This is a genomic window from Amycolatopsis decaplanina DSM 44594 (assembly GCF_000342005.1).
In the GTDB taxonomy this organism is placed as follows: Bacteria; Actinomycetota; Actinomycetes; order Mycobacteriales; family Pseudonocardiaceae; genus Amycolatopsis; species Amycolatopsis decaplanina.
In genome coordinates this window covers 1-56,785 of record NZ_AOHO01000061.1, presented here as the reverse complement: position 1 = coordinate 56,785, position 56,785 = coordinate 1, and the positions used below count along the sequence as shown (strand labels likewise).

At 68.5% G+C, this 56,785-nt stretch carries 53 protein-coding genes and 1 tRNA gene (1 of these 54 cut by a window edge); 24 read left to right on the top strand and 30 right to left on the bottom strand.

Annotated elements, in window-relative coordinates; genetic code table 11:
• The 3 genes from H074_RS21435 to H074_RS21425 all read right to left on the bottom strand — a co-directional run.
• On the bottom strand, positions 1-1,139 hold the 5' portion of the coding sequence (locus H074_RS21435) for a neutral zinc metallopeptidase (RefSeq protein ID WP_007032155.1). It extends 268 nt beyond the left edge of the window; the window shows 1,139 of its 1,407 coding nt (coding positions 1-1,139); it begins with the start codon at positions 1,137-1,139; its stop codon lies beyond the left edge, outside the window.
• An 85-nt stretch (positions 1,140-1,224) separates the two neighbouring features.
• Positions 1,225-2,424, bottom strand: a complete 1,200-nt coding sequence (locus H074_RS21430) for an LCP family protein (protein WP_007032154.1) — start codon at positions 2,422-2,424, stop codon at positions 1,225-1,227.
• Between the two features lie 174 nt (positions 2,425-2,598).
• Positions 2,599-3,342, bottom strand: coding sequence for a decaprenylphospho-beta-D-erythro-pentofuranosid-2-ulose 2-reductase (locus H074_RS21425; RefSeq protein ID WP_007032153.1), 744 nt, complete (start codon positions 3,340-3,342; stop codon positions 2,599-2,601).
• A gap of 100 nt (positions 3,343-3,442) precedes the next feature.
• Between H074_RS21425 and H074_RS21420 the strand changes: the two genes are divergently transcribed.
• Together H074_RS21420 and H074_RS21415 are read left to right on the top strand one after the other, a co-directional pair.
• Complete coding sequence (locus H074_RS21420; RefSeq protein WP_039923090.1) at positions 3,443-4,069, top strand: TetR/AcrR family transcriptional regulator; 627 nt, start codon at positions 3,443-3,445, stop codon at positions 4,067-4,069.
• 88 nt (positions 4,070-4,157) lie between these two features.
• Positions 4,158-5,672 (top strand): MDR family MFS transporter, encoded by a 1,515-nt coding sequence (locus H074_RS21415; protein ID WP_085940989.1) that lies wholly within the window; start codon positions 4,158-4,160, stop codon positions 5,670-5,672.
• 95 nt (positions 5,673-5,767) lie between these two features.
• Here H074_RS21415 and H074_RS21410 read toward each other — a convergent pair whose 3' ends face one another.
• The gene (locus tag H074_RS21410) at positions 5,768-6,019 is read right to left on the bottom strand and encodes a WhiB family transcriptional regulator (RefSeq protein WP_039923072.1); all 252 of its coding nucleotides are present in this window, start codon (positions 6,017-6,019) and stop codon (positions 5,768-5,770) included.
• Between the two features lie 187 nt (positions 6,020-6,206).
• Between H074_RS21410 and shbA the strand changes: the two genes are divergently transcribed.
• Entirely contained in the window at positions 6,207-7,373 is a 1,167-nt protein-coding gene (shbA, locus tag H074_RS42180) for an RNA polymerase sigma factor ShbA (RefSeq protein WP_007032149.1), read from the top strand.
• A gap of 60 nt (positions 7,374-7,433) precedes the next feature.
• On the opposite strand, the gene H074_RS21400 is transcribed toward shbA, so the two are convergent.
• Together H074_RS21400 and H074_RS21395 are read right to left on the bottom strand one after the other, a co-directional pair.
• Positions 7,434-7,901 (bottom strand): hypothetical protein, encoded by a 468-nt coding sequence (locus H074_RS21400; RefSeq protein ID WP_235096837.1) that lies wholly within the window; start codon positions 7,899-7,901, stop codon positions 7,434-7,436.
• 311 nt (positions 7,902-8,212) lie between these two features.
• Positions 8,213-8,286, bottom strand: a tRNA-Ile gene (locus H074_RS21395).
• A 258-nt stretch (positions 8,287-8,544) separates the two neighbouring features.
• Here H074_RS21395 and H074_RS41065 point away from each other — a divergent pair.
• Complete coding sequence (locus tag H074_RS41065; RefSeq protein WP_167333176.1) at positions 8,545-8,700, top strand: hypothetical protein; 156 nt, start codon at positions 8,545-8,547, stop codon at positions 8,698-8,700.
• A 25-nt stretch (positions 8,701-8,725) separates the two neighbouring features.
• Here H074_RS41065 and H074_RS21390 read toward each other — a convergent pair whose 3' ends face one another.
• From H074_RS21390 to H074_RS21360, 7 genes are all read right to left on the bottom strand, one after another.
• Positions 8,726-9,256, bottom strand: a complete 531-nt coding sequence (locus tag H074_RS21390) for a hypothetical protein (RefSeq protein ID WP_007032147.1) — start codon at positions 9,254-9,256, stop codon at positions 8,726-8,728.
• Positions 9,257-9,321: 65 nt separating this feature from the next.
• Complete coding sequence (locus H074_RS21385; protein ID WP_007032146.1) at positions 9,322-10,086, bottom strand: polyphosphate polymerase domain-containing protein; 765 nt, start codon at positions 10,084-10,086, stop codon at positions 9,322-9,324.
• On the bottom strand, positions 10,083-10,667 hold the full coding sequence (locus tag H074_RS21380) for a DUF4956 domain-containing protein (protein WP_007032145.1): 585 nt from the start codon (positions 10,665-10,667) through the stop codon (positions 10,083-10,085). The genes H074_RS21385 and H074_RS21380 overlap by 4 nt, the downstream gene beginning before the upstream one ends.
• Positions 10,668-10,727: 60 nt before the next feature.
• Positions 10,728-11,390: a response regulator transcription factor gene (locus tag H074_RS21375; RefSeq protein WP_007032144.1), complete on the bottom strand. Its 663-nt coding sequence runs from the start codon at positions 11,388-11,390 to the stop codon at positions 10,728-10,730.
• Positions 11,387-12,778, bottom strand: coding sequence for a sensor histidine kinase (locus H074_RS21370; RefSeq protein WP_007032143.1), 1,392 nt, complete (start codon positions 12,776-12,778; stop codon positions 11,387-11,389). Before H074_RS21370 ends, H074_RS21375 begins: the two co-directional genes overlap by 4 nt.
• Before the next feature lie 9 nt (positions 12,779-12,787).
• Complete coding sequence (locus tag H074_RS21365) at positions 12,788-13,063, bottom strand: hypothetical protein (protein WP_007032142.1); 276 nt, start codon at positions 13,061-13,063, stop codon at positions 12,788-12,790.
• Between the two features lie 121 nt (positions 13,064-13,184).
• On the bottom strand, positions 13,185-14,012 hold the full coding sequence (locus tag H074_RS21360; protein WP_007032141.1) for an NAD(P)H-binding protein: 828 nt from the start codon (positions 14,010-14,012) through the stop codon (positions 13,185-13,187).
• 148 nt (positions 14,013-14,160) lie between these two features.
• On the opposite strand from H074_RS21360, the gene H074_RS21355 reads away from it, so the two are divergent.
• The 6 genes from H074_RS21355 (at position 14,161) to H074_RS21330 (ending at position 18,515) form a co-directional block, all read left to right on the top strand.
• Positions 14,161-15,306, top strand: a complete 1,146-nt coding sequence (locus tag H074_RS21355) for a CaiB/BaiF CoA transferase family protein (protein ID WP_007032140.1) — start codon at positions 14,161-14,163, stop codon at positions 15,304-15,306.
• 58 nt (positions 15,307-15,364) lie between these two features.
• The gene (locus tag H074_RS21350; protein ID WP_007032139.1) at positions 15,365-16,528 is read left to right on the top strand and encodes an FAD-dependent monooxygenase; all 1,164 of its coding nucleotides are present in this window, start codon (positions 15,365-15,367) and stop codon (positions 16,526-16,528) included.
• 155 nt (positions 16,529-16,683) lie between these two features.
• A complete protein-coding gene (locus tag H074_RS21345) occupies positions 16,684-17,265 on the top strand; it encodes an RNA polymerase sigma factor (RefSeq protein WP_007032138.1) in 582 nt (193 codons plus the stop codon).
• A complete protein-coding gene (locus H074_RS21340; protein WP_007032137.1) occupies positions 17,256-17,822 on the top strand; it encodes a hypothetical protein in 567 nt (188 codons plus the stop codon). The genes H074_RS21345 and H074_RS21340 overlap by 10 nt, the downstream gene beginning before the upstream one ends.
• The gene (locus tag H074_RS21335) at positions 17,812-18,213 is read left to right on the top strand and encodes an Asp23/Gls24 family envelope stress response protein (protein ID WP_007032136.1); all 402 of its coding nucleotides are present in this window, start codon (positions 17,812-17,814) and stop codon (positions 18,211-18,213) included. The genes H074_RS21340 and H074_RS21335 overlap by 11 nt, the downstream gene beginning before the upstream one ends.
• Positions 18,210-18,515: a hypothetical protein gene (locus H074_RS21330; protein ID WP_007032135.1), complete on the top strand. Its 306-nt coding sequence runs from the start codon at positions 18,210-18,212 to the stop codon at positions 18,513-18,515. The genes H074_RS21335 and H074_RS21330 overlap by 4 nt, the downstream gene beginning before the upstream one ends.
• A 60-nt stretch (positions 18,516-18,575) precedes the next feature.
• On the opposite strand, the gene H074_RS21325 is transcribed toward H074_RS21330, so the two are convergent.
• The gene (locus H074_RS21325; protein ID WP_007032134.1) at positions 18,576-19,253 is read right to left on the bottom strand and encodes a fasciclin domain-containing protein; all 678 of its coding nucleotides are present in this window, start codon (positions 19,251-19,253) and stop codon (positions 18,576-18,578) included.
• Positions 19,254-19,341: 88 nt separating this feature from the next.
• Positions 19,342-20,904 carry a molybdopterin-dependent oxidoreductase gene (locus H074_RS21320; RefSeq protein ID WP_007032133.1) on the bottom strand — a complete coding sequence of 521 codons (1,563 nt, stop codon included), beginning with the start codon at positions 20,902-20,904 and terminating at the stop codon, positions 19,342-19,344.
• A gap of 242 nt (positions 20,905-21,146) precedes the next feature.
• On the opposite strand from H074_RS21320, the gene argG reads away from it, so the two are divergent.
• Positions 21,147-22,595: an argininosuccinate synthase gene (gene argG, locus H074_RS21315; RefSeq protein ID WP_007032132.1), complete on the top strand. Its 1,449-nt coding sequence runs from the start codon at positions 21,147-21,149 to the stop codon at positions 22,593-22,595.
• 229 nt (positions 22,596-22,824) lie between these two features.
• Here argG and H074_RS21310 read toward each other — a convergent pair whose 3' ends face one another.
• From H074_RS21310 to H074_RS21300, 3 genes are all read right to left on the bottom strand, one after another.
• Positions 22,825-24,114: an SON protein gene (locus H074_RS21310; RefSeq protein ID WP_235096836.1), complete on the bottom strand. Its 1,290-nt coding sequence runs from the start codon at positions 24,112-24,114 to the stop codon at positions 22,825-22,827.
• 73 nt (positions 24,115-24,187) lie between these two features.
• Positions 24,188-24,868 carry a response regulator gene (locus H074_RS21305; protein ID WP_007032130.1) on the bottom strand — a complete coding sequence of 227 codons (681 nt, stop codon included), beginning with the start codon at positions 24,866-24,868 and terminating at the stop codon, positions 24,188-24,190.
• Entirely contained in the window at positions 24,865-25,404 is a 540-nt protein-coding gene (locus H074_RS21300) for a hypothetical protein (RefSeq protein WP_007032129.1), read from the bottom strand. Before H074_RS21300 ends, H074_RS21305 begins: the two co-directional genes overlap by 4 nt.
• Positions 25,405-25,523: 119 nt before the next feature.
• Between H074_RS21300 and H074_RS21295 the strand changes: the two genes are divergently transcribed.
• Positions 25,524-26,675, top strand: a complete 1,152-nt coding sequence (locus H074_RS21295) for a sensor histidine kinase (protein WP_007032128.1) — start codon at positions 25,524-25,526, stop codon at positions 26,673-26,675.
• A 40-nt stretch (positions 26,676-26,715) separates the two neighbouring features.
• Here H074_RS21295 and H074_RS21290 read toward each other — a convergent pair whose 3' ends face one another.
• Positions 26,716-27,900, bottom strand: coding sequence for a PQQ-dependent sugar dehydrogenase (locus H074_RS21290; RefSeq protein ID WP_007032127.1), 1,185 nt, complete (start codon positions 27,898-27,900; stop codon positions 26,716-26,718).
• Between the two features lie 327 nt (positions 27,901-28,227).
• On the opposite strand from H074_RS21290, the gene H074_RS21285 reads away from it, so the two are divergent.
• Positions 28,228-29,382: a thioester domain-containing protein gene (locus tag H074_RS21285; protein ID WP_007032126.1), complete on the top strand. Its 1,155-nt coding sequence runs from the start codon at positions 28,228-28,230 to the stop codon at positions 29,380-29,382.
• A 54-nt stretch (positions 29,383-29,436) separates the two neighbouring features.
• Here H074_RS21285 and H074_RS21280 read toward each other — a convergent pair whose 3' ends face one another.
• On the bottom strand, positions 29,437-30,180 hold the full coding sequence (locus tag H074_RS21280; protein ID WP_007032125.1) for an AraC family transcriptional regulator: 744 nt from the start codon (positions 30,178-30,180) through the stop codon (positions 29,437-29,439).
• 53 nt (positions 30,181-30,233) lie between these two features.
• Here H074_RS21280 and H074_RS21275 point away from each other — a divergent pair, with 53 nt between their 5' ends.
• Entirely contained in the window at positions 30,234-31,433 is a 1,200-nt protein-coding gene (locus tag H074_RS21275) for an MFS transporter (RefSeq protein ID WP_007032124.1), read from the top strand.
• A gap of 252 nt (positions 31,434-31,685) precedes the next feature.
• On the top strand, positions 31,686-33,689 hold the full coding sequence (locus H074_RS21270; protein WP_007032123.1) for a tetratricopeptide repeat protein: 2,004 nt from the start codon (positions 31,686-31,688) through the stop codon (positions 33,687-33,689).
• 322 nt (positions 33,690-34,011) lie between these two features.
• On the opposite strand, the gene H074_RS21265 is transcribed toward H074_RS21270, so the two are convergent.
• A complete protein-coding gene (locus H074_RS21265) occupies positions 34,012-35,229 on the bottom strand; it encodes a hypothetical protein (RefSeq protein WP_007032122.1) in 1,218 nt (405 codons plus the stop codon).
• 399 nt (positions 35,230-35,628) lie between these two features.
• On the opposite strand from H074_RS21265, the gene H074_RS21260 reads away from it, so the two are divergent.
• The gene (locus H074_RS21260; RefSeq protein WP_007032121.1) at positions 35,629-38,469 is read left to right on the top strand and encodes an ATP-binding protein; all 2,841 of its coding nucleotides are present in this window, start codon (positions 35,629-35,631) and stop codon (positions 38,467-38,469) included.
• Between the two features lie 351 nt (positions 38,470-38,820).
• Here H074_RS21260 and H074_RS41625 read toward each other — a convergent pair whose 3' ends face one another.
• A complete protein-coding gene (locus H074_RS41625) occupies positions 38,821-39,180 on the bottom strand; it encodes a helix-turn-helix domain-containing protein (RefSeq protein WP_007032120.1) in 360 nt (119 codons plus the stop codon).
• Between the two features lie 210 nt (positions 39,181-39,390).
• Here H074_RS41625 and H074_RS21250 point away from each other — a divergent pair, with 210 nt between their 5' ends.
• Together H074_RS21250 and H074_RS21245 are read left to right on the top strand one after the other, a co-directional pair.
• Positions 39,391-40,701 carry a lipase family protein gene (locus H074_RS21250; protein WP_007032119.1) on the top strand — a complete coding sequence of 437 codons (1,311 nt, stop codon included), beginning with the start codon at positions 39,391-39,393 and terminating at the stop codon, positions 40,699-40,701.
• A gap of 86 nt (positions 40,702-40,787) precedes the next feature.
• Entirely contained in the window at positions 40,788-41,432 is a 645-nt protein-coding gene (locus H074_RS21245; protein WP_235096835.1) for a TetR/AcrR family transcriptional regulator, read from the top strand.
• On the opposite strand, the gene H074_RS21240 is transcribed toward H074_RS21245, so the two are convergent.
• Genes H074_RS21240 through H074_RS21230 form a run of 3 tightly spaced genes read right to left on the bottom strand, consistent with a single transcriptional unit; the run spans position 41,429 to position 44,663 of the window.
• Positions 41,429-42,277, bottom strand: a complete 849-nt coding sequence (locus H074_RS21240) for an SDR family NAD(P)-dependent oxidoreductase (RefSeq protein WP_007032117.1) — start codon at positions 42,275-42,277, stop codon at positions 41,429-41,431. The two genes, H074_RS21245 and H074_RS21240, sit on opposite strands and share 4 nt — an antisense overlap.
• Complete coding sequence (locus tag H074_RS21235; protein WP_007032116.1) at positions 42,274-43,173, bottom strand: alpha/beta fold hydrolase; 900 nt, start codon at positions 43,171-43,173, stop codon at positions 42,274-42,276. The genes H074_RS21240 and H074_RS21235 overlap by 4 nt, the downstream gene beginning before the upstream one ends.
• Positions 43,170-44,663 carry a flavin-containing monooxygenase gene (locus H074_RS21230; RefSeq protein WP_007032115.1) on the bottom strand — a complete coding sequence of 498 codons (1,494 nt, stop codon included), beginning with the start codon at positions 44,661-44,663 and terminating at the stop codon, positions 43,170-43,172. Before H074_RS21230 ends, H074_RS21235 begins: the two co-directional genes overlap by 4 nt.
• 89 nt (positions 44,664-44,752) lie before the next feature.
• Here H074_RS21230 and H074_RS21225 point away from each other — a divergent pair, with 89 nt between their 5' ends.
• Positions 44,753-45,997 (top strand): PucR family transcriptional regulator, encoded by a 1,245-nt coding sequence (locus tag H074_RS21225; protein WP_007032114.1) that lies wholly within the window; start codon positions 44,753-44,755, stop codon positions 45,995-45,997.
• 44 nt (positions 45,998-46,041) lie between these two features.
• Here the strand turns inward: H074_RS21225 and H074_RS38955 are convergent, their stop codons facing one another.
• Positions 46,042-46,356 carry an effector-associated constant component EACC1 gene (locus H074_RS38955; protein ID WP_007032113.1) on the bottom strand — a complete coding sequence of 105 codons (315 nt, stop codon included), beginning with the start codon at positions 46,354-46,356 and terminating at the stop codon, positions 46,042-46,044.
• A gap of 115 nt (positions 46,357-46,471) precedes the next feature.
• On the opposite strand from H074_RS38955, the gene H074_RS21215 reads away from it, so the two are divergent.
• On the top strand, positions 46,472-47,251 hold the full coding sequence (locus H074_RS21215; protein ID WP_007032112.1) for an isocitrate lyase/PEP mutase family protein: 780 nt from the start codon (positions 46,472-46,474) through the stop codon (positions 47,249-47,251).
• Positions 47,252-47,253: 2 nt separating this feature from the next.
• Here H074_RS21215 and H074_RS21210 read toward each other — a convergent pair whose 3' ends face one another.
• The 3 genes from H074_RS21210 to H074_RS21200 all read right to left on the bottom strand — a co-directional run bounded on the left by H074_RS21210 (position 47,254) and on the right by H074_RS21200 (position 50,447).
• On the bottom strand, positions 47,254-48,438 hold the full coding sequence (locus tag H074_RS21210) for an FAD-dependent monooxygenase (protein ID WP_007032111.1): 1,185 nt from the start codon (positions 48,436-48,438) through the stop codon (positions 47,254-47,256).
• Positions 48,435-49,883, bottom strand: coding sequence for an MFS transporter (locus H074_RS21205; RefSeq protein ID WP_007032110.1), 1,449 nt, complete (start codon positions 49,881-49,883; stop codon positions 48,435-48,437). The genes H074_RS21210 and H074_RS21205 overlap by 4 nt, the downstream gene beginning before the upstream one ends.
• An 84-nt stretch (positions 49,884-49,967) precedes the next feature.
• A complete protein-coding gene (locus H074_RS21200; protein WP_039923069.1) occupies positions 49,968-50,447 on the bottom strand; it encodes a MarR family winged helix-turn-helix transcriptional regulator in 480 nt (159 codons plus the stop codon).
• A 211-nt stretch (positions 50,448-50,658) separates the two neighbouring features.
• On the opposite strand from H074_RS21200, the gene H074_RS21195 reads away from it, so the two are divergent.
• Positions 50,659-52,101, top strand: a complete 1,443-nt coding sequence (locus tag H074_RS21195; protein WP_007032108.1) for an amino acid permease — start codon at positions 50,659-50,661, stop codon at positions 52,099-52,101.
• Positions 52,102-52,401: 300 nt separating this feature from the next.
• Positions 52,402-53,136: a hypothetical protein gene (locus H074_RS21190; protein ID WP_039923080.1), complete on the top strand. Its 735-nt coding sequence runs from the start codon at positions 52,402-52,404 to the stop codon at positions 53,134-53,136.
• A gap of 57 nt (positions 53,137-53,193) precedes the next feature.
• Here H074_RS21190 and H074_RS21185 read toward each other — a convergent pair whose 3' ends face one another.
• Positions 53,194-53,532: a YybH family protein gene (locus H074_RS21185; RefSeq protein ID WP_007032106.1), complete on the bottom strand. Its 339-nt coding sequence runs from the start codon at positions 53,530-53,532 to the stop codon at positions 53,194-53,196.
• A gap of 76 nt (positions 53,533-53,608) precedes the next feature.
• Here H074_RS21185 and H074_RS21180 point away from each other — a divergent pair, with 76 nt between their 5' ends.
• Together H074_RS21180 and H074_RS21170 are read left to right on the top strand one after the other, a co-directional pair.
• A complete protein-coding gene (locus tag H074_RS21180) occupies positions 53,609-54,580 on the top strand; it encodes a helix-turn-helix transcriptional regulator (RefSeq protein WP_007032105.1) in 972 nt (323 codons plus the stop codon).
• Positions 54,581-55,433: 853 nt separating this feature from the next.
• Positions 55,434-56,687 (top strand): HNH endonuclease signature motif containing protein, encoded by a 1,254-nt coding sequence (locus H074_RS21170; RefSeq protein ID WP_007032103.1) that lies wholly within the window; start codon positions 55,434-55,436, stop codon positions 56,685-56,687.
• Positions 56,688-56,785 lie beyond the last annotated feature (98 nt).

Here is a 56,785-nt window from a genome sequence, read left to right as displayed (position 1 = left end):
TCCTGCTGCAAAGCGAGCGTGTAGCGCGACGCGACCTCGGCGAACGCCGCGAAGTCACCGATGCCGCCCTGCCGTCCTCGGCGCGGCGGGGTACCGATGCGGACGAGGCCGTCGAGGTCGAGGTTGATCTGGTTGGCCTCCGAGCAGTACGACGCGAGGGCGTCCTCCGTCGTCACACCGCAGGCCGCTCCGGTGGTGAGCGTCGGCGGGGTGGCCGCGAGCCGGAAAGCCTGCCGCAGGCTGGTGGTGAGGTCGGCCAGGGCCTGGCGATCGTCGAGCCGGACGTTCTCCGCCGCCGCCCGCTCGTTCGTCCTGGCCGAGCCGAAACCGCCTTGTGTGCTCCGGCCCTCGACTTCCCGCTCGTCGATCTTCGCGCACCGAGCGGGCCCGTCGGTGAAGCCGAACTGGAACGCGGAAACCCGGTCGAACGCGTTGCCGTGCGCACCGTCGTCGGAATAGGCGACCCCGGCGGAGTCGCGGATCTGGAACAGCGCCGTGAGTACCTCGTTGAGCCCGCGGCCGGTGGAGACCTGGAACATGGGCGACTTGCCTTCGGCGACCCAGCGGAGGTACGCCCCGGTGTAGCAGTCGGCTTGCTGCTCCTTGACGATCGACGGTGCCGCGGCCGGGAGCCCCAGCCGGGACTGGACGGCGTGGCCGATCTCGTGGGCGAGCACGGCCATGACCGCCGCCGGGCCGATGGAGTCGTTGAGCGTCGGCAGCAACCCCCCGCGATCCCACGCGACGACGTCTTCCCCCGAACAGTAGAAGGCGTTCACCAACCCTGCGGTCGAAGCTCCGCAGATCTCGCGGCCGCGCCCGCCCGAGTCGTAGGAGACGAGAGTGGTCAGCGGCCGGAACTCGCGGTCGAAGATCGCGGGCAGGTGCTCGCGCCAGTACCGCTGGACGTCGGCGACGGCGTTGGCCGCCAGCTTGTCGATCTCACCGCCGTCGCCACCGTCGACCGGCAGGCCGGCGTCGAGCACGCCGGGTTTGAGGCCGCTGGCGCCGTCGGTGATCTCGAGCCCGGCGACCCGGGTGGGATCCACCGGTTGTGCCACTCCCCCGACGGTCGCGGCACAACCGGTGAGGCAGAGGCAGAGGCTCAGCAGAATCGTCCAGCCCTGCCGACGCTTCATCACACCATCCCCGTCTCCACGACTTCCCGACTCCACGGACACGGACGGCGGCTCGACGCGGTTCAAAAGAATCTTGGGATGAGCCTCAGTTCACGCAACCGGCCATCGCAGGCGGTGCGGAGGAAGTGGAAGACGAAGGCGGCGCGGCGACCGAAGAAGTGGCCGCCACCGGCTTGACCCCGATGCCCCCGGTCGGTTCCCCCACCGCGGCGACGGTCGTCGAATTCAGCGCGGACTTCACGAACGCCTTCACCTCGGCCGGATCCACCTTCACCGCGTCGCCGTCGGACGGCGTCGGCAGGGAAAGGCTCTGGACCGGGATCGTCTGGAACTTCAGTGCCCCCGAGCTCATCCCCCGCAGCTGCTGCGCGAAGCTGAGCACATCCCAGCCGCGGTCGAGCACGACCGAACCCTGGATCGCGCCGATCAGGGCGCTCAGCCTGACGGGATCGGTGAACGTCCCGGCGTCAAGGACGGTCTTGGCCATACTCGAAAGGAACGCCTGCTGCCGCGCGATGCGGTCCAGGTCGCTGGGCAGGCCGTGCCGCTGCCGTACGAAAGCGAGCGCCTGCGCCCCGGAAAGCAGCTGCTTCCCCGCCGGGAACGAAGCACCGGAGTACTTGTCCTGCACCGGTTCCTTGAGACAGACCTCGACACCGCCGACGGCTTCGCTCAGCGCGGAGAACCCGGCCAGGTTGACGGCGGCGTAGTGGTTGATGGACAGGCCCGTGAACTGCTCGATCGTCTGGATCGTGAGTTTGGCGCCCGCCTCGTTGGCCTTGACCTCGAGCTGCGGACCGGTCAGGCCCTGCGCGCGCAGCGCGTTCATCGCGGCGTTCTTGCCGCGGCTGTACGCCGAGTTGATCTTGTGCTTGCCGAATCCGCCCGCGATGTCCACATAGGAATCACGAGGGATGGAGATGGCCGTCGCCCCGGCCCCGCCCGCCGGGATGTGGACGACGATCATGGTGTCGGTGGTGTCACCGCCGTCTTCGCCGCTTCCGGCGTGCAACGCGTCGAGGACGTTCTGCGGCAACGGGTTCCCGTTGGCTTCCGTCCGGGAATCGATGCCGACGAGCAGGATGTTCTGTGCCATCTTCAGCGGTTCACCCGCCGGGCCGTCGGGCACCTGCGCGGAGGGGGCGATGACGTCGGCCGTGACGATCGCTTCGTCCAAACGGCTCAACTGGGTCCACGCGAAACCCGTGACCCCCAGTACGGCCGTCGACACCAGGCCCAGTGCGACGCGGCCGCCGATCCGCCGTCCTCGCGACGTGAGCAGCACGACCTTCTCCCCGCTTCCGTGAATGATCCCCCGCGTTCGAGGATCACCGCGTTAGCTGGGAATTACCTGAGAAACTTGTCATAACCGGGTCTTAAAGCCCGTTCGGATCAGCGGAAGTGATCAAACAGACAACCCGTCGCGACGCGGAGTGCCGGACCGACCGCACAGCGCTCCCTAGCGGGGCATGCGGCGCCAGATCGCCCGTGGCACGACACGCATCACCGCGAACACCAGCCTCAGAAGTCCCGGCACCCACACCGTGTCCCGGCGCTTCCGGAGCGCGGCGACCGTCGCGTCGGCGACCTGATCGGGAGTACTGGAGAACGGCGCGGGTGACATGCCCTCGGTCATCCGGCCGATCACGAACCCGGGCCGGACGAGCAGGAGACGCACGCCGGTGCCGTGCAGGGCGTCGGCCAGCCCGCTCGCGAAACCGTCGAGGCCCGCTTTCGCCGATCCGTAGACGTAGTTCGCCCGCCGGACCCGCACCCCGGCGACCGACGAGAAGACCACGAGGCTTCCGTTTCCTTGCTCACGAAGCACATTGGCCACATGCGTCAGCACACTCACATGAGCCACATAGTCGGTGTGGACGATCGCGACGGCGTGTCCGGCGTCCGCTTCGGCGCGCGCCTGGTCGCCGAGGATCCCGAAAGCGGTGACGACGACGTCGAGCGGCCCGTGTTCCGCGACGACCTTCTCCAGGAACGGACCGTGTCCGGCGAGGTCGTCGGCGTCGAACTCGGCGACATCGACCGTCTCCGCGCCCGCGGCCAGCAGCCGCTCGGACTCCGCGCCGAGGTCCGCACTCCGTCGCGCGGCAAGCACGATCCGGCGCGCCCCGCCCTTGGCGAGCCGCTCCGCGACCGCGAGGCCGATCTCGCTGCGCCCACCCAGTACCAGCACCGTTCCGCTCACCCGCCGCAGTCTGCCAGGCGGCCCGCCGCCGCCTGGCAGTGGCACGGTTCACAAACTGCAATTTTGCAGTTTCTGCATCTTTGAGCGTATCGTGGTGCTCATGCCCGAACCCGTCCTAGGTCTCCGCGAGCGCAAGCGGCTGGAAACCCACCGCGCGCTGGCGACCACCGCCGTCCGGCTCGTCGCCGAACGCGGCCTGGACCAGGTGACGGTCGAGGACATCAGCGCGGCGGCGGGGGTTTCACCGCGCACGTTCTTCAACTACTTCGCGTCCAAAGAGGACGCCGTCGTCATCGCGCACGCCGACAGCGCCGAGCGGACGCAGCGCACCATCGCGAAGTTCCTTGCCGCACCGAAGGAAGTCAGCACTCCACGCGCTTTCGTCGACGCGATCGAAGAGGACTTCGCCCACGTCGACGAAAACCGCGAAGAGTGGCTCGGCCGGATGAAGGCCATTCAGGAGAACGCCACCCTGCATTCGCGCGCGGTGGCCATGAACCACGACACCATCGCGCCGATGATCGAGGCGATCGCACGGCGCACCGGCGTGGACCCCAAGGCCGATCTGTACCCGGCGTTGCTGCTGTCCGCGCTCGGCGGCGCGGTGAACGCCACGCTCATGCTCTGGTATCAGCACGATGGCCGGATTTCCGCCACCGAACTGCTGGACGAAGCCGTCGAAATGCTTCTCGCCGGGCTCCCGGAGCCCGGCGGCCGCGCGCGCTGACGCACCCGGCACCACAGGAACACGAAGGGGGACATCCATGTCCGTATCCATGACCGAACCGGGGGAACCGGACGCGCCGCCGGGCTCGATGGGCCGCAAACAGGTCCTCGAAGCGATGTCCGGGCTGATGATGGGCATGTTCGTCGCCATCCTCGCCTCGACGGTGGTGGCGAACGCGTTGCCGCGCATCGTTTCCGAACTCGGCGGCTCGCAGGCCTCCTACACCTGGGTGGTCACCACCGAACTGCTCGCGATGACCGCGACGGTTCCGCTCTGGGGCAAGCTTTCCGATCTGTACAACAAGAAGCTGCTGATCCAGCTCTCGCTCGGGCTGTTCGTGGTCGGTTCGCTGGTCGCCGGGTTCGCGGGCAACATCGAGCTCCTGATCGCCAGCCGGGTCGCGCAGGGCATCGGCGCGGGCGGCCTCACCGCGCTCGCGCAGGTGATCATGGCCGCCATCGTCTCGCCGCGTGAACTCGGGAAGTACTCGGGGATCTTCGGCGCCGTGTTCGCCGTCGGGACCATCGCGGGCCCGCTGATCGGCGGTGTCATGGTGGACACGTCGTGGCTCGGCTGGCGCTGGTGCTTCTTCCTGGGGGTCCCGTTCGCGATCGCGGCGATCCTTCTGCTGCAGCGCACGCTGAACCTGCCGACGATCCGGCGTGACGTGAAGGTCGACTACCTCGGCGCGTTCCTGATCATGGCCGGTGTCTCGACGCTGCTGGTCTGGTCGTCGCTGGCCGGGCACCAGTTCGCGTGGGGTTCGTGGTGGACGGCCGGCCTGGTGACCGCCGGCGTGGTCATCCTCGCCCTCGCCGTCTACGTCGAATCGAAGGTGGCCGAGCCGATCCTGCCGCTGGGCTTGTTCCGCAACCACACGGTCACCCTGACCACCCTCGCGAGTTTCCTCGTCGGTGTCGCGATGTTCGGCGGCACGGTGTTCCTGTCGCAGTACTTCCAGCTGTCGCTCGGCAAGTCGCCGACGGTGGCCGGGCTGCTGAGCCTGCCGATGATCTTCGGCATCCTCGTGTCGTCCACGGTCTCGGGCCAGCTGATCAGCCGGACCGGGAAGTGGAAGAGCCACCTGCTGCTCGGCGCGGCCCTGATGACCGCGGGACTGGCCCTGCTGGGCACACTCGACGCGAAGACGAACCTCGTCGTCCTCGGCGCGTACATGGTGCTGCTGGGCGTGGGCGTCGGCATGCTGATGCAGAACCTGGTCCTGGTGGCGCAGAACGACGTGGACGCGCACGACCTCGGCACGGCGACCTCGACGCTGTCGTTCTTCCGCAGCCTCGGCGGCTCCATCGGGGTGAGCGCGCTGGGCGCGGTGCTCGCGAACCGGGTCACCTCGCTGATCAGCGAGGAGCTAGGGCCACTGCCCGGTGGCGGCGAAGGGGGCGCGGTGCCGAACATCGCCACCCTGCCCGAACCGGTCGCGAACGTCGTCCGCGACGCATACGGGGAGGCGACCAGCGAGTTGTTCCTGATCAGCGCGCCGATCGCGCTGCTGGTGATCGTCGCCGTCGCCTTCCTCAAGCACAAGCCGCTCAAGACCCAGTCGGGCAACGAGCGGCTGGCCGAGGAGACCGTCGTCGCCTGACCGCCACGAGAGAGGGGCCCGGTTCACGGAACCAGGCCCCTCTTTTCGCGCGCACGAAGAACACCGTGGAAATCCGGTAACGCGATCAAGTGGTTTCAGGCGGCATTACCGACGCGAATCAAGTGGCGTCGTTCGCTGCCGGTCATCCCGCCGAAAACGCCATGAGCCAACCCGTTGTCCACGGCGTAGGCCAGGCAGGCCGAAACGACCGGGCACCGCGCGCAGACGGCCTTCGCCCTGGCCGCCTGCCGTGCGCCGGGGCCGGTTTCGGTGACCGGGAAGAACAGTTCGGGATCCTCACCGCGGCAAGCGGCCTCGCTCAGGTCACCCGCCATCCTCATTTCCATTTTCCTATCACCTCCTTTTTCCGATTTTCCCTTCCTCGTCAAACGACTTCCGCTCGATGCCGGGTATCCGGAGAGGCACTCCGCGCAAACATCACCGTGACCGAATCGTTACACTCAGCGGTCCGCTCACCGCACCTGTCCTGTGAGGGCATTCGCGTCAGGCGGCAGAGAGCGGTGAGTGCGGGTGATGGGCCACGACGGGTTCGACGAGTTCTTCCACGTCGAATTTCCGCTGCTCACCGGCTTTCTCTGCAAGGCGGGCTTCGCACTGGACCCGGCGCGGGACGCGGCCGCGGAGGCGATGCTCAACGCCTATGAGGACTGGCAAGGCATCACCCATCCGAAAGCCTGGGTCCGCCGCGTCGGGCACCGGCGGGCGAAGGAACAGACCGCGGTCCGGGCCGATTGGGCCTTCGCCGACGCGGGCCGGGAGGACAAACTCACCGTTCTCGCCGACGAGGCGTCGGCCGTCCTGACGATGCTGGGCAGGCTGCCGAAACGCCAGCAACTCGGCATGGCCTGGGCACTGGACGGCTACTCGTCGCGGGAGATCGCCGGGGTGCTCGGTATCGCGGACGAGGCGGTCAGCGCGACCCTGCGCCACGCGCGTGGCCGTCTGGCGGAGCACGACCCCGATTTCATCGGCCGCCTGGACAGCGCGAACAGCGCCTTCCTCGACGCGTTGCGAGTGGGGCTCGACGCCGATGACACGCTGTCCCGGATCAAGAACCGCGCGATGATCAGAGAACTGGCGCTGGTCGAGCCGGAGGACGCGGAACCCGAACAGGTGACGCCGTCGCACTGGTACACCCTCGACGAGCCCGTCGCGGCCGCCGGACGCGGTGACCGGCGGGCGCTGGACCATCTGCTGACCACCATCCGCCCGCTCGTGATCCGGTATTGCCGGGCGCGCATAGGCAGGCAGGAACGGACGTACGCCTCGGCGGATGACGTCGCGCAGGAGGTCTGCGTGGCGATCCTCCGGGCACTGCCCACCTATCGCGAACGAGGGCGGCCGTTCCTCGCCTTCGTCTACGGCATCGCCCAGCACAAGGTCGCCGACGCCCGCCGCGCCGCCGCCCGCAACCGCACCGAACCCGTCTCCGAAGTCCCCGACGGGATCTCGGATTCCGCGGGCCCGGAACAACACGCGCTGCACAACGAATTGAGCGACCGGATGGGTGAACTGCTGCGGATCCTGCCGGACAAGCAGCGGGAGATCGTCGTGTTGCGGATCGTCGTCGGCCTGTCCGCGGAGGAGACCGCCGGCGTGGTCGGCTCGACGGCGGGTGCCGTGCGGGTGGCGCAGCACCGGGCTTTGACGCGACTGCGGAAAATTCTCACGGATGCGTGAAGGCGGCAGTGGGTGCCCGGGCTCGTGAGTGGTAAGGACGGTTAGAACCGTCCTTACCACTCACGAGTCAAGGGACGGCAGCCCCTCGACCGCACGACCTTGCGCGGCGGTGTCGTTCTTCCCCGACGCGTCCAGACCCGCCTTCGCTTTCACTGTCTTGTCGCGTGCCGAGGTGCACTTCCCGAGGAAGTCCTGCTTCGCCGCGTCTCCGGCCGGAACCGGCGCGGCGGGCAGAGCGCTGAGGCCGTCGACCGTCTTGGTCAAGATCGCCGCATAATGCCCAAGCTGATCGCTCGTGCTCTTCTTGACGGCCTCGATGGTTTCGCCGCTCGCCGACGGCATCTTGCTGTTGCCTTCGACGAAATCCTTGACCGCGCCGCAGAATCCGTTCATCCAGGCCACCGCCGCGGCCAGGATTCCGGCCGATGTCTTGTGGGCAGCGCACATGTCCGTTTCCCCTCTCCGCCGGCTGGTGTTCCCGCCGGCGCGAGGACTTTGACACGGCGAAACGCGCGCGGTCTGCGTCATCTGACTCAGAACGGACGCCCGCACTCGAACTCGTAACGTCCGAGGCACGGCGTAACGAGGTGCGGACGCATCACGAAACTGAGCTGGATCGACCCCGGCAGCGGCGAAAACCGGCGAGAGTTTCGCTTCCGCGATCGTGGCGTGGATCGAAGACGACGACGGGAAAGCCTATGTGGACGAAGGAAGCCACCGGGTGGCCGTGGAGATCAATTCCTCCGTACGAGGACGGACGGGATCAGGAGGAACAACCTGCTGAAACTTCCCCGATTCCGAGGCGGCTCGTCCACAATGGACAGCGGTGACTCCGGGAGTGGGCCGGGTCGGGCTCGAACCGACGGCCAAGGGATTATGAGTCCCCTGCTCTAACCAACTGAGCTACCGGCCCCAAGGGTGCCCTGAGACCTCCGCGGGAGCCGCCCCAGCCCGAACAGCAGGTTTGCGAACGCACAGAAGTCCCAGTTCGTTCCAAGTTATCACAGTGCTCGCCTGCCACGATCGCCTAGGCCAAACAGCTGGTTTCCGGCGCCGGGCAAAGCCGGCTCGTCTAGGTTGCAGAGACCAACGCCGAGCGGCGAGCCGTTCGGGACACGCTGACCATCGGGATGGGCCTGGGGTATCGCGCCCATCGGGCAGGGAGGCGCTCGTGGCGAATCCGGTCGCCATCGGGCTCGGTGTCGCGGCCGTCATCGGCGTCGTGTTGTCACTGAGGGCGAGCATCCGGGTACTGCGGCGAGCCGGTCTCCGTATCGACGCGATCCTCTCCGACGAGCTGGACGACCGGCCACCGCGACCCCGGTAGTCGATTACCGGTCCTCTTTGGACGGTCAGCCCCCCAGACCGGAGCCGCCACCCGGCGGGCTACTCGCCTCAGCAGGCGTCGTGGACGTAGGCATCGTGGTCGGCACTGCTGTCGTGGTGGGTGTGGGCGCTGTCGGCGTCGGAGTAGTCGGCGGCAAGGTCGTCGATGGCAGCTTCGGCGTGGTGCTGACCGCTGCACCGCCATAGGCCGCGAAACTGAACCAGATCGCCCCGCCCACCTTCGGCGTGGTCTGGTCGAACATCGCCCGCACCTGGAACGTGGTCGCCGTGTACGAACCCTGCACCGTGTTCAGCATGTACGCGTTGAATTGCCCCGGCGTGTTCGCCGAGACGACAACCACCGCCGGGACCGTACCCAGCGCGTGCCGCACGGTGCACATCCCGGCGCCGTCGGTCACGCACGACGTCTCCGCGGCCTGCACGCTCGGTGCCGGCGAAGGTCCGACGGCGCCGGACGTCCCGGCGAACACCGTGGCCCCGGCCGCGGCGACGGCCAGCCCCGCCACGGCGAGCGCGGCCTTCTCCCTGGTCCTCATGTTCGTCCTCCCTCGGTTCGGGCCGGCCGGCCCGACAGCAAGGGTCGGCGGCCGTGCCGCGATCGTTACGCCACCCCGAGCCGCCGCAGCGCCGGTCGCCACCGGTTCCCGCCGGTCGCCAGCCCCAGCGCCACCAGGCCCGCGCAGTACTTGCTCACCGACTGTTCCCGGATCCGCAGTTTCGCCAGCGCCTCGGTGACGCTGTTGCGTCCGGAGGCCGACTTCACCTCCAACAGCACCAGGTCGCCTCCGGCGGCCAGGCTCCGCGGACCGGACCGCCAGACCAGCGACGTGTCACAAGTGATCCGCGTGTCGGCGGTGACGAGGGTCGTCCGCCGGTAGCCGGTGACCAGCGCGGGGGTCAGCGGCCGCGGCACGGGGTGGCCGTAGGCGGCGGTGAGGGCGTCGTCGAGGAACGCCAGCGCGGGCGCGGCCAGGCCGTGCGCCGCCTCGGCCGGATGCGGGCGGCGGACCTTGACCGTTTCGTCGCGCCGTCCGCTGACCTTGAGCTCGCAGTAGGTGTCGGCCGAGTCGGTGTAGGTGCGTGTGCGGATCTTGAACCGGCGCCGCCGGTCCTGCCGGTGCGCCCGGAAGATCGCGAGATCCGGGGTGTCGAAATACGTCGACGAGTAGCCGAACACCCGCTGCCCGTCGATCTCCAGGCAGCGCGGCGACAACGCGTCGGTGACGGCCAGGAAGTCATTGAGCGACAGGACGTACTTGCGGTCCGTCCGGCTCATCAACCCGCTCGTGGCGACGACTTCGGCCAGCGACAGCGAAGGAAGCCCTTTCGCCACCGCCGCGACGGTGGCCGTTCCGCGCCCGCTCACCGGTGCCCCGCCGGAGCGCCGTGGACGACCGCGGCGGCGTCCGGGCGGAACCGGACGTCGACGACGGTGACCTCCCGGACATAGTCCACTTCGGACACGCTGTGCCGCACGACCGTTCCGCCGAGCCGCGCCCGCAGTTCCATCAGCATCGTCTGCTCGTCGGGGTACACGGTGTCGAGCACGACCGTCCGCCGCCGCGGGCCGCGGGTACGCGACGGGTGGTCGGCGACGTACATGACGGCGAGCAGCAGGACGTTGAAGACGGCGACGATCCGCCAGTCCGCGGACGGCAGCCCGTTCACCAGACCGAGAACCAGCGCGACGAAGTAGTACGCGACCTCCTGCTGGCTGATCGAATCGGACCGCAGCCGGATGATCGACAGCACGCCGAACAGGCCGAGGCCGAGGGCGCTCGCGGTCGACACGGAAAGCAGCACGGCGACCGAAACGCAGACGCCGACGTTCAGCGCGAGATAGGCACAGGCGAGGTCACCGCGGTGATGGCGACGGGCGTAGATACCGTAGGCGAGGATGACGGCGGCGACGAGGTCGACGGCGAGATGAAGCAGTGTCGTGGTCATGGAAACCACTGTGCCGCCGGAAAAAGAGACCGCCGTGAGAAGCCGATGAGAACCGTCTCATCAGGACTCACCGAGCCGGTAGCCCATACCCCGCACGGTTTCGATCCGGTCGGCGCCGATCTTCCCGCGCAGGTACCGGATGTAGACGTCCACCACGTTCGATCCGGGGTCGAAGTCGAAACCCCAGACCCCGCCGAGCAACTGCTCACGGGACAGCACCTGGCCACGGTGGCGCAGCAACGTCTCCAGCAACGCGAACTCGCGGGCGGTGAGGTCCTTCTCTTCCCCCGCCACCGAGACCTTCCGCGTGCGCAGGTCGAGCGAGAGGTCCCCGGCGCGCAGCACCGCCGGTTCGGCTTCGGGATTTCCGCGCAGCCGCAACCGGATCCGCGCCAGTAGTTCCTCGAACGCGAAGGGTTTGGCCAGATAGTCGTCGGCGCCGCCGGACAGCCCGGCGACCCGGTCGACGACACTGTCCCGCGCGGTCAGGATGATCACCGGCACCGTCCGGCCCGCCGCGCGCAGGGCCCGTAGCAGATCCGAGCCGTCGAGGTCCGGGAGCCCGAGGTCGAGGACGACCAGGTCGTGCGCGCCGGTCAGCGCCTCGGTCAGCCCTTCGGAGCCGGTCTTGACCCAGCGGGTCGCGAAACCCTGCGCCCGCAGGCCCTTCTCGACGAACGCACCGATCCGGGCGGAGTCCTCCACCACCAGCACACTGGTCACCGGTCCGCACCTTCCGCGACAGGGATCTCCATGGTGAACCGCGCGCCTTCACCGGGCACGGTGTCGAGCAGGACGCGGCCGCCGTGCGCCTCGGCGATCGCGGCGACGATCGCCAGGCCGAGCCCGGCGCCGTCGTCGCCGCTCGAGTTGCTGCCGCGTTTGAACCGTTCGAAGATCCGGCTTCTCGAATCGGGTGGGACACCCTCGCCGGTGTCGCGGACCCAGAGCCGCGCCGTCGTCGCGGTCACCTCCGAGCCGAGGGCGATCTCCTGGCCCGGCGAAGTGTGCCGGACGGCGTTGGAGACCAGCTGCAGCAGGGCCTGCGCGAGCCGCTGACCGTCGGCGCGAACGCTCGCCTCGGCGACCGCGTCGAGCCGCCAGACGCGATCGGCCAGCGGACGGGATTTGGCCAGCGTCTCGACGGTGAGATCGGCGAGGTCGGTGTCGCCGGGCGCCAGGAAATCGGGGTTGCCGGATTTCGCGAGTACCAGCAGGTCGTCCACGATCCGCTGCATCCGCCCGAGTTCGTCGAGGACCAGATGCCGTGTGGCCGCGTTCTCCCCTGGGTCGTCACCCATCAGCTCGATATGGCCGCGGACGATCGTGATCGGCGTGCGCAGTTCGTGCCCGGCGTCGTCGATGAAGTCGCGCTGCCCGGCGAAGGCGCTTTCGAGCCGGCCCAGCATCGTGTTGAAGGTGCGGCCGAGCGCGGCGACGTCATCCGAGCCCCGGACCTCGATGCGGCGGGAAAGATCGGTTTCGCCGATCTGCTCGGCGGCCAGGCGGACCTCCCGCACGGGCGCGAGGATGCGGCCCGCGACCAGCCAGCCGATCAGCCCGGCCAGCACCAGCGCGGCCCCCGACATCGCGGCCATCACGCCGACGACGTCGTTGATCTCGCCGGCGGCGTGGTCGACGAACTCGACGATCACCAGCGCGCCGCGGCCTGGCGAGCCTTCGATGGTCACCGGGACGACGCCGTAGCGCGCGGACCCGACGGCGGTGGTGACCGTGCCGTAAGCCGGGCTTGTGGCCCGGGACAGTTCGCCGACGAACTTCGGGTCGGTGTCGAGCCGGACCGGCGGCTCGATGGCGCTCCGTCTCGACGCGGCGCCGTCGCTGATCGAGAAGAACGTCTCGTACTTCTCGGGCAGATTCCGTTCCAGGTGACGGCCGAGGACAGCCTCGACGGTGGCGGGCTGCCCGGCCGGGCGGGCGTCCGGCGACGCCAGGAAGGCCCTGAGCTTGCCGGTCTCGTGCGCGATCTCGTTGTCGAGCCGCTGGTCCAGCTGGTTGTGCAGGACGGTGCGGGTGGCCAGCAGCGATCCGGCGAGCGCGAGCAGCACGACCAGCAGCACCCACGCGAGGATCCGGGCGCGGGCGCTCATCGGCCCCGCTCAGTCGTCGAGGTCGAAGTCGAAATGGTCGTCACCGTCGTCGTCATGGTCATCGCCATCATCGAGGTCGTCGTCGTGCCCGGCCAGCCGGGGCGGGACGACGGCGGGCGGGGCGCCCGCGTCCCCCGGCCCGGAGACGGCCTGCCCGGCCGGGGCGACGACCGCCGGGCCCAGGTCGGGCGGGGAGGCGGCCGTGGCCGCGATGACGGCGAACGTGCCGGTGGCCGCCACCACGACGGCGGCGATCCCGGCCAGGACGATGATTCGGACTCGCATACCACTCAGGCTGCCCGGTGCCGGTGAGCCGCCGATGAGGGCTCGATGAGAACTTCCTCATCCGGACTCTTCGTGAGTGGTGAGGACGGTTAGAACCGTCCTCACCACTCACGAGGCCTGGTCACTTGAACGCCGCCGCGTTCCGCGCCGCCCAGTCTGCGAAGGTGCGCCCCGGCCGTCCGAGCACCTTCTCGACGTCGGGGCTGACACGCAGTTCGTCCTCCGTCGGCCTGCCGAGGATCGAGAGCGTGGCCTCCACGACCACCGGCGGCATGAACTCCGACATCGCGGCGCGTGCCTCGTCTTCGCTCAGTTCGGCGAACCGCAGCGGCTCGCCCAGCGCGTCGGCGAGGTCCGCCACCTGCCGCCGGGGCGAGATCGGCTCGGGCCCGGTGAGCACGTAGGTCCGGCCGTGGTGGCCGGATTCCCGCAGCACCGCCGCCGCGACGCCGGCGATGTCCGCCGGGTCGATGACCGGCAGGGCGACGTCGCCGAACGGCGCGGCGACGACACGATCGGCACGGATCGCCGGTGCCCACTGGAAGGCGTTCGACGCGAAACCGCCCGGCCTCAGCACCGTCCACTCCAGACCGGACGCCTTGACCGCCTCTTCGAACGCGGGCGCGTGCCGCCCGGTCCCGACGCCTTGGGAGGACAGCAGCACGATCCGTCCGACGCCTGCTTCCCCGGCCGCCGCGACGACTTCCGCGACATCGCCGCCCGCCGCCATGAATTCTCCCGACGTCAAAAGGAAAACCCGGTCCGCGCCGTCGAAGACCCGCTTCAGTCCGCCGGTCTCGGCGAGGTCGGCCCGCACGGTCCGCACGCCATCCGGCACGTCCGCCGCCGAGATCCGGCGCGACACCGCCGTCACCTCTTCTCCCGCGGCGGCAAGGGATTCCACCAGCAGCCGTCCCACGTTCCCGGTCGCTCCGGTCACCACGATCATGATCTCTCCTCGGTTCGCGTTTCGTCGACGCGACCGAAGCTACCTTCCGAGAGATAGTAGGTACCTAGAGGAAAGTATTGGGAAAACCGGCCTTTCGTGAGCGTGATCACAACTTCGAAGACGCGAACGGCCGCTTAGGGTCGGGCCCATGCCCGAAACCGCACTCGGCCCCCTGCGGGTCCTCGACTTCTCGCGGGTGCTCGCCGGCCCGTTCGCCACCATGCTGCTGGCCGACCTCGGCGCGACGGTGATCAAGGTCGAGCGGCCGGGCACCGGCGACGACACCCGCAGCTGGGGCCCGCCCTACGACGCGGCCGGTCAGGCGACGTACTTCCAGTCGGTCAACCGGAACAAGACGAGCGTGGCGCTGGACCTCGGTGTTCCGGACGACCTCGCCCAGGCCCGCGCGCTCGCGCTGGAGGCCGACGTCGTGGTCGAGAACTTCCGGCCCGGCGTGATGGACCGCCTCGGCCTCGGCCCGGAGGTCCTGCTGGCGGCGAATCCCGGCCTAGTCCATTGCTCCGTGACGGGTTTCGGTTCCGGTGGCGGCGCCGCGCTGCCCGGCTACGACCTGCTCATCCAGGCCGTCGGCGGGCTGATGAGCATCACCGGCGACCCCGCGGGCGAGCCGCAGAAGGTCGGCGTCGCGCTCGTCGACGTCCTGGCCGGGCTGTTCGCGAGCGTCGGCATCCTCGCCGCCCTGCGCCACCGCGACCGGACCGGGCAGGGGCAGCGTGTCGAGATCGATCTGCTGTCCAGCCTGCTCGCCGCGCTGGTCAACCAGGGCAGCGCGTACACCTCCGGCGGCACGGTCCCGGCGCGGATGGGCAACCGGCACCCCAGCATCGCCCCCTACGAACTCGTCCCCTGCGCCGATCACGAACTCGCGCTCGCCGTCGGCAACGACCGGCAGTTCGCGGCGTTGTGCGAGGTCATCGGACTGCCGGAGGTCGCGGGCGACACCCGGTTCGCGACCAATCCGGCGCGGGTCGAGCACCGGGCCGAACTCCGCGCGCTGCTCGAAGACCACCTGGGCAGGCGTCCCGCCGCCGAGTGGGCGGCGGACTTGAGCGCGGCCGGGGTGCCCGCCGGGGAGGTCAACGACGTCGCGGGCGCGTTCGCACTGGCCGAACGGCTCGGCCTGAACCCGACGGTCGATCTCCCGCGGCCCGACGGCACCTCCGTGCGGCTGACCCGCAACCCGATCGGGCTGTCGGCGACACCGCCGCGGTACGAGACCGCGCCGCCGGACGACCCCGGCCAACTCACCCTTCCCTTGCCCGGTTGGAGCTGACGGAGAGCCGTCAGCGGACTGTCAGCGCTTCGTCAACGCGGGCGGCGAAGCTCCTGCCATGACGAACAGGACAGTCCTCATCTCCGGCGCCGGCATCGCCGGTCCCGCCCTCGCCTTCTGGCTCTCCCGCCAGGGCTACGCGGTCACCGTCGTCGAACGGTCGCCTGGACTCCGCACCGGCGGTCAGGCGGTCGACTTCAAGGGCGCGACCCATCGCACCGTGCTGGAACGGATGGGCATCCTCGACGAGATCCGCCGGCACCAGACCGGGGGGCTGGACCAGACCATCATCGACGCCGAGGGACGGCCGCTCGCGGTCATGCCCGGCGAGTTCACCGGTGGCGACGTCGAGATCCGGCGCGGTGACCTGGCCCGGATCCTCTACGAACGGACCGAGCGGGACTGCGAGTACGTCTTCGGCGATTCCATCGCTTCACTGACCGAAACGGCAGACGGCGTCGACGTCACCTTCGAGCGGGGTGCCCCGAGGCGGTTCGATCTCGTCTTCGGCGCGGACGGTATCCACTCCACCGTGCGGCGGCTGGCGTTCGGCCCGGAAGCCGATTACGTGGAGCACCTCGGCCACTACTACGCCCTGGTCGAGACCCGCGCGACCGACGGCGGCCCGGCGGTGATGTACAACGAGCCCGGCCGCCTGGCCGCCACCGGCGGCCCCAAGGCGCCCGCGTTCTTCGTGTTCGCCTCCCCTGAGATCGGCTATGACCGGTACGACACCGGGAAGCAGAAGGAGATCCTGGCCGCCGCGTTCGCCGGCGGCGGCTGGCGGCTGCCCGAACTGATGGAGGCGGTGAAGCGCTCGGACAACGTCTACCTGGACTCGATCGGCCGGGTCGCGATGGACGGCTACTCCTCCGGACGCGTCGCACTCCTCGGCGACGCGGCGTACGGCAACACGCTGGGCGGCTTCGGCACCGGGCTCGCCGTCGTGGCCGCTTATGTCATCGCGGGTGAACTCGCCGCGGCGAACGGCGACCACGAACTCGCCTTCCGCCGGTACGACGAGAAGTTCCGCGGCTACGCCAAGGTGGCCGGCAACGCCAACGCCGGGCCGTTCCTCGCGCCGCCGACGAAGCTGCGGATCAAGCTGCGCAACCAGATGTTCCGGCGGCGGTTCCTGCTGCGGTGGATGCTGTGGGTGACCGACAAGTTCGCGACCGACATCACCCTCGACGAGTACCCCGCGCTCGCCCGGCAGGGCTGACCACCCGGTCTCGGCGTGCGCGATCCGCGGTGCCGTGGTCGGCTGGACGAAGTTTCCCGCGTGACGTTTCCGGGGAAACGGTGTCTTACGTGTGTCACCGGACGTAGGTGGCGTGAAGGGAGCTTCGGCATGGCGGCACTGCACAGGTGCGCTCGATGACGACTTCAGCGAGAACCGAACCGCTCGCGGCCGGCGAAACGGTGCTGGACGACGCGACACTGGTGGCGCGCGCCCGCGACGGTGAGATCCGTGCGTACGAGCAGCTCGTCCTGCGTTTCCAGGGGCCGATGTACCGGCTGGCGCTGCGGATGCTGGGGAACAAAGGGGACGCCGAGGACGTCGTCCAGGAGGTGTTCCTCGTCGCCTGGCGGCGGCTCGACCAGCTGCAGGAGGACGCGGCGTTCGTCGGCTGGCTCTACCGGATGACGACCAACCGGTGCCTGAACGTGATCCGCGCCAGGAAGCCGGTGGCCGACGTCGAGCTGGACCAGCAGGAATCCACCGGTTCGGTGGGGCGGCCGGATCGCGCTGCCGAGACCAGCGCGCAGATGACGGCGCTGACCGGAGCACTGGATCAGCTGACCGCCGAGCAACGGGCCTGCTGGCTGTTGCGCGAGGTCCACGGGCGCTCCTACGACGAGATCGCGAAGGCGATCGGGGCGACCACCACAGCGGTGCGCGGACGCATCGCGAGAGCACGAGCACAGTTGGCGGAGGTGATGGCGCCATGGCGATGAACCACGCGACCCAGGACTACCTACTGCCGTGCGGCCGCGATGTGGAACAGGTCTGGGAACGGCTCGACGAGGTCGACGCCGGCCGGGCGGACGCGCACGAACTCGACTGCCCGCACTGCCGGGCGACCCGCGAAAGCCTTCTGGTGCTGCGCGGGCTGACCAGGGAGCTGGCCGAGGACGACGCCGAGCCGTCGCCGGATCTCACCGGGCGCATCATGTCCGCGATCCGCGCCGAGGTACGGCGCCGGGACCTGGTGCCGCTGGCCAGCCCGGAACCGGGCGAGGTGCGGGTGAGCGATCAGGCGGTCGCGGCGGTGCTGCGGTTCGCCGCGGACTCCGTGAACGGCGTCCGCGCCCGGCGCTGCCGGGTCGTGCCCGCGCCGGATACCACTGACGCGCTGGCCGTGAACGTGGAACTGAACCTGGCGATCGCGCATGATTTCGACGGTGACTCGCTGGACGTCGTCCGCGAGCGGGTCACGGCGGCGGCGGGCGCCAGGGTCGGTCTCCGCCTGGCCCGGCTCGATCTGGTGGTGGAGGACATCTATGACGCGTGAGCAGGCCCCGGCCGGGCAACTGGTCGAGACGGTGATCGCCCCGCCGGTGATCGCGGCGGTCGCCGCGCACGCCGCGGCCCGGGTCCCCGGCGTGGTGCGCCTGGAACCCGGGTTGCGCGGGCTGGCAGGCTCGCTGACCCGGATCGCCCGGCAGCGGATCAAGGGCCTGGAACCGGCGCCGACGGAAGGGGTCCGCGCGTTCGTCGAGCACGATCCGCCGGACGTCCGGGTGGAGATCGACCTTTCGCTCTCCGGCCTCGACCAGGCAGCGGCGACCGCGCAGGTGGTGCAGCGTGCCGTCGGCAAGGCGGTCACCGAGGCGACCGGGCTCACCCCGTCGGCCGTCTCGGTGTCCATTTTGGACATCGAAATCCGTGGAGGACTGTTGTGACCGCACGTTCCGAACTGACCGCGTCGCTGCTGAGCACGCTCCGGGAGATACCCGGACTGCGCGCGGCGACGCCGTCCACCACGGCCGCCGCCTCGGCGGTGCCATGGGATCTCGACGTGATGGCCGTCGACATCTCCGAGAACGTCGTCGAGATCCGCGTGGTCGCGCTGGAAGTGCCGATCCCGCCGCTCACGGAGGTCGCCGGGGCCGCTTTGCGCGCCGTACTGACCGGAACCCCGTGGGAGAACGCGAGCCTGCGGCTCGTGGTGACCGATGTGGACGCCGCCGCGCTCGTTCCCTGACACACGACGAACGCGGTGGCCTCGCCCGAAGGCGCGGCCACCGCGATCGTGGTGTGGGACCTAGTTCTTGTTGGTGCCCGGGGTCAGCACCTTGTCGATGACGAAGACGGTGGCGTTCTTGGTGGGGATGTTGCCGCACAGGATCTTCGCGCCGTTGACGGTCATGTTCTCGCCGGAGCCCTCGATCTTGATCGGGCCGCCCGCGGTGTTCAGGCTCTCCACGGACTTGGCGGCCTCCAGGCCCTTGGCGTCGTAGCGCTTGCCGACGACGTGGTACTGCAGGATCGGGGCCAGCTCGTCGGGCTTGCCTGCCAGCTCGTTGAACTTGGCGTCACCCAGCGCCTGGAAGGCCGGGTCCGCCGGAGCGAACACGGTGATGGCCTGCTGGCTGTTGAGCGTGTCCACCAGGTTGGTGGCCTTCACCGCGGCGACCAGCTTGGTCAGCAGCGGGTTGGTCGACGCGGCGCTGGCGACCGGCTGCGGGCCCATCGAGTCCAGCGAACCGGGCGCACTGCCCTGCGGCAGCTGCGAACAGGCCGGGCCGAACACGTCGGCGTTGGTGGTCACACCGTCACCGGAAGCGGCGCTGGACATCGGGGCCGACATCGACGAGGACGGGGCGGGAGCGGAGGCGCTGTTGGAGCTGCCGGACGAAGCGCTGTCGTTGCTGCTGCAGGCGGCCAGGGCCAGCGCGGCGACCGCGGTGAAACCGATTCCTGCGACGCGAAGCTTGCTCACGGAAAATCACTCCATTTGTTTTTCGGACTCTTGCCGGGTATTCGGAACTACTGTGAAATCGGATTGCCACTCGTCCGAGTGACGCCGATCACCGTGTGGTGAAACTGATGACGTGCCAGCCGGTCGCCCCGTCCGGGACGGTTCCGGCGCGGGCGTCGGTCTGGGTGTAACCGGATTTGTCGACCGCCCGGACGGTGACCTGGTGGCTGCCCGCCGGGACGTCGAATTCGGTCCACCACATCCGCCAGGTGTTGAGACCCACCTCGCGGGAAAGCGTTGCGGGCTGCCAGCTTCCGTTCGCGCCCAGCCGGACTTCGACCCGCTCGACACCGGTGTGCTGTGCCCACGCGACACCCGAGATCCGGACCTTGCCGGCGGGTACCGTTTCGAATCCTTTCGGACTGTCGATCCTGGACTGCGTTTTGATCGGGGCCTGTTCGCCCCAGCCTCGGTCGAGCCAGTACGCGCGACGCGCTTTCCACGTGGTGATCTCCAGGTCTTCGACCCATTTCGTCGCCGAAACATAGCCGTAGAGACCGGGGATGACCATTCGAGCGGGGAAACCGTGTTCGACCGGCAGTGGTTCCCCGTTCATCCCGATCGCCAGCATCGCGCCCCGCTCCGGGTCGAGCGCGGCCACGACCGGGCTGCCGGCCGTCCAGCCGTCGACGCTGGTGGAGAAGATCTGCTCGGCACCGGGCAGAACTTCGGCCTCCCGCAGCAGCTCCCCGAGGTCCACGCCGATGAAGTTCGCCGTGGACACATAGGTCCCGCCGACCTCGTTGGACACGCACGTCATGGTGATCGTGCGCTCGATCAGCGGCCGGTTGCGGATGTCGTCGTAGCTGAACCGTTTCTCGTTGCGCACCATGCCGTGCAGCCGGAGGCTCCAATCCTCGGCCCGGACCTGCGGCACCGACAGCGCGGTGTCGACACGGTAGAAGTCGCGGTTCGAGGTGAGGAACGTCGGCGTGCCCAGTTTGGCGAAATCCGCGTCGGCCGGGATCGGCGGCGCCGGCTGGGCGGGGACGAGCCGCCCGATCGCCGTCCGGGAAGACTCCGCGTCCCGGGTGCCGGCGAGCAGCTGTCCTCCGGCCCCCGCCGCGCCCGCGGCCACGACGGCACCCGCCCCCGCCAGCAAGACCGACCGGCGCGACGGTGCGGTGTCGGAAGTCTCCTCGTCGGCCTGGGACCTGGCCGAGGCCAGGCTATGCAACCAGAAGAAGACGCCGACCCCGGCGATCAGGCTGGCCAGCGGCGCGAGCAGCGCGACCGGCGAGAGGTCAGGACGCTGCGACACGGCGAGTCCGCCCAGCAAACCGAAGGCGGCGATCAGCACGATCCCTGGAACGGGTGACCGGCGCGAGACGATCCCCGCCACGGCGGCGGCGAGCACCATCACCACGGCCATCCCGCCGAGCAGCACGAGCTTGTCGTAGACACCGAACGTGCGGACCGCGAAATCCTTCAGCTCCACCGGCGTCAGATCGATCGCCCCGTTGCCGACCGCGAGGTACGGCGAGGCGTTGGCGCTGATGAACCCGGCCACCAGATGCCCGGCCGCCAGTGCCGCGGCGAGGGCCACGACACCGATCAGCGCCGCCCCGAAGAAGGGGAGACGTGGTTCCCGATCGGCTCGCGAAGTCTTCATACCGGGTATTCGAGGCGACCGGCTCGACGGACGGGTCAAAAAAGGACACGGCCCCCTTTACGTGACTCGCGTACTCAAGGACGGAACTCGCGTGCTTGGAGACCGCACACTCGAGTTCCGCCTTCAAGCACGCGAGTTCCGCCTCTGAGCACGCGAGTCACACCTAGGTCGCGCCACCCACCCAAGTTGTCCTGCACACCCCTGCTTGCATGGTCATACACTCCTATGCATATACTTCCATCATGTCCAAGGTACTCACCTCTCTGCCTGTCGGCGAACGCGTCGGGATCGCCTTCTCCGGCGGCCTCGACACCTCGGTAGCGGTCGCGTGGATGCGCGAGAAGGGTGCAGTGCCGTGCACCTACACCGCTGACATCGGCCAGTACGACGAACCCGACATCGCGTCGGTCCCGGGCCGGGCGAAGGCCTACGGCGCCGAGATCGCGCGGGCCGTCGACTGCAAGGCCGCGCTGGTCGAGGAAGGGCTCGCGGCGCTGGCCTGCGGCGCCTTCCACATCCGCAACGGCGGCCGCACCTACTTCAACACCACGCCGCTCGGCCGCGCGGTCACCGGCACGCTGCTGGTGCGCGCGATGCTCGAGGACGACGTCCAGATCTGGGGCGACGGATCCACCTTCAAGGGCAACGACATCGAGCGGTTCTACCGTTACGGCCTGCTCGCGAACCCGTCCCTGCGGATCTACAAGCCGTGGCTGGACGCCGCGTTCGTCAGCGAGCTCGGCGGCCGCAAGGAGATGTCCGAGTGGCTGCAGGCCCACGGCCTGCCGTACCGCGACAGCACCGAGAAGGCCTACTCCACGGACGCGAACATCTGGGGCGCGACGCACGAGGCCAAGTCGCTGGAGCACCTCGACACCGGCATCGAGATCGTGAACCCGATCATGGGCGTCCGGTTCTGGGATCCCGAGGTCGAGATCGCGCCGGAGGACGTCACGATCGGCTTCGAACAGGGCCGCCCGGTGACGATCAACGGCAAGGATTTCGCCACCGCGGTCGACCTGGTCCTGGAGGCCAACGCCATCGGCGGGCGGCACGGGCTCGGCATGTCCGACCAGATCGAGAACCGGATCATCGAGGCCAAGAGCCGCGGTATCTACGAGGCGCCGGGCATGGCGTTGCTGCACGCGGCGTACGAGCGGCTCGTCAACGCGATCCACAACGAGGACACCCTCGCCAGCTACCACAACGAAGGCCGCCGTCTCGGCAGGCTCATGTACGAGGGCCGCTGGCTGGACCCGCAGGCGATGATGCTGCGCGAGTCGCTGCAGCGGTGGGTCGGCGCGGCCGTCACCGGCGAGGTCACCCTGCGGCTGCGGCGCGGCGAGGACTACTCGATCCTCGACACCACCGGCCCGTTCTTCAGCTACCACCCGGACAAGCTGTCCATGGAGCGCACCGAGGACTCGGCGTTCGGCCCGGTGGACCGGATCGGCCAGCTCACCATGCGGAACCTCGACATCGCCGACTCGCGCGCCAAGCTCGAGCAATACGCCGGGCTCGGCATGGTCGGCGGCGGGCACCCGACGCTGATCGGCGCCGCGCAGGCCGCGTCGACCGGGCTGATCGGGGCGATGGACGCGGGCGGCGCGCAGGCGATCGCCTCCCGCGGCAAGGCCTCCGGCGAGGACGAACTGCTCGACCACGCCGCGATCGAATCCGGTACCGACTGACCCGAAAGAACGGGACGCGAAAGCGCCGGGCGCGCGGCATCGAAGCCGTTCGCCCGGCGCTGTTCTCCATGAGCTCCGGGGCCGGCAAGGGCCTCGGCCGGGAAACCGCCGGCCGCCTCATCGCCGACGGCCACACCGTCCACCTCGGCAGCCGGGACGCCGCTGGTTACACAGCGATCGGACGGCGGCTATTTCGACGTCTCGGGGCCGCTCCCCCGGTGAACCGGCGTCACTTGCCGCCGACCTTCGACCGCCGCTCCGCCAGTTCGTCGACCAGACGCGTGATTTCGACCTGCCCGATCGCTTCGGCCAGCACGGAAACCGACGCGATGCTCTCGATCCGGTACTGGACCGGCACTCCGCCCGAGGCTCGCGACTGTGCTTCGGCGTCCGCCTTCTTCTCCGCTTCGACGGACGAGAAGACACTCCCGGCCCCGCTGTTGACGCAGCTGATCGAGGCCGAGCCGTTCAACGGCAGGGTCGCCGTGTTCCGGCAACTGCCCGCCGGTCGGCCGCCGATGGTCACGTTCGCGGTCATCGTGGCGTTGACCTGGCCGCTGACCTTCCCGCCGCTGTTCGCCGAGGCGGAGTTGGAGACGTTCGCGGTCACCGTGCACCCTGAGGCGCTGCACGCGACCGTGGCCGCGCCGTCCAGGTCGAACCGCACACCGGTGTCCACCGCACCGGTCAGCTTTCGGGCGTTCGACATCAGGTCTTCGTAGACGGCGTCAGCGTCCTCGGGCGACAAAGCGTCCACATCGGACTCACCCAGGCCTGCACCCGAAGGCATCTGCGGCCGCGACTGGGCATCGGGCATCGTCGGGATCCGGGGAACGGACGGCATCCCGCCGGGCATCTTCACGGAGTAGCGGAGAAGCCGGTGCGGCGTCTCCTTCGAGACGTACAGGTCGCCGGCCGGTGTACTCGCTCTGAGCGCCGGGACGTCCCGGACGGTCTCGTTCTGGTCCCCGGGGATCTCGTCCGCCCGCTCCAGCGCCTCGCGCAGCCGGGTGGCGAGCTTCTCCGGGGACTCGAACTGCCGCAGGACCGGGCCGAACAGCGCGTCCTCGCCGGTGATCCAGCGGTCCTTGAGGTCCTCGGTCGCGGACGAGTCTCCTCGTGCCCCGGGCAGCATGCCGTCGGGCGCCTTGAGGTAGACCTTGCCGCCGACGACCAGGATCTCGATCTTCTTGCCCTGGAAGGACATCGTGCCGGACGTCTCGCCGTACGCGGTGGTCTTGACGTCCGTCTTGATCATCCCGCCGACCGCGGAAGTGCTGTTCCGGACAGCGGGCGCCGAGGAAAGCCCGGCCAGCGCCTGTTCGAAGGGTTCGCGGCCCGCTTTCGACGGCCACAGCAGCCAGGTCGTCAGACCGGCGAGGAGCATCAGAACCAGCCCGGCGATACCGCCGAACAGCAGCCACCGGGATTTCCGGGCGGGCGGCACCGGTACCGGTTGCGGGACCCAGCCCTGCGGCGGCGGCCACTGCGCGCCTCCGGGTGGGAATGCTTGCTCCACGTCGCCCTCCATCACTGAATCCACCAGACGACCTCACGCTATGGAGGGATGATGAAAACTTGATGAAACGCGATCAGGTGAACCGGTAGGGCGCGGGAGCCGGGGTGCTCAGCGCGTACCGGACGGCCTCGGCGCGGGAATGGAAGCCCGCCTTCGCGAACAGGTTGTTGATGTGGGTCTTGACGGTGGCCTCGCTGATCACCAGCCGCGCGGCGATCTCCGGATTCCGGAGGCCTTCGCCGATCAGCCCGAGGATCTCCTTTTCCCGCGAGGTGAACCCGAACTCCTCGCGCTCGTCGGCCGCACGGGCACGGCGCGACGCGAGAGTGAGGAGCCGCCGCTGGACCTCCGGGGCGAGCACGACCTGGCCGTCGGCGGCGGTGCGCACGGCCTGCTCGATCTTCGCGCGGTCGGCCTCCTTGGTCAGGTAACCGCTCGCGCCGGCTTCGAGCGCGGCGAGGATCGACTCGTCGTCGTCGAGACTGGTCAGCACCACGACCTGGACCTCGGGCTTCGCGGCTTTGATCCGGCCGGTCGCCTCGACGCCGTTCAAGACCGGCATGTGCAGATCCATCAGCACGACGTCCGGCGTGTGCCGGGAGACCGCGGCGACGGCCTCCGCACCGTTGGTGGCCGTCGCGACGACGGTGATGCCGTCGGCGATGTCGAGCATCACCGCGAGGGCTTCCCGCACGGACGCCTGATCGTCGGCGACGACGAGCGACACGGCCACCTCGGCACCTCCATCGGTCATCGGCGGGTCATCCTGGCCTGCAGATCGTCGAGGAACGGCGACGTGGTGTGCGCCTTGCCGTCCTCACCCTTCTTCCAGACGATACGGCCGTCCGTGCGCACCGCCCTGGCGAGCACCACGACACCCTCGGCGAGGATCCCGACGCCGATGGTCAGCATGACACCGTTGCCCCCGGAGGCGATCCCGGTGATCAGGCCCAGCAGCAGGTTCGCCCCGACCTTGGCGCCCACGTTCAGCACCCACAACGCGATCGTGAGCCACGTGTACCGCATGTGCGCGACGCCGTCCTGCTGGTAGAGCCGGATGCTCGCGCCGCGCAGGACACCGAACAGGACGCTCACCGCGAGCGTGCCCACCAGGAACGCCACCGAGGTCGCGGTCTTCAGGCTCTCGTCCACATCGGACAGCCCGATCACGGTGAGGATCGCGGGCAGCAGGAGCATCCGCTTGGCTTCGGCCACGTCGCCGGCCAGCCGCCGGATGAGGACGTATCCGACCGCGGCGACGATCAGGACGATTTCGACAGGAGTGCTCACGGTTTCCCCCTCGGGCCGGTTTTCGAAGACACTTCGACGCTAAGGCGGCGAGCGCGGGCCGTCGTGCGGCGACGGCCGTATCTTCGGGTGGAGAACCCTCTCCACCCTCAGGAGCGCCGATGACCGGAAGCGCGACGGTGCTCCGCCGCGAACGGATCGCCGACAGGCTGATCCGGCCTACCCTGATCACGGCGGCCATCGTCGTGACCGGGGCCGGGATCTTCACCCAGAACGTCCACGTCCGGCCGGTGACGGCGGCGCTCTTCGTCCTCGTCGCGCTCTTCGCCGTGGTCTCGTTCCTGCCGTGGGACCGGGTTCCGTCCCGGGCGCGGCTCCTGCTCGCGAGCGGATACGCGGTCTCCGCGGCCGTGCTCCTCCCCCTGGCGCCACAGACCTTCGCGCCGATGTTCGCCTACCTCGCCGCCGCGGTCGCCGGGATAAAACTCGCTTCCCGTGCCCAGGCGATCGCGGTCGCCGTCCTCGACGCCGTCTGTTGTGCCGTGACGGTCGCGGTGGTCGGCGCGGTGACCCCGGCCGCGGACGAATGGCCGTGGTGGCTCGCGCTTTCGGTGGGCCTGCCGGTCCTCCTCGGCATCGCGCGCCGCGACCGGCGGGACGCGCTCTTCAACGCCGAACGCGCCGCTGTCGAAGCCCGGCGTGCCGCCGCTTCCGAATCACGGGAGGCCGCGCTGCTGGAGCGGACGCGGATCGCCCGGGAACTGCACGACGTCCTCGGCCATTCGCTCACCGGGATCGCCCTGCAACTCGACATGGCCGACGCCCTCGGCACGAAAGGCAGGAACGCGGAAGCCTCCGACGCCGTGCGCCGCGCGCGATCGCTGGCGGTGGACGGTATCGGGCGGATGCGGCAGGCGGTGCACGAACTGCGCGAGGACGCCGTGCCGCTGGAAGAGACCCTGGCCGCGTTGTGCGCGGCGGAAGCGGTGACGTTCGAGGTCGACGGCTCCGCCGTCCCGCTAGGCGGCGGCGTCTCACACACCCTCGTCCGCGCGGCGCAGGAAGCGCTGACGAACGCGGCCAAGTACGCGCCCGGCACCGAGCGCGCGGTGAAGCTCGTGTTCTCCCCGGAAACGGTGACGCTCGTCGTCACGAACGGTCACGCCGAACACCGTCCGGCGCCCGACACCGGCGGCGGGATGGGGCTGGTCGGGATGCGGGAACGGGCCACCGCGCTGGGCGGGTCGGCGCGGGCGGGCCCGGCCGCGGACGGCGGCTGGACGGTCGAGGTCCGGCTGCCCCGGACGGGCTGAGCCCCCGGCCGCGCCGGGCGGACGCGGCCGGGAAGCGGTGTCAGCCCTTGCGCGCGAACGAGATCCGGTGCAGTCCGCCGGGCTGTTCGTCGGCCAGGTACAGCTCGCCGTTCTGGTCGGTGCCGAACGTGGTGGCGTCGAGCGGGAACTCGCCGATCCGGGCGCTTTCGTAGGTGCCGTCGGTCTTCTTGCGGACGGCCCAGGCCGTTCCCTGGCAGAAGTCGGTCGCGAGGTAGGTCCCGCCCGCGAGCGAGGCGTACTTCTTGCCGCGGTAGACGTGCCCGCCGATCACCGCGCAGCCCTCCGCGCCGGAGATGTAGTGGAAGACCGGCTCGGTGTAGGTCACGCCCTCCTCGCACCGCGTCTCGTCGAACACGACCGGCCCTTCCTTGCAGGACCAGCCGAAGTTCGCGCCGCCCTTGCCCCTGGCGAGGTGGTCGACCTCCTCGAAACGGCCCTGGCCGACGTCGCCGATCCACAACGAGCCGTCGGCCGGGTCGAAGGAGAACCGCCACGGATTGCGGAGCCCGTACGACCAGATCTCCGGACGCGCGCCCGCGACGCCGGCGAACGGGTTGCCCGCCGGGACGCAGTACCGCAGCGGACGACACGCGCGGTTGACGTCGATGCGCAGGATCTTGCCCAGCAGCGTGTCGAGCCGCTGCCCGCTGGCCAGCGGATCGCCCCCGCCGCCACCGTCTCCGATCCCCCAGTACAGGTACCCGTCCGGGCCGAACGCCAGCTGGCCGCCGTTGTGGTTGGGGAACTCGGAATGCGGCTGGGTGATCAGCTCGGTGAGCTCACCGGTGTCCAGCCGGACCCGGGACAGCGTCACCGCGCTGTCGGACTTGCGGGTGTACGCGACGTAGGCCCGCCTGTCTTTCGCGATCGCCAGCCCGAGCAGCCCTCGTTCGACGTCCGCGCCGTTCACTTTGTCGCTGATGTCCAGAACCGGCTTGGCGGCGAGCCCGGTCCTGGGATGGTAGGCCCGGACGACGCCTCTCTTCTCCACGATGAGGATCCGGCCGCTCCCGTCGTTCAGCGCCGTGATCGCGGTCGGGTTGACCAGCCCGGACGCCACCTTGGTCGCCGTGGCGGTCAGCTCGCCGAGCGGAACACCCCGCGCTTCCAGGGGATCCGCGCTGCTCGCGGCCGGGAGCAGCGCCCCAGCCAAGGCGAGCCCGGCCACCAGGGACAACCCCCGGCGGAGGTGCCGTCGCGTCATGAGGGACTCCAATCGCCAGTGAATGGTCTGGTCCAATTCAACAGCGGCCGGAGGAGCGGCGGTACCTCCATACGCGAGCTCTTTGTCGGTTTCTTTCCGGCCAAGCCGGTCACCTACTCGCCCAAGATCGTTTTCGTGCCGTTCACTCTTCTTTCAGGGCAATTCGGACATGAGCTACACCCCGGAGTAGCCACACGTGTGGCCTCTGTATGCTCCGCTCTCGCTCGATGGGATTAATTACCCCCCATCCGGGCGAGCCGTTGCGGTCGGGGCCTGTGGTCGCATGCGGCAACTGGCATTCGTGGTCCGTATTCGGATGGGAGACACATGCACGGCAGGTCAGTTCTGGTTCGCGGCGGGATCGCGGTCGCCACCGCGGCCGTCGCGCTGACGATGGCCGCTCCGGCCGCCCTCGCCGACGACGGCGCGGCGCGGGGCCGGGTCGTCGAAGGTTCCGGCACCGAGGGTTTCAGCGTCAACTTCGAGGGCGGGCAGCACTACGTCACGAAGCTGTTCGGGCTGAAGCTCTCCGACGGCAGCAAGCTCAAGATGTACTGCGTGCAGGTCGAGGTCGACATGCGCACCGATCAGGACATGATCGAACGTCCGTGGAACAAGTACCCGGACGCCGCTTCGCCGTTCAACAAGAACAACGGGAAGATCAACTGGGTCCTGCACCACGGCTACCCGGCGGTCACCGCGAAGGCGATCGAGAGCGCGCTCGGCAAGGACGTCAAGCTGACCGACGGCCTGTCCGTCGAGGAGGCCGTCACCGCGACGCAGGCCGCCGTCTGGCACTTCAGTGACGGCAAGGACCTCGACCGCAAGAAGCCGCTGCCTTACGAGAGCGCCGAAGAGTCCGCCGACGTGCTGGCCGTCTACGACTACCTCACCGGCAAGCAGAACGTCGGCATCGGGGAGCAGCCGAAGCCGACCCTCGACATCGGCCCGGCCAAGGCCTCGGGCGCGACCGGCACCAAGATCGGCCCGTTCAGCGTGGCCACCACCGGTGACATCACCGAGCTGACCAGCAAGCTGCCCGAGGGCGTCAAGGTCACCGACGCCGACGGCAAGGAGATCAAGGCCGCCGACATCAAGGACGGCACCAAGGTCTACGTCGACGTCCCCAAGGACGCCAAGGACGGCAACGGCTCGTTCTCGCTGAAGGTCAGCGGCCACCTCGACACCGGTCGCCTGTTCGTGGGCGAGAACTACGCCAAGGTGCCCGCCCAGTCCCTGATCGTGGCGGAGTCCGAGAAGACCTCGGTCGTCGCGAACGCGACCGCGACCTGGAAGCAGGGTGGCGCGCCCGCCACCGACACCCCGGCCCCCAGCACCCCGGGTGGCGCCGAATCGGGTGGCGGCAACGAGCTGGCCAACACCGGTGCCTCCGCGACCATGCCGCTGGTGATCGGCGGCGCGCTCCTCGGCGCGGGTGTGCTGATGGTACTGCTGGTGCGCCGTCGCCGTAGCGAGGCGTAAGAAGCGAACGAAGAAGCGGGGCCGGTCCTTTGTGGACCGGCCCCGCTTTCGCGTTCACCGGTCGTAGTGCGAGCCCGGCGTGTGCCCGAAGGCGCGGCGGAAGACGTCGATGAACGCGCTGGTGGAAGACCAGCCGCAGGCATGCGCCACCGCGGTCACCGGAGTGTTCTCGGCCAAGAGGACCAAAGCTCGGTAGAGCCGCAGCTGCGTGCGCCATTGCGGGAACGTCATGCCGAGATCGGCTTTGAAGAGCCGGGTCAGGGTGCGATCACTTGCTCCGACCCGGGCACCGAGCGCGGCCAGCGTCCGATTGTCGGCCGGATCGGCGCTGAGGATCTCGCACACCGCGCGCAGCCGCGGGTCGTCCGGCGTCGGCAGGTGCAGGGGTTGCTGCGGTGAGGCGCGAAGCTGATCGAGCAGGACCGCGCGCAGCCGCCGGCGTTCCGGGGTGTCGTCGTGCGGCGGATCGGTGTAGGAGCGGATGAGTTCGCGCAGGAGGGGGCCGACGGCCAGCACGCTCGGTTCGTTCAGCCGCAACGGGTTCACGGTGGGCGGCAGGCCGACGAGCCGGAGTTCGAGATCGCCGTGCGCCTGATGGGCGTGCACGGTCCCGGCGGGCACCCAGATGGCCCTCGTGGCGGGCGCGACCCACGAGCCCCTGTCAGTGGTGATGGCCAGTACGCCATGCGCCGCGTAGACGACCTGGTGATCGTCGTGGCGGTGCGCGTCGATGGTCGTGCCGGAAGCCAGGGACCGGACCTGTGTCGGCGCCGCGGGCAAGTGGCGGATTTCCGTCATCGTTTGTCATTTTATCGGAAGCGCGACACCGTGGCCGCGACGAGCATGGCGGGGTGTCAAGGAACAGAGCGATCATCCTGCTGTCGGCGGGGCACGCGTGCGTGGACGTGTATCAGGGTTCGGTCGCCGCGCTGGTGCCGTTCTTCGCCGCCGAGCGCGCCTACGGATACGCGGCGGTGTCGGGCATCGTTCTCGCCGCTTCGCTGCTGTCGTCGGTGGCGCAGCCATTGTTCGGCGCGCTGACCGACCGCTGGGCGATGCCGTGGCTGCTGCCGTCCGCCACGCTCCTCGGCGGACTCGGCATCGCCCTCGGCGGCCTGGTCGACTCCTACGCGCTGACGCTCACCTTCGTCGCCGTGTCCGGAATCGGCGTGGCCGCCTACCATCCCGAGGCCGCACGGGTCGCGAGGATCGCCGGTGGTGGCAGGCATACGGCGATGGGCTGGTTCTCCCTCGGCGGCAACATCGGGTTCGCCGCCGCCCCCGTACTCGTCACCGCGGTCATGGCACTCGGCGGACTCCGGATGTCACCGCTGCTCGTCGTACCCGCGCTGGCCGGTTCCGTGCTCTGCCTGCCCGTGCTGCGCGCCCTCGCCAGGAGCGCCCACACCGGCGCCTCGTCGTCGGGCGTCGCCGATGTCGATGACTGGAGGTCGTTCGCGAAGCTGTCGGCGGCCGTCGTCTTCCGCTCGATCGTCTTCGTCGGGCTGAGCACGTTCGTCTCGCTCTACGCCCAGCAACGGATCGGAGGCGGCACGACGACGGGCAGTGCCGCGCTGTTCCTGCTCTACCTCGGCGGCGCCGCGGGCACGCTGCTCGGCAGCAGGCTGGCCGGGCGCCGGGAGCGCGTCACCGTGGTGCGCTGGTCGTACCTGGCCACCATCGGCGCGGTCGCGGGAGTCGTGTTCGCGCCGGGCCCGGCGCTCTTCCCGTTCGTCCTGCTGGCCGCGGTGGGCCTGTACATCCCGTTCTCCCTGCAGATCACGCTCGCCCAGGACTACCTCCCCACTCGCGTCGGCACCGCGGGCGGAGTCACCCTCGGCCTGACGGTCAGCATCGGCGGTCTCGCGAGTCCCGTCATCGGAACGATCGCCGACCACACCTCCCTTCAAACGGGGCTGCTGCCACTGATCGCGCTACCCGCTTTATGCTGGCTCGCGACCCGCTCATTGCGGGAACCGGACGCGCCGAAGGCCACGGAAGCGCAGAATGCGCCCGATGGCATGAAACTCACCGACAACAGAATCCGATGACACGACAGGGAAATCAGCAGTCCATTGTGGACCCGCACCACTTCCCTGGCAGCACGCGCGAAAACGCCCGTGCGTACGCACGTGCACACATTCGTCTGTTCGTGTGATAATTTCCCCACAATTCAGCCTACGCAACCGCATTATTGGGAGACACTGAATTACCGGAGACCAAACGGGGGGACACCGCATGGACGACCTGGGACGGCACTCGCGCCAGCCGGAAGCCGCGGGGAAGAGCGGTGGGGTCAGATCATGACCACCCCGGCCGGCCCCGGCATTCCCGTGGATCGGCCTTGGCAGATCCCTGCCGCGCCGGCGGTGTTCCAAGCACGGGAGCGGTTCACCGCCGAACTGGACCGGCTCTGGAGCGAAGGCACCGGACGGCGGCTGGTGGTGGTGAGCGGGGTGGGCGGTGTCGGCAAGACCTCGCTCGCTTTGGATTGGCTCTACGACAAAGCGGACGAGTTCCCGCAGGGAATCCTGTACAGCGACCTCGGCGGCGCACGCGAGCGACCACCGGAAGATCCCGGCGAGGTCCTGCACGGATTCCTGACAGCGTTGGGCAGTTCACCTGACGAGATCCCGACGAGCCTCGACCAGCGGGCGGCGGCCTTCCGCACGGCCACCGCGTCGCGGCGGATGGCCGTCCTGCTCGACGACGCCGCGTCCGTCGCCCAGGTCCGCCCGCTCCTCCCGGCCGGGCAGTCGGCGATCGTCTTCGTCACCAGCCGGTGGCGGCTCACCGATCTCGGTATCGACGGGGCGGAGTTCGTCGATCTGCCACCACTCACCGAACCCCAGGCGCGGGCGCTGTTCGAGCGGTACACCGGAACCGAACGCGTCCGTTCCGATCCACCCGCCGCTTCGGAGATCGTGTCCTCGTGCGGCGGACTCCCCCTCGCGCTGTCGGTGGCGGCGGCACGGCTGAGAGCCCGGCCGCGGCGGGCTCTCGCCCGTGAAGCCGCAGCCTATGGACGCTGGACGTCATCAGGCGGCCGTTCCGCGGACAAGACGCTCTCGTTGAACGCGATCTTCGAGGTCGTCTACGAAGGGCTGCCGCAGAGCGCGGCACGGGTCTATCTGGCGTGCGGGGTACATCCTGGGCCTTTCCTGTCCATCGAACCTTTGGCCGCCGCGCTCGGCCTGCCGCTCAGCGCCGTCGAGGACGACATCGACGAACTGATCGAGGCGAACCTCCTGACCGAAGCGGGTGAAGACCGGTTCGTCCAGCACATGGTGTTGCACAGCGACGCGCGGGCACGTGCCGCGACCGCGCTGCCGGGCGACGAGTGGGACCGGCTGGCCCGGTCGTTCGCCGGGTGGTACCTCGACCGGGCCCTGGCAGCCGACGAGGCGATCCATCCCCATCGAGCCCGGTACGCCACCCGTGAACGACAGTCGAAGGACTTCGTCGAACGCGCGGACGGCCTCGCCTGGTGGCGCGACCACCTGTCCGTGATCCGCGCCGTGTTCACCACGGCCGTGGACCACGAGTGGGACGACATCGTGTGGCAGTTCTGCGAAGCGTCGTGGGGCTTCTTCCTGCACCACCGGGACTACCTGCCGTGGATCGCGATGAACGAGTGGGGCGTGCGAGCCGCGACACGCGTGAACCTGCCGTTGGTGGAAGCCCGGCTGCGGTCCCAGCTCGGCTTCGCCTACGCCAAACTCGGCCGATACGACGAGGCTGCGGAAGAGAACGTCGTCGCACTCCGATTGGGACAGCAGGAGAACGACGGCCGGACGCAGGCGACCGCCCTGTCCCAGCTCGGCCGATCCGCACGAGGACAGGGCGATCTCGAAGGTGCCCTCGACTTCTACCGGCAGGCGGCCGACCTGCAGGAGCGGCTGGGCATTCCCCGCGGAGTGGCACTGTGCCGCCGCCGTCAGGGTGAGGTGCTGGCGAAACTGGGCCGGTACGGCGAAGCCATGATCGAGCTGACCGCGTCCGCGGCCGTGATGGCCGAAGTCGGGGACGCCGCCCAGCATGCTCGATCCGTCATGGCGCTCGCCGGTATCCAGGCCGCCGAGGGCCGCGCCGAAGACGCGATCGCCCGGCTGACCGAGTCATTACGAACGATGCGGGCACTCGATTCCCCCTACTACACCGCCGAGATCCTGGCCGCGCTCGGCCGCATCGAACGGCAGTACGGCCGAGAGGAGGAAAGCGCCGGCCATCTCGCCGAAGCTCAGGCCCTCTTCACCGAAATGGGCATCCCTCGCGCCGACGACGCCGGATACGGCTCTCAACCGTGAGTTCCAGCCCGCCGGCGTGAATCGGGGTTTCGCAGTCACCGCCGACGTCTTCGTACGGGTCGAGAAGACATAGCCGTGTGGGTGTGCCGCGATCGCGGCAGTGGCCCCGGGATGAAGGCTCAACGCGGCCTCGGCGGCGTTCCGCGCCTCCGCCGCCGTCTGGCTGTCCTCTCGGAGCAGCAAGTCCCCTGCCGCCACCCAGGCCGGGGACACGGTGTCGGCCGCGACAGCGAGGACGTCGCCGTCAAAGCCGCTGATCCACAGGCGAATCCGGGCCACGCCCGGTGTGTGGCCGTGGACGGCGTACACGATGTCCATGTCGTCACACCTCGATCGGAAGGGGTGCGGGCAGCATCGGGACGGATGGTGGGCAGTCCGGTTCCGGCAGTCCCAGGAGCCGGTACATCTCCGAACGCAGGATCGCGGCCGCTTGCCCCGGCCGGGAGCTGATCGCCGCCGTGGCGACCGGACGCAGGTGCTCGCGGCATCGGATCGCCTCGGTCTCCTGGGCGGGCAATGGCCCCGATTCCAGGAGCGGAGAGTTCCGCCGGACGAGATCGGCGATGCTTCCGGGGCGCAACCGATCACCCGGGTCGGTGGCCACGGTGACCGGACGGCCGATCGCGGCGGCATACGCGGTGGTCGAACCGTGGTCCCCGATCACCCAGTCCGACGCGATCATGGTCGCCTGCCAGCCACGATCCGGCGGGATGAGCAGCAGACCCGCCTCGGCGCAATCGGACAGCCAGGCCGCCACCTGCCTGCGTCCATGGACGGTCCACACGTTGGGGTGCAACACCGCCGCGACCGAATATCGTGATGAGGGAAGGGCGTCGAGAACCGCCTTGCAGAGACTCGGGACCCGGCCGAAGATCGAGTCGGTCGACCACGTCGAACTGATCGTCACCAGCCGCTGCCGAGGGTTCAGCCCCAGCACCTGCCGGTAGTGCTCGCGGAACCGGTCACCGTCGATCATCCGGTCCAGACAGATGTCCCCCGCCACGACGGCGGCGGGCAGCACCTCCGGGCACAGGGACCCGAGCGCCGTCCGCTCCTCCTCGGTGGCCAGCGCGAGGACCGACGGCAGGATCCGGCCGCGATAGGTGAGGAGTTCGCGATCGAGTCCGGTGGCAGGCAGGACCGGGGACTCCGCTTTCCGGCTGTACAGATGTGATTTCATCGTCCCCGCCCCGTGCCCGACCAGCAGGATCGGGCCCCGGAGCTGCTCGAGATGGCGGTGACTGGCCGCCAGGACGAGGTCGAACGTGTGCTGGACCGCCTGTTCCCACGGCAAGAGGAGACCGTGTTGCGCGCGGACGAACTCCTCCACTCCCGGCCAGTGGTCCGTGGTGTGCGGAACGGTGAACACCACTTGCACCCGGTGATCCGATTCGAGCAACGGCACGATGTCCAGCAGCCGCGTGCCCGCGGTCATCGTCGGGACGACGACGAGCGCTGTGCGGCACCCGGCCCGTGTCACCCGTGCCTCCGCCCCCGCCCCGACCGGTCCCCTGATCCACATCTCCCTGCTCACGACCATCCCCTCTCGTCCGCCGAATGTATGAACGAGAGTGGCCTGCCCCTCTGACACGGTCCTTTCGTACCGTGGTTGAAGCTCCTGACAAAGGATCACTTCGTCTCCGGTTCACACCGGTCACGCTGGTTCGAAACGACAAAGAATGTGAAACTGGTGGGCGAGGCGAGGGGCGGCAGCGACACTGCCGATGGGAAGGGGGCTGCCATGGAAGTTGCCTTTGGAGTTCTCGGGCAGACAACAGTGCGAATACACGGGAATTTGGTCGCGAATTGGGGGCGGCCGCGCGAAGAGGGCATCCTCGCCGCCCTGCTGACACGTCCCGGAAGACGGCTTTCCATCGAAAACGTAGTCGAATGGGTTTGGGACGAACAAGAACCACGTCCACGCGACCCTCGAGCTACGATGTACCAATACGTCACCCGGCTACGCCAGCTTTTCCGGGAGACGCGCGCGCCCGCGAAACTGGTCACCGCGAACGGCCGCTACACCCTTGACGTCGACCCTTCGCTGATCGACTACGTCGCCTTCCGCAAGGCCATGAAGGACGCCAGAGCCTTCCGCGACAGCGACGAACACCTGCGCGCGTGCGAGACCGCCGCACGGGCGATAGGACTGTGGCGTGAGCATCCACTGGCCGATCTGACGACCCGCCCGGCCGAAGACTGGCGCATGTCGTTCATACAATCGGATTGGATACCAGCGAACACTTTCTTGCTCGACGCACTGATCGCCGCCGGACAACCGCTCGGCGCATTACAGCGGCTGGACGATCTCGAGCGCGACCATCCGGACGAACCGAGCTTCGCCAAACTCCACCTGAAGGCGCTGAACTCCGCGGGACGCCGTGGCGAAATCACGGCGTTCTACCTGAGAAAGTACCGGGCTTTTCGCGCCGACGGCGACGGGCAGGCCGCAGACGAACTCCGCGAATTCCATCAAAAACTCACGGACCCGGCTCCGAAATCCATTCAGATCACAGCCGGGATCGCAGACAGAAAAACGGAGCAAGTCAAAGAAAGCGTCGTTCCACTGCGACGGTTGCCGCGTGACATCGATCGCTTCGTGGGCCGCGAGGACGTCCTTGCGAAACTCGACTCCTTGACCATCGACGCGACGGGCGCTCCACTGGCGACGATCGTCTGCGTGACCGGCCCGCCAGGTGTCGGCAAGACGACGACCATCGGGCACTGGGCCCACCGCGCCGCCGGGCGGTTCGCCCATGGGGTGATCATGATCGATCTGCACGGATTCAGCCGGACTCCACGCCTGGAGGCCACCGACGTCGTCGATGTCCTGCTTTCCGCACTCGATTTCCGCGTCGATCGCATCGTCAGCCCCGCCGGGCGGATGGCGAAACTGGCCACACTTCTTTCCCAGCGGCCCGCGCTCGTCGTCTTGGACAACGTGGAGAACTTCGGCCATGTCCAGCCGTTGCTGGACGTGCTGACCCCGTGCACGGTGCTCCTCACTTCGCGGCGGCGCATGACCCCGCTGACAGTCCTGCATAATGTCCCGGCAGTCGCACTCGAGCCGCTGTCACCCGCCGAATCGTGCGAATTGCTGGCGCATCGCATGCGAAATCGCGAGCAAGACGAACCCGAAGTCCTCGAGAAGCTCGCACGGTTGTGCGACCGCATCCCGCTCGTGTTGAGCATCGTGGCCGACCGCGCGGCCAGCCGTGGCGGGTTGCGCCTGCGCACCCTCGCCGATCAACTGGAGGACGCGGAAACCCTCCTGACGATCGGCGACGACGGGGACGGAGCCGGAATCCATCTGCAGTCCGCCTATTCGTGGTCCTACAACCTGCTCGAAGAGGCCGAACAGCGCATGTTCCGCCTGCTCGGCCTGCACCCCGGCACGGAGATGAGCCCGGCGGCACTCGCCTCAGCAGGTGCGATCAGCGTTTCTGCCGCACGAAGGTCACTCGACGCGCTCTTCGCCGCGCACCTCATCCAGCACCCCAGCGACCTCGACCGCTATCGCATGCACGACATCCTCCATCGGTACGCGGCAACCCTCGCGGACCGTGAAGGCGACGGGGACGGGCCCCGAAAGCGATTGCTGGCGTTCTACTTGCACACGGCTTTCAACGCGCATGCGACGGTACACCCGCACAAACCGCGGCCACCGATGATCCCGCTCGAATCCGGTACGGTGCCCTTGGACTTCGATTCCCCGGCCGCCGCCCGCCAATGGTGCCTCCAGGAGAGAACGAATCTCAACGCGCTCGTCGAAGATGCCCATCGGAATGAACTGCACGAGTACGCCTGGCGCATTCCCCATGTCACCAGCGATATCTACGACCGGTACGGGTTCTACGACGACATCGTGAACGGACTGGCGATCGCCGCCCGGTCGGCCTCGGCCGCCGGGAACCCGGTCGCCGAGGCGAGCACGCTCAACGACCTTGGCCAAGTCCACATGCTCCTCGGGAACGACGAGACGGCGGACCACTACCTCAGGGCCGCGTACGATCTCGTCCACGAGCAGGGCGACGACTTCGGCAGGCTGGCCGTCCTCCTCAACATGGCCCGGCGCCACCACCACGCCGGCCGCGCGAAAGAAGCGATCACCCGGTATCGCGAATGCCTTGCGCTGGCGCATGTCGTGCGCGACCCGGGCCACCTCGGTACCGCCGAGTACCGACTGGGAGACGCGCTCGAAGTCGCGGGCGAACACGATGCCGCGGTCGAACACTACCGGCGCGCGCTGGAGGTTCGCCGGGAAACCGGAGACACTTCCGGGCAGATGGCCGTCCACACCGCCTTGGCCGGCGTGCTGACACAGCTCGGCCGGTACGACGAAGCCTCCTTGCACGGCAACAAGGCCTTGCTGTTGGCCGACGAGATCCACCACCTGCCGGCGACCATGAAGCTGTACACCGTGCTGGCCGGTCTCGCGCACGCGCAACTCAAGGACCGCGAGGCGATCCAATACGCGGATCACGCTATCGACCTCTCCCAGCGCACCCACAATGCCACTGGGCAGGCTCGAGCGCTCGCCTCGATGGGCTGCATACTCGCCGACCGGGGAAACGCCCGTGACGCCCGTGACGTCCTCGAACGCGCGGCAGTCCTCTACCGCGACCGAGGGCGGCATGCGAAAGCAGCCGAATTGGAGTCGCGGATCGCGGAACTCGGGGAAGACACGATCGGGGTCCTCACCGTCAGGAGGAGGGACGACGAGGACACGGTCGCGATGCTGCCGCCATCCCGACAGGCCAACCGAGAACTACACGGTTAGGTGAACTCGCCCGGTCGCTCTCAGGCAGCGGACGCCCGTCTTTCGGCTGATTGTCGCAGCTAGCGCGTGCGAGAACGCAACTTTCCGTAGAGCGCGTGCTGTCAAGGTCTGGTAGTTGCAGCTTGTCCGAGGCAGCCCCTACCCGTAGTGTGGCTTATCCGAGTTGATCGATACCTCACCGACTCGGGTGGCGCAACTTCCAAACCCCGAAAAAGGATTGCAGTTGAACAAGTTCATGCGTTCCGTGCCTGCGATGACGATGCTTCTCGTGACCGTCTCCACCTTGATGATCAGCGACTGGTGGCGCACGTACTGATCAACACGGGCACTCCGTGATCGCGGGCAGTGACACTAGGAGCGACCGGCACTTGAGGATCCGCCCCCCTTGGGCCTGAGCCGGACCCCGCTCTGCAGCAACATCCTCCGGGCGACACCGAAACTCAGCCCGAATCTCTTTGCCACATCGTGAATGGTCGCCCCGTCGAGGTACGCCTGGACGAGGCCCGGTGGGGCCGACGGAGTGGTCGGCCCCACTTGCCTCAGTTCCACACCTGCCGAGATGAGCGAGGCACGCGCCTTGTAGTAGGTCATCCCGAAACGGGCGGCGAGTTCCGTGATCGTGGCCCCGCCTTCATAGGCGCTCACCAAGTCGGCGTCGACCTCGCGCTCACGTCCCCCTCCGCGGGCGTCGGAATCGCCCGCGCCCGTCATCTCAAGTCCACCACCCCGCTCTTGGTGCGACTACCTCTCATCACAGTCGCCCTTGCGTCGCCTCAAGGCCAGCCCCCAACTCGGTGCTTTCTCCCGCCACGGCATCAAGCTCGCGGCGACAAATGATGTACAGCTCTGTACATCATAGGTTACTCGCTGGTAGGTTCCGGGCATCCGAACGTGATCCACTTCATGATTCAAAGGGGAGTCATGACCCGAAAGCCCGCTCGTCTGCTGGCCGTCGCGATCGCCCTCATCGTCGGTTTCGCCGCCGCGCCCGCCGCCTCCGCCGCCCCTGCCACCGATCCGTTCTACAGCTACGACGGCAGCGAACCGTTGTCGTCGTACAGCCCCGGGACCGTCTTGAAGACCCGGACGCTCGACTACCACGTCCTCGGCGTTTCCACGCCGCTCAAGGTGACCCAGTTGCTCTACCGCACCACCGACGCGCAGGGGAAGCCGTCCGCCAACGTCACTTCGGTGCTGCGCAGCCTCACCGGCGACAGCACCAAAGCCGTTTCGTACCAATCGTTCTACGATTCGCTCAATCCCGAGCACGGCCCGTCGAGGGCGATCGCCGGCGATGTCTCGCTCGGCGGCCTGATCGCCAACGCGGAATCGCTGTTCATCGCGCCCGCCCTGCTGCTGGGCTACAACGTCGTCATTCCCGACACCGAGGGTCAGAAGGCGAACTTCGCCGCCGGGCCGGAATACGGGACGAACACCCTGGATTCGATCCGCGCCGCGACGCGGGCGCCGGGAACTGGGATGAACGAGCAGACCCGGTTCGGCCTCATCGGCTATTCGGGCGGTGCCATCGCGACGGGCTGGGCCGCCGCGCTCGCGCAGGATTACGCGCCCGAGGTCAACAAGAACCTCGTCGGTTTCACCGAAGGCGGAGTGCTCGTCAAGCCGTCGCACAATCTCAAGTACGTCAACGGCAGTATCGCGTGGACCGGCGTCATTCCGATGGCGCTCATCGGGGTCTCGCGTTCCTTCGGCATCGATCTCAAGCCGTACGCGAATTCCTACGGCCTTCAGGTGCTCAAGGACATGGAAAAGGCTTCGATCGTCGACGCGCTCGGCCGCTATCCCGGGCTGACGTGGGAGAAATTCGTCAAGCCCGAGTACACCAACCCGAACAAGGTGCTGCCGTACATCGAGGCCGTGAACAAGATCAACCTCGGCTCCGCGCCGACGCCCACCGTGCCCGGCTACATCGCGCAGGGCAACAACGGTGTCGTGGAAGGCACTTTCGGCAACCCGCCGGGGATCGGGACCGGCGACGGGGTGATGGTCGCCGGTGACGTGCGCTCGCTCGCGCGGCAGTACTGCGACACCGGCAACAAGTCGATCAAGTACGACCAGTACAACACGCTGAGCCACGTCGGGGCGGCCGTCGCCTGGGCGCCGCAGGCCATCGGCTGGCTCAACGACCGGTTCGCGGGCAAGCCGGCGCCGTCCACCTGCGGGAAGATCGCGCCCGGCAACTCCCTCGCCCCGGAGGTGCCGGTCAGCTGACCGCACGGTCCGTGAAGGCCTCCTTCCCTACTCTCAAGGTAGGGAAGGAGGCCTTCACGGACTTCCGGACCGGTACCGTGCCGCATGTGACCGAGCACCGCAAGCTGCCGAAGGGGCCGCACAATCTCAGTCGCGACGAGGTCGCCGGAACCCAGCGTGCCCGGCTGATCGACGCGGTACTGGAGAACACCGGCAAGCGCGGCTACGTCGCCACCACCGTCGGCCACATCACCGCCACGGCCGGCGTGTCACGGACCTCGTTCTACGAACAGTTCACCGGCAAACAGGACGCGTTCCTCGCCGCCTATCGGGAGATCACCACCGAGTTCATCACCCACGGCGTCGCCGCGGGCGCCGAGGCCGCGACCCCGCTGGACGCCGTCGCCGCCTGTTGTGACTTCTTGGTCGACTATGTGCACCGGCGCCCCACGGCCGTCCGCGCCGCTCTGCTGGAGATCTACGCGCTCGGCGACGCGGGGCTCGAAGCACGGGAGAAAACCTTGCGCGCCGGGGAAGCCGTCTTCGACCGGACGGCGAAATGGCTGCGTGCCACCGATCCCGCGCTGCCGTCACCGCCGCCGTTCACCGCGCGCACGGTCGTCGCCGCCACCATCGAACTGATCACGCAGGCCATCTGGATCGGCACCGAAGAAGCCTACGGCCAGGCACGCGAAGCCGTCCGCTACACCTGGCTGCTCGGCTTGTTCGGGCACCGGAGCGTCGACGTCTAGCGGGCGAGGCGCCGCCGTTCGAAGTCGACGATCAGTTTCGGGTACAGGCGCGGGAGGAGCCGGACAAGCCTGTCGACGAGTTTCGCGTCGTTTCCGACGAGCACGCGCGGCTTCCCGGCTTCGACCCCGTCGACGATGACGCGGGCGGCCTGATCGGCCGGCATCTTCAGCAGCTTTTCGTTGTACAGCCGGACGCGTTCCCGCTGTTCGGCGGTGGGCTCGATACCTCGGGCCTGGGCTTCCTTCAACGCGGCCGAGGCGATGCCGGTCTTGACCCCGCCCGGGTGGACGACCGTCACCCGCACCGGATGCCTGCCCGCGATCATCTCGGTGCGCAGCGCCTCGGTGAACCCGCGGACGCCGAACTTGCTGGCACAATAGGCACTGAGCGTCGGTTGGGCCATGAAGCCGTTGAGGCTGGAGATGTTCACGACTTGGCCGTCGCCGGACTCGATCAGATGCGGCAAGAACGCCTTGGTGCCGTTGATGACGCCGAAAAGGTTGACCGCGAGCGTGCGGTCGTAGAGTTCCCATTCGGCGTCGAGGACGCTCTGCCCGCCACCGGCGATCCCCGCGTTGTTGTAGATCTGGTGCACCACACCGAACTGCCCGGCGACCGTGGCCGCGTACTCCCGCACGGCGGCCCGGTCGCTGACGTCCAGCGCGGCGCCCTGCACTTCCGCGCCCAAGGCCTTGACCTCGGCGACGGTCTCGGCCAGCCCGCTTTCGTCCACATCGGACACCGCGAGCCGCGCTCCGCGCCGTGCGAGTTCGAGGGCCAGCTGACGGCCGATGCCGGAACCGGCACCGGTGACGACGGCGACCTTGCCGCGAACGCTGCTCATCGGGTTTCTCCCGCGGGGTCGAGGGCCAGTTCGGAGGTGAGCTCGACGAGCCTGTCGACGAGATCCGGGGCGATGTGATGCCCCATCCCGGGGATTTCGACGTAGCGGGCGCCGCTGATGGCCTTCGCGGTCGCCCGTCCGCCGCTGTGGTGGACCATGCGATCGGTGTCGCCGTGGACCACGACAGTCGGGCAGGTGATGCGTCCCAGTTCGGCGCTGCGGTCTCCGCTCGCCTGGATCGCGCCGATCTGGCGGGCGATACCGCTGCGGGCGCGCCGTCCCCCTGCCCGTTCCCACAAGCCGGTGGCCCAGGCCGTTTCGACGTCCTTGTCCAGCGGGAACGTGGCCGAACCGAGGTGGCCCATCAGCGACAGGTGCCCGGTCACCGATTCCTCGACCGTTCGGGCCGGCCGCCTCGCCATACGCACCAACGTCGACTTCGCCGGCTGCCCGACGCGGCGATGCCCGGTGGTGGAGAAGATCGACGTCAGCGACAGGACCCGGCCGGGATTCCGGGCGGCGACGGTCTGGGCGATCATGCCGCCCATCGACATGCCGACCAGATGCGTCTTTTCGACCCCCAGGTGGTCCAGCAGGCCGACGGTGTCCTCCGCCATGTCCCCCAGGTCGTAGGCGCCCGGCAACGGCTTGGCCAGCAGTTGCCGGAGTTTGCCCGGGTTCGGTGCCTTGATGCGGTCCGAGCAGCCCGCGTCCCGGTTGTCGAACCGGATGACGCGGAAGCCGCGGCCGGTGAACCCCTCGATCATCGGCCGCGGCCACGACGTGAGATCCAGGCCGAGCCCGGCGATCAGCACCAGCGGCACACCGCCGGCCGGGCCGTCCTCGCGATAACAGATCCGTGGGCCGCCGGGCAGGTCGGCGAAGCTGTCGGTCACGAGCTCACCGCTTCCCGGACCTCGGCGCGGGAGAAGTGCAGCTCGGGATCGGTGATGTCGTCGGCGCGCAGGAGCTTGATGTCCGAGTGATAGCTCATCGAGGTCAGCCACGGCATGCGGTCGCCCTGCCGCGGGAGCTGGCCGAGAGCACGCTGGACGTATCCGGCGGCGAAGTCCAGGAACGGCCGCGTCGGCATGTCCGGATCGGCGAGGACGGGACGGCAGACGTCGTAGCCGTGGGTGTCCATATGCGCCAGCAGGCGGCAGAAGTGCTCGCACAGCAGGCCGATCTTGAGCGTCCACGAGGAGTTCGTGTAGCCGATCGCGAACGCGGCGTTCGGCACGTCCGAAAGCATCATTCCCTTGTACGCGACGGTTTCCGGCAGGATCACCGGTTTCCCGTCGACGCTGAGCGTCGCCCCGCCGAACACCTGGAGGTTCAGGCCGGTCGCGGTGACGATGATGTCCGCTTCCAGCTCACGCCCGGATTCGAGCAGGACACCCTTTTCGGTGAACGTCGTGATCTTGTCGGTGACGACGTCGGCCTGCCCCTTGCGGATAGCGGCGAACAGGTCGCCGCCGGGCACGGCGCACAGTCGCTGATCCCACGGGTCGTACGGCGGGTTGAAATGCTCGTCGACCGGATAGCCCTTGGGAAGCTGCTTCTTGTTGACGTAGCGGATGAGCCCGCGGGCGGTCTTCGGGAACTTCTGGCAGAACCGCCAGACCGCGAGCCCCTTGCGGATGTTCTTGCGGCGGGTGAGCGCGTAGGCCCGCTCGTCGCCGAGGATCTTGCGCAGGCCGTTGGCGATCCTGTCCTCGCGCGGTACCGGCATGACGTAAGTCGGGGTGCGCTGCAGCATCGTCACGTGCGCCGCGGTCCCCGCCATCGCCGGGACCAGGGTGACCGCGGTGGCGCCGCTGCCGATCACGACGACACGCTTGCCCGCGTAATCGAGATCCTCCGGCCAGTGCTGCGGGTGCACGATCTGGCCGCCGAACCGGTCACGTCCCTCGAAGTGCGGGGTGAAGCCCTCGTCGTAGCGGTAGTAGCCACCCGCGTTGAACAGCCAGCCCGCGCTGAGGCGGGTGCGCTCGCCGGTGTCGGTCCGCTCGATCTCGAGCAGCCAGCGCGCCTCGTCACTCGACCAGGCGGCCGAGAGCAGCTTGTGGTGGTAGCGGATGCTGGGCTCGAGACCGTTCTCGGCGACCGTTTCGCGCAGGTACGACAGGATCCGCGGCGCGTCGGCGATGGACTGCTTGTCCCGCCACGGCTTGAACTCGTAGCCGAAGGTGTGGAGGTCGGAGTCGGACCGGATGCCCGGGTAGCGGAACAGGTCCCAGGTGCCGCCGGACGTGCCGCGCGCCTCCAGGATGGCGAACGTCTTGCCCGGGTTCTCGGTCTTCAGGTAGCGCGCGGCCCCGATCCCGGAAATCCCGGCACCGATGATGACCACGTCGAGGTGCTCGACGGGTGTGCTCGTCGTCATGCGGTACTCCAGCCTCGTCTCGGTTCCCTCCACGATGCGGGTCCACCGGGGAATTGCGCTAGCACTATCTGCACCATCATGCTGGACTCATGGTGCAAAGTGTCGCATCCCCGTGGCCGACCCTGTCGCCCGCGGCGCGTGACCTGTTCCGGCAAGGCGCGGAGATCGTGCTGCATCCGCGCGCCGAATGGATCGAGGAGCTGCACGAAGCCTCGCTCGGCGGGGACAGTATGCGCGCGGTCGCCGAGGACCCCGTGCTCACCGAGGGAACGAAACGCGCGAATCTGGCGAATCTGCTGCACTGGGCGGCCGCCAACGTGCAGCACCCCGGCAGGCGGGTCTCCGCCAACCTGAACCAGGAAGTGCTCGACGGCGCCCGGGACATGGTGCGCCGCGGCTTCGACTCCGGCGGCCTCGACGCCTACCGGCGGGCGCAGGGGGTGGCCTGGCGCCGGTGGATCGAGATCTGTTTCGACCTCACATCGGATCCGGTCCTGCTCCGCGAACTGCTGGATGTCTCGTCGCTGTCCATCACCACGTTCATCGAGGACACCGTCTCCGCGGTGTCGGAACGGATGGCCGCCGAACGCACGGAGCTGACCCGCGGCGCCCACGCCGAACGGCGGGCCACGGTCACGCTGCTGCTGGAAGGCGCGCCCATCAGCCGCTCACGGGCCGAAGCCCAGCTCGGCTACCCGCTCGCCGGCCCGCATACGGCCGCGATCGTCTGGAGCGGCTCGGCCACCCCGTCGTCGCAGCAGCTCGAAACCGCGGCGGAAACGCTCATGCGGGCAGGCGGCGCTTCACACCGGCTGACCGTCGTCGCCAGCGCCGCCGCGCTGTGGGTCTGGCTGCCCGGCCGGACCCCGCCGCGCGCGGACCGGCTCGCCGAAGACCTCGCGCCGCACCCGGACGTCCGGGTGGCGCTGGGGCGGCCCGGCAGCGGGATCGACGGTTTCCGCCGCAGCCACTTGGACGCCGCCGCCACCCAGCGGATGCTCGCCCGGCTCACCTCTCCGCAGCAGATCGCGCGGTACCAGGACATCCAGCTGCTCGCCCTGCTCACCGGCGATCCGGCGCAGGCTGGTGAATTCATCGCCGACACCCTCGGCGAACTCCGGCACGCCGACGCCGAAACCCGGGAGACCGTGCGGACCTACGTGCACGAGCTGGGCAACACGACCCGGACCGCGGAACGGCTCTACACCCATCGCAACACCGTCGTCCGGCGGCTGGCGCGGGCCGACGAACTGCTTCCCCGGCCGTTGGCGGAGAACGCGGTGGACGTGGCTGTCGCGTTGGAAACGCTGCGGTGGCTGGGAAGCGGCGCTTGATACACCTCGTGAGTGGTAAGGACGGTTAGAACCGTCCTTACCACTCACGAGAACGGGAGGTCCAGGTTCCGGAGCATGGCGCGCTGTTCGGCGGTCAGCTCACCCTCGACCGTGATGGTGAACGGGGGTGTTTCCTTGCGGGAGCGGAGGAAGTTGCCCCAAGCGATACCCAGGTTCGCCAGCCCGGTCAAGGATCCGATGGACATGCAGATGACCTCGAAGCCCCCCATTTCCCCCGTGCTCCGGGACCTCGCGAGATTGATCGTCGCGGACCGTGTCACGTCGGCGTCGTCGCGGAGCCAGCTGTAGAACTCGGTCAGCGCTTGTTCGTCGCCGGCGGCGTTGATCGTCAGCTCCACGGAGACCTCCCTCGAACGTGTTACGCCTACCAGTCGTGCCCCCGGCCCGGGGTGTAACAGGTTCGGCGTACTCATCGCCTCGTCGTGATCCGGGTGAAACCTCTAGATTGAAGGCATGGTTTCCACCGCCGAAAAGGCCACGCGGCTGCAGGAGTTGCACGCCGCCCCCGAACTGCTGCTCGTCGTCAACGTCTGGGACGCGATCACCGCGAAGGTCGTCGCCGAAACCCCCGGTACACAGGCGCTCGCCACGCCGAGCCACGGCATCGCCGCCTCCCGCGGCTACCCCGACGGCGAAGTGATCCCCCGCGACGAGATGATCTCCGAAGTCGCCCTGATCGTCCGGACGGCGGGCGACCTGCCGGTCACCGCCGACCTGGAAGCGGGCTACGGCGACCCGGGCGGCACGGTCGCCCGCGCGATCGAGGCCGGCGCGGTCGGCTGCAACCTCGAAGACCAGATGAAGCCGCTCGACGAGTCCGTCAAGGCCGTCGAGGCCGCGGTCGCCGCCGCCCAGTCCGCCGGTATCGACTTCGTGCTCAACGCCCGCACCGACGCCTTCCTCCGGGCGGGCGACCGTGACCCCGAGGAGGTGCTGGCCGAGGCGATCACCCGGGGCCGCGCGTACCTGGACGCGGGCGCGTCGAACGTCTTCGTGCCCGGCAAGCTCGACGAGACCCAGGTCGGCAGGCTGGTCGAGGCGCTGGGCGAGCGCAAGGTGAACCTGATCGGCGTCCCGGGCTCGATCCCGCTGGCCACGGCGCAGAAGCTCGGTGTCTCCCGGATGTCCTACGGACCGTTCAGCCAGAACGTCGCGCTCACCGCGCTGGCGAAGCTCGCCGAGGACGTCTACGCCGGCGGCGGCCTGCCCGCCGACATGCGCAAGCTGAACTGAATTCAGGTCCAGTAACGGGGTAGATCGATGGCGTCCGAGGGCGGGTTGGTGAAGCGAGCCGCGACGCGGCCGGCCCTCGGACTCGCCGCGAGACCCGCGAGGGCGTGGAGCAAGCCGATACCGGCACGGGTCTTCGGAGACGCCAGCCGCGGCGCGATCCACGGAACCTTTTGCGCCTGGTCGACGTACGGTCGCATCACCGTCTCATAGGAACGGAAAGCGTCACGGTGCCCGGGGTGACGGCCGAGTTCTCCGGCGAGAACATAGGCGCCGACGAGGGCGAGGCTGGTGCCCATGCCACTGAGCGGGGACGCGCAATAGGCGGCGTCCCCCACCACGGCGATCCGGCCGCGCGACCACTGAGCCAGGCGTATCTGTCCGACGGATTCGAAGAAGTAGTCGGGTGAGCCGCCCAGCTTGTCGAGCACGCGCGGGGTCTCCCACCCCGCGTCGGCGTAGTGCCGGCGCAGGAACTCGTGCTGTGCGGGAAAGTGCAGCCGTTCGAGCCCGGGCCGCCGGAGCAGGAACGACAGCGTGGCACGGGTGGTGCCCTGGTTGTCGGGGCGAAGGAGGACGACGCGGCGGCCGGGCGCGTTGTACCAGCGGGCCCAGCGGCCGTCGGATTCCTCGCGCGGGATGGTGAAGTAGGCGGTGTAGAGGCCGAACGACCTGGTGCGGGCGATGTCGGCGAAGACGAGGCCGCGGGTCCGGGAGCGGAGGCCGTCGGCGAGAACGACGAGGTCGAAACGCCGTCCGGGACCGGCGCGGAAGGTGACGTCCACGCCATCGCCGGTATCGGTCAGGCCGGTGATCTCGTCACCGAAGACGTACTCGGTGTCCTGGCGGGTGCTCTGGTAGAGCAGGTCGGCGAGTTCGCCGCGCAGGATTTCCAGTTCGGTGACGAACCCGTCGCCGTCGAGGGCGTCGGTGCCGAACGACGCCCGGACGCGGCCTCGGCGGTCGATGAACCGCAGGCCTTCCTCCTGGGTGACGCGGTCGCGCGCGGCCTGCTCCAGGCCCATGCGTTCGACGACGGTACGCCCGGCACCGCGCAGATCGACGGTCTGCCCGCCGAGACGTGGCTCCGGCGCACGTTCGACCACGGCCGGATTCATGCCATGCCGTCGAAGCCAGAACGCGAGCGCCGGTCCGGCGATGCCGGCGCCCGAGATCAGGACGTTCCTCATCGGGCACCGACCGGCGCCGCGGTGACGACGGCTTCGGTCTCGTCGGGCCGGGCCCGGCGCGGGAACAGCGGTGAGATCAGCAGGAACAGCCCGATGACCACCGCTTGGACCACCAGCGCGTCACGGAAACCGTCGGTGGGCCGGGTGACATCGGCGAAGAACACCGTGCTGAACACCGCGACCCCGACCGAGCCTCCGATCGCCTGTACGGCGGTGAGCACTCCGGACGCGGAGCCGACCTCGTCGTCGGCGACGGCGCCGAGCACGGTGTTGAACACCGCCGCGATCACGATGCCGGCGCCGATCCCGGCGACGACGCCGCCGGGCACGATCCGCCAGATCGTGAACTCGCCGGTGCCGGACAGGGCGATCCACAGCCAGGCGACGCCGGCGAACTGGACGACGGCACCCGCCTGCAGGACGGCCCTGCCGAGTTTGGCGGCGAGCAGGCCGCCGCTGATGCCGCCACCGACGGCGGTGCCCAGCGCGACCGGGAGATTGCCCAGCCCGGCCTCCCCCGCGGTGAAACCCTGGCCGAGCTGCAGGAAGAACGTCAGCACCAGCTGAGTGCCGATCAGACCACCGAAGAACAACGCGACCGCGGTCAGCCCGACGGTGAACGCGGGTTTGCCGAACAAGGCCGGGGTGACCAGCGGAGCGCGGTCCAGGCGCACGATTCGCCGCTGCCACAACGCGAACGCCACATACCCGAGCGCGGCGACCGCCAGCGAGAGCCAAGTCCACAGTGGCCATCCCGCCGCCTGTCCCTCGTTGAGCGGGAGGACCAGCAGCGCGGAGGCGGCCGCGACGAGTACGGCTCCGGCGATGTCCACGCGCAGCCCCGGCGTTCCGGTCCTGCGGGGAACCAGCCGCCAGGCCAGTGCCAGCGCGGCGAGCCCGACCGGGACATTGACCAGGAACACCAGCCGCCAGCCGAGGCCGAACAGATCCCAGTCGACCAGCGCACCACCCAGCACCGGCCCCAGCACCCCGCCGAGTCCCAGCACCGGCCCGAAAACGGCGAGTGCCCTGATGAGGTCGCGAGGTGCGAGGTCGTCCCGCAGGATGCCGAGCCCCTGCGGCAGCATCATCGCCCCCGCCACGCCCTGGACCAAGCGGAAGGTGATCAGCAGGCCGACGTTCGGCGCGATCGCGCACAGCAGGGAAGCGGCGGTGAAGGCCACGAGTCCGAACAGGAACATCGGCCGGCGGCCGTAGCGGTCGCCGAGCCGCCCACCCAGCACGAGGCCCGAGCCGAGGGTCAGCGCGTACCCGCCGATCACCCATTGCAAGCCGACCGGGCTCGTACCCAGCGATCGTTCCAGTGACGGGCCCGCCACATTGACGATCGTCGAGTCGAGCAAGTCCATCAATTCGACGACGAGCACCGTGGCCAGTAGCCACCAGACCGCTCGCGAAGACGTCTTCTCCTCGGGTACCGACATGGTTCGTTCGCTCCGAATCTCGGGTGTACGCGGGCGCGTTCGTACGCCGGGGCGCCGAAGCGCTCCGGTGCGAAGGCGGGGAAATCAGCCTTCGGGCAGGGAATCCGCTGTGTCGGTGTAGATCCGCACCACACCGGTCAGGAAGTTCTCGACGACGTCACGGTCACCGGGACTCAGTGCCTCGACGAGGCTCTCCACACCGCTGAGCAGTGGATGAAGTTGCTCGAAGATCTTGGCCATCGACTCCTGGACCGGCTCGACCAGCACTTTGCGGCGGTCGGTGGCGTGCGGCTTACGGATGATGTGCCCGGCCTTCTCGAGCCTGTCGACGATATGGGTGCTCGCAGCCGTCGAGACCCGCAGCCGATCCGCGAGTTCCTTCGCCGTCAACGGTCCTTCACTCGTGAGATGTTCCATCGCCGACAGGTCGGTGGAGTTGATCCCCAGCGTCCCGCTCAGGCGCTTCTCGATCACCCGGGTGAGCGTCCCGACCTCTTGCAGCCGCTCCATCACGGAGTTGCCCACACCTGGGGAGTCGACCTGCCACGAGCCTGCTGAAGTCATGCCGAAAAGATTACTAGATTAGTCACTAACTAGGTTAGTGAACTGCTGTGATGGTCGACACTATGGCCACGAGAACCCTCCGCGTCGATTGCACGGGTTTCCGCACTCCGCCAGCGGTTTGCCGCTCTTCCCGCATGACTCCATCTGCACCCACAACCCCGACCCGGGCCGGGCCCGCGGGGCTCCCAAGGCGGCAGATACGGTCGTCGGCATGACTCTGCGAGCCGCGGCGATGCGGCGGAAACCGGTCGCCGACCTGATCACCGAAAGTGATCACGGCACGCTGAAGCGCTCCCTCGGCCTCGGGCAGCTGACCATGCTCAGCATCGGCGCGACGCTGGGCAGCGGGATCTTCGTCGTGCTCGGCGAAGCGGTCCCCGTGGCGGGCCCCGCGGTCGTGCTGTCGTTCGTGCTCGCCGGCATCACCGCGCTGTTCTCGGCGCTCTCCTACGCAGAACTGGCCGGCATGATCCCGGTGTCCGGTTCGTCCTACTCCTACGCCTACGCCACGCTCGGCGAGCTGGTCGCCTGGATCTGTGGCTGGTGCCTGGTGCTCGAGTACGGCGTGTCGGTGGCGTCGGTGGCCGTCGGCTGGGGGCAGTACCTCAACGAGCTGCTGCGGCTGACGTTCGGCTTCGCCATCCCCGACGCGTTCAGCCAGCCACCGGGTTCGGGCGGGATCGTCAACGTCCCGGCCATCATCGTCGTACTGCTCGCCATGTTCCTGTTGCTGTCCGGCGCGAAGGAGAGCGCGCGGGCCAACGCGATCATGGTCGTGATCAAGGTCGGCACGCTGGTGCTGTTCTGCGCGATCGCGTTCTCGGCGGTGCGGGCGGCGAACTTCACCCCGTTCCTGCCACTGGGTCTGGCCGGGCTGAGCGCCGGCGCCGCGAAACTGTTCTTCTCCTACATCGGTTTCGACGCGGCGTCCACGGCGGGCGAAGAGGCGAAGAACCCGCAGCGGGACCTGCCGAGGGCGATCCTGCTCTCGCTCGCCATCGTCACCGTGCTGTACTGCCTGGTCGCCGTGGCCGCTGTCGGCGCACTGCCGTGGCAAGATTTCGACGGTCAGGAAGCCGCGCTCTCCCACGTGCTCGGTGTCGTGTCCGGCAACCCGTTGTGGGCCGGACTGCTCGCCGTCGGCGCGATCGTGGCGATCTCCAGTGTCGTGCTGACCGTCCTCTACGGACAGACGCGCATCCTGTTCTCGATGTCCCGTGACGGCCTGGTCCCGTCCTCGCTGTCCAAAGTGGATCCCAAGACCGGCACGCCCCGGATCAACACCCTGGTGGTCTCCGGCTTCGTCGCGACGCTGGCCGCGTTCGTCCCGCTCGGGAAGCTTGCCGATGCCACCAGCATCGGCACGCTCTTCGCCTTCGGGCTGGTGAACGTCGCCGTCCTGCTGCTACGGCGGCGGCAACCGGAGGCACCGCGCTCGTTCCGGGTGCCGTTCTCCCCCGTCACGCCGATCCTCGGGGTGCTGTGCTGCGGCTACATGATGCTCAGCCTCGACAGCGCCACCTGGATCGTCTTCACCGGCTGGATGGCACTCGGCCTGCTGATCTACTTCGGCTACAGCATGCGCCGATCCCGGCTGGCCGGGAATGGCGAAAACGCCATGACCGATTCGCCCGTTCGCCGCCATAATTCCTAGCCTGTACAGCCGCAGTCCGAGCCGGATCATTGAAGTGACGGTGACCGATAGGGGACACTGCCGTCTGACCCACGGAAATCCCTACCGTGAACCGAGGTCCTCATGCGCCGATACCGCATTTCCATGCTGACCGCGTGCCTCGCACTCTCCCTCGCACAATTCCCCGTCGCCGCCTCCGCTCAAGAGACGGCGAGTGTCCACGCTCCCTTCTGTTATGAAGAACCCGTACAGCCGAAAGCCGATGTAAGTGACATAAAGGCCGGTTTCCAGTCCACGAAGTGGTTGCAGACGATCCAAGCCGTGTACAAACGGCGCTGGCCCAGCGGCGAGGGTCTCGCGATCGCCCAGGCCAAGGACAAGTACTTCAGTCAGTTCGTCGACAAGACCAGCTTCAACGCGCTCGCCGAGTCCCTGATGGTGGCGATCCACGAAGAGACCCACATGTGGGATCTGGATCCTTCGAGAACCTCGTGGGACGTGTACGTCTCCGCGTGGATCGACGCTTCCCGCAAAGCGATGAAGGTCCCGATCCACGGCGGATTCCCCCGCCGCGAAATACTCCCGCTGATCACGGACGATCTCACGCGTTCGATGGACGACATCTACCTGCGAGACCAGCAGCAAGGGTCGTATCGGATCCAAGGGGTCATCGCGGAACTCAACGCCGGGCTCATGGGATTGCCGGCCGCGACGGTCGTCGCCGAGTACATCCAAGGAGTGGGCGCGAGCAACTCACGGGACATCGCGGCCACGAACATCCGCTACCTTCAGCTCTATCTGCGCGTCGCCAAGGCGAAACATCCCGATTACTGGGCCAGGATCAAGGCCCAGCCCGAATTGCGCGAATTCGTGCTCGTCGAGTTCCTCCGGACGGCTTACTGGCTGGATCAATCCGCGCCCCATGCCGCCAAACTCGGCAGTGCGGACGTGGCCGAGATCGTCGCCAAGAACTACGCCCCGGAGAATGTCGCGATCATCGAGGAGTTCACCGGTGCCAAGGTGAACACGGGTTCGGCCAGGAACTGCACGGTCTGAAGCCGGGCACGGCGTGCCGGTGACGGGTACGAGCCCGTCACCGGCACGCCGTCCCCGTTACGGCACGAACACCGGCTGGTCCAGCACCCAGAGCCAGGACCCGTCCGGCTGACGGCGGGCGACCTCGACGGTCATCTCACCGGTGGTCAGCGTGGACGCCGTGAGCGCCAGATCACCGCTCACCAGCGCCGGATGCTGCCTGCCCGGCAGGAGTTCCGGCGCGGCCGCGACGAACTCCTCGTACACCTTGCGGATCTCCGCGTGCCCGGTCGCGATGTTGCCCGGAGGGAACGCCAGTACGGCGTCCGGTTCGTACAACGCCACCAGCCCGTCGACATCGCCCGCGTTGCCTCGCTCGATGAAGAACTTGCCCAGATCGTTCGGCTCAGTGGCCACAGTCCTGCTTGTCATGGGGATGAGCCTCGCAGCGAATCACGACATCCTGTGTCGTGTATTCCGCTAGGGTTTTCGCATGCGCGCGGACCGGCTGGTCTCACTGGTGTTGCTGTTGCGGCACCGGGGCCGGCTGTCCGCGACCACGCTCGCCCGCGAGCTGGAGGTCTCCACCCGCACCGTGTTGCGCGACATCGAGGCGTTGTCGGCGGCGGGTGTCCCGGTCCACGCCGAACGCGGCAGGCACGGCGGTTTCGCGTTGTTGCCCGGTTTCCGGACCGAACTCACCGGGCTGAACCACGACGAGGCACTCGCGCTGCTGATCGCCGGATCACGGCGCGGCGCGCAGGCGTTCGGACTCGGCTCGGCGCTCGCCTCGGCCATGCTCAAGGTGGTCGACGCGCTACCGGAAGACCAGCGGGACACCGCCGCGGGCGCGGCCCGGCGCCTGCTCATCGACCCGGAGGTCGACCTCCTCTCGCGCCGGGTGGCCACCGAGGAGGTACCCGACGCCATCGTGGCCGAGGTCCGGCGCGCGGTGTTCGCCGGGCACAAGCTGCGCATCCACTACGCGGCCGCGGGCCAGGCACCGCGGTGGCGCACGGTGGACCCGATCGGCCTGGTCACCGTCCGGGAGCAGGGCTACCTGCTGGCCACGAGGTCCGGTGAGGACCGCACCTACCGGCTGTCCCGGCTGCGGGCCGCCGAGGAGCTCCCCGAACCCGCGCAACGTCCGGACCGGGTCGATCTGGACCGGACCTGGCAGGAACGCAGCACGCGGTTCCGGGCCGGCGGGGACCAGGTCGCCGTGCGGGTGCGGGTGGATCCGGCTCGGCGGGAAGAACTGGTGGGCACCGCGCTGGCCGTCCTCACGGAAGAAGCCGGCGAAGACGGCCGGCTGCGACTGGAGGTGACCTTCCAGGACGCGCGTCACGCCGAATGGGCGTTGTGGCGGCTCGCGACGGACGCGGAAGCCCTGGCACCGCCTTGGTTACGCGCTTCCCTGCGTGACCGCGCGGCCGCGATCACCGCCCGGTACGGCGAGGGGTAAATCCTTGTGAGCGGGGACATCGCGTGTCCCTGAGCCCCCGTCGACCAAGTTCCAATACCACCCCAGACCATCCAATCGCCGCGTTCCAACCGGTCCGGTCCTTTGAGCCTGTTTTGATCTTGGCCGTGTTCAGCGGGTCAGGCGTCTGATCATCAGAGTGATCATGGAGTTGTGGATGAATGCTTCGGAGTGGTCGGGGAGGCGTTCGTAGTCGCGGACGTTGCGGCGGGCTTGGGTGATCCAGAAGAAGATGCGTTCGACGACCCATCGCTCGAGCAGTGTCCACCCGGAATCAGTGGTGTCCGACGGGTAGCGACGTGTGCGACAGCCGGCTGACGTGGGCCGATCCGCGACAAGGTACAAAGAAGGCCGGGCCTCTGCCGAGAATGATCAAGATGTGGTGTCAAGATCACCAGCAGAGGCCCGGCCCATACCTGCCACCGGGATCAAAGACGGGGTTTATTGAGCCGGAAGTCAAAGGTGTCATGTGAGGGTGGCAAGTCCGTGAAGGGTCCCTTGCGGTACATGATGGCCCCTCCTTGCGCCAGGCGCAAGAAAGGGGGCCATCATGTACCGCGCACAGCCTTCACGCGGGACCCCTGTGACTGCTGGTGCGCCTGGGGCCACAGATGCCGTTCGGGTGTCCGTGATGGCCTCCTTCCCTACCCTGAAAGTAGGCAAGGAGGCCTTCACGGACCCCGCCACTCGACACGACACCGTTGCCTTACCCATCAATACCACTCACGAGAGTCACAATGCCCACCACCTAATCACCCTTCAGTGGTAAATGTGCCGTTTCATTGTTGCGTAAAATTACGAACACGCGTTCGATTTTGTCGGGTATTCTGGGGAGGTGTCCGAGACCTTTCTTCCCGAGTTGCCGCAGGAGTTGTGGCGTGCCGGCAAGCTGGAGCTTGCCCATGGCGTGCAGCAGTCTTTGCGGGTGATCAGGACGGCGACCGCCGGACTCGGTCAGTTTCTGGCGGAGATCGAGTCTCGGGGCGTCAAAGACTTGTACGGCTATGGCAGTACGGCTAACTGGTTCGCGGACATGGCGGGATTGTCGCTCGGTGAGGCGCGTCCGGTGGTGAAGCGGGCGATCGCCTTGAACCCCACCCGCGCCTTGGACGGCACCGAGGTTCCCGCGGTTGCTCCCGCCACCGCCGCGGTGGCCGCCGAGGGCATGGTCGGGAATGAGCGGATCGATCAGATCCTGGAGATTCTGAAGAAGCTCCCGGCCGAGACCTCCGCCGAAGACCGCACCAGTGCGGAGAAAATCCTCGCCGACCTCGCCCGCGACGCCGGTCCCCGACAGCTCGCCGAAGCCGAAGCAAACCTCCTCGCGTGGCTGGACCCTGACGGCAACGAGCCCAAGGATCCAGAGCCCAAGGAACCACGCCGGGAACTCACCCTGGAACGACGGAAGGACGGGTTCTGGAAGCTGAACGGCTTGCTTGACGATGAGGCGGGTGCCCGGACGGCGGCTGCGCTCGAGGCGTATGCGAAGCCACGGCCGGTGGATGAGTTCGGGCAGGCGGATCTGCGGATGAAGTGCGAACGCCTGGGCGACGCCTGGGTCGATCTGCTGGACCTGGCGATCGCCTGCCCCGACCAACCGGGCACCAGCGGCTACCGCACGTTGGTGCACGTCACCATCGGGCTGGAGGAGCTGAAATCCGGCCTCGGCACCGCCTGCCTCGACTTCGTCGGCACGATGACCGCCCGGGAAGCCCGCCTCGCCGCCTGCGACTGCCTCATGCTCCCCGTCGTCATGAACGCCGCCGGAGAGCCTCTCGACGTGGGACGCCTCCGACGGTTCGTCACGCCCGGCCAGCGACGCGCCCTGAACATCCGCGACGGCGGCTGCGCGTTCCCCGGTTGTCATCGGAAGCCGAAGCATTGCCACGCCCACCACATTGATCACTGGGTAGACGGAGGTCCGACGGATCTTCGGAACCTGGTGCTGCTGTGCGGCTTTCACCACCGACTGATCCATCACGGCGATTGGGAAGTCCGCCTGGCAGCCGACGGGTTACCCGAGTTCATCCCACCCCAATGCCGGGACCCACTCCGAAAACCCCGCCGCAACACCCTCCACCACACCTAACGCACCGAGGAGCCCGCCAGCCACAGGCGGATTCTCGGGGTCTTCGCAACACCTGATGGCCTATGTGGTCGTCAGTAGATTACGCAGGCGCTCGGCTG

What these genes read in the sequence shown, in the direction of transcription:
- H074_RS21290 (WP_007032127.1), bottom strand. Translation starts at nt 27,900, where the DNA reads ATGACGCGACGGCACCTCCGCCGGGGGTTGTCCCTGGTGGCCGGGCTC.
- H074_RS21320 (WP_007032133.1), bottom strand. Translation starts at nt 20,904, where the DNA reads ATGAAGACTTCGCGAGCCGATCGGGAACCACGTCTCCCCTTCTTCGGG.
- H074_RS21265 (WP_007032122.1), bottom strand. Translation starts at nt 35,229, where the DNA reads ATGGTCGTGAGCAGGGAGATGTGGATCAGGGGACCGGTCGGGGCGGGG.
- H074_RS21340 (WP_007032137.1), top strand. Translation starts at nt 17,256, where the DNA reads ATGGCGATGAACCACGCGACCCAGGACTACCTACTGCCGTGCGGCCGC.
- argG (WP_007032132.1), top strand. Translation starts at nt 21,147, where the DNA reads ATGTCCAAGGTACTCACCTCTCTGCCTGTCGGCGAACGCGTCGGGATC.
- H074_RS21305 (WP_007032130.1), bottom strand. Translation starts at nt 24,868, where the DNA reads ATGACCGATGGAGGTGCCGAGGTGGCCGTGTCGCTCGTCGTCGCCGAC.
- H074_RS21250 (WP_007032119.1), top strand. Translation starts at nt 39,391, where the DNA reads ATGACCCGAAAGCCCGCTCGTCTGCTGGCCGTCGCGATCGCCCTCATC.
- H074_RS21225 (WP_007032114.1), top strand. Translation starts at nt 44,753, where the DNA reads ATGGTGCAAAGTGTCGCATCCCCGTGGCCGACCCTGTCGCCCGCGGCG.
- H074_RS21390 (WP_007032147.1), bottom strand. Translation starts at nt 9,256, where the DNA reads ATGAGGACCAGGGAGAAGGCCGCGCTCGCCGTGGCGGGGCTGGCCGTC.
- H074_RS21350 (WP_007032139.1), top strand. Translation starts at nt 15,365, where the DNA reads ATGACGAACAGGACAGTCCTCATCTCCGGCGCCGGCATCGCCGGTCCC.
- H074_RS21345 (WP_007032138.1), top strand. Translation starts at nt 16,684, where the DNA reads ATGACGACTTCAGCGAGAACCGAACCGCTCGCGGCCGGCGAAACGGTG.
- H074_RS21230 (WP_007032115.1), bottom strand. Translation starts at nt 44,663, where the DNA reads ATGACGACGAGCACACCCGTCGAGCACCTCGACGTGGTCATCATCGGT.
- H074_RS21370 (WP_007032143.1), bottom strand. Translation starts at nt 12,778, where the DNA reads ATGAGCGCCCGCGCCCGGATCCTCGCGTGGGTGCTGCTGGTCGTGCTG.
- shbA (WP_007032149.1), top strand. Translation starts at nt 6,207, where the DNA reads ATGGGCCACGACGGGTTCGACGAGTTCTTCCACGTCGAATTTCCGCTG.
- H074_RS21200 (WP_039923069.1), bottom strand. Translation starts at nt 50,447, where the DNA reads ATGACTTCAGCAGGCTCGTGGCAGGTCGACTCCCCAGGTGTGGGCAAC.
- H074_RS21270 (WP_007032123.1), top strand. Translation starts at nt 31,686, where the DNA reads ATGACCACCCCGGCCGGCCCCGGCATTCCCGTGGATCGGCCTTGGCAG.
- H074_RS21380 (WP_007032145.1), bottom strand. Translation starts at nt 10,667, where the DNA reads ATGACCACGACACTGCTTCATCTCGCCGTCGACCTCGTCGCCGCCGTC.
- H074_RS21335 (WP_007032136.1), top strand. Translation starts at nt 17,812, where the DNA reads ATGACGCGTGAGCAGGCCCCGGCCGGGCAACTGGTCGAGACGGTGATC.
- H074_RS21420 (WP_039923090.1), top strand. Translation starts at nt 3,443, where the DNA reads ATGCCCGAACCCGTCCTAGGTCTCCGCGAGCGCAAGCGGCTGGAAACC.
- H074_RS21295 (WP_007032128.1), top strand. Translation starts at nt 25,524, where the DNA reads ATGACCGGAAGCGCGACGGTGCTCCGCCGCGAACGGATCGCCGACAGG.
- H074_RS21205 (WP_007032110.1), bottom strand. Translation starts at nt 49,883, where the DNA reads ATGTCGGTACCCGAGGAGAAGACGTCTTCGCGAGCGGTCTGGTGGCTA.
- H074_RS21215 (WP_007032112.1), top strand. Translation starts at nt 46,472, where the DNA reads ATGGTTTCCACCGCCGAAAAGGCCACGCGGCTGCAGGAGTTGCACGCC.
- H074_RS21260 (WP_007032121.1), top strand. Translation starts at nt 35,629, where the DNA reads ATGTACCAATACGTCACCCGGCTACGCCAGCTTTTCCGGGAGACGCGC.
- H074_RS21240 (WP_007032117.1), bottom strand. Translation starts at nt 42,277, where the DNA reads ATGAGCAGCGTTCGCGGCAAGGTCGCCGTCGTCACCGGTGCCGGTTCC.
- H074_RS21280 (WP_007032125.1), bottom strand. Translation starts at nt 30,180, where the DNA reads ATGACGGAAATCCGCCACTTGCCCGCGGCGCCGACACAGGTCCGGTCC.
- H074_RS21360 (WP_007032141.1), bottom strand. Translation starts at nt 14,012, where the DNA reads ATGATCGTGGTGACCGGAGCGACCGGGAACGTGGGACGGCTGCTGGTG.
- H074_RS21400 (WP_235096837.1), bottom strand. Translation starts at nt 7,901, where the DNA reads ATGACGCAGACCGCGCGCGTTTCGCCGTGTCAAAGTCCTCGCGCCGGC.
- H074_RS21210 (WP_007032111.1), bottom strand. Translation starts at nt 48,438, where the DNA reads ATGAGGAACGTCCTGATCTCGGGCGCCGGCATCGCCGGACCGGCGCTC.
- H074_RS21195 (WP_007032108.1), top strand. Translation starts at nt 50,659, where the DNA reads ATGACTCTGCGAGCCGCGGCGATGCGGCGGAAACCGGTCGCCGACCTG.
- H074_RS21410 (WP_039923072.1), bottom strand. Translation starts at nt 6,019, where the DNA reads ATGGAAATGAGGATGGCGGGTGACCTGAGCGAGGCCGCTTGCCGCGGT.
- H074_RS21285 (WP_007032126.1), top strand. Translation starts at nt 28,228, where the DNA reads ATGCACGGCAGGTCAGTTCTGGTTCGCGGCGGGATCGCGGTCGCCACC.
- H074_RS21365 (WP_007032142.1), bottom strand. Translation starts at nt 13,063, where the DNA reads ATGCGAGTCCGAATCATCGTCCTGGCCGGGATCGCCGCCGTCGTGGTG.
- H074_RS41625 (WP_007032120.1), bottom strand. Translation starts at nt 39,180, where the DNA reads ATGACGGGCGCGGGCGATTCCGACGCCCGCGGAGGGGGACGTGAGCGC.
- H074_RS21180 (WP_007032105.1), top strand. Translation starts at nt 53,609, where the DNA reads ATGCGCGCGGACCGGCTGGTCTCACTGGTGTTGCTGTTGCGGCACCGG.
- H074_RS21415 (WP_085940989.1), top strand. Translation starts at nt 4,158, where the DNA reads ATGGGCCGCAAACAGGTCCTCGAAGCGATGTCCGGGCTGATGATGGGC.
- H074_RS21355 (WP_007032140.1), top strand. Translation starts at nt 14,161, where the DNA reads ATGCCCGAAACCGCACTCGGCCCCCTGCGGGTCCTCGACTTCTCGCGG.